The 57,671-nt window shown below is 64.6% G+C and carries 49 protein-coding genes (2 of these 49 only partly in view); 32 read left to right on the forward strand and 17 right to left on the reverse strand.

Annotation, left to right across the window (positions count from 1 at the left end):
- The 8 genes from nusA to HRU71_08385 all read left to right on the forward strand — a co-directional run.
- Positions 1 to 1,159: the 3' portion of a transcription termination/antitermination protein NusA gene (nusA, locus tag HRU71_08350; GenBank protein QOJ03491.1), read on the forward strand. The gene continues 215 nt to the left of window position 1, outside the view; 1,159 of the gene's 1,374 nt are visible here — the last part of the coding sequence; the start codon falls outside the window, past its left edge; its stop codon occupies positions 1,157 to 1,159.
- 48 nt (positions 1,160 to 1,207) lie between these two features.
- A complete protein-coding gene (infB, locus tag HRU71_08355) occupies positions 1,208 to 3,970 on the forward strand; it encodes a translation initiation factor IF-2 (protein ID QOJ03492.1) in 2,763 nt (920 codons plus the stop codon).
- Positions 3,971 to 4,022: 52 nt separating this feature from the next.
- Complete coding sequence (locus tag HRU71_08360; GenBank protein ID QOJ03493.1) at positions 4,023 to 4,304, forward strand: DUF503 domain-containing protein; 282 nt, start codon at positions 4,023 to 4,025, stop codon at positions 4,302 to 4,304.
- 87 nt (positions 4,305 to 4,391) lie between these two features.
- Positions 4,392 to 4,829, forward strand: a complete 438-nt coding sequence (gene rbfA / locus HRU71_08365) for a 30S ribosome-binding factor RbfA (protein QOJ03494.1) — start codon at positions 4,392 to 4,394, stop codon at positions 4,827 to 4,829.
- Positions 4,826 to 5,629, forward strand: coding sequence for a hypothetical protein (locus HRU71_08370; GenBank protein ID QOJ03495.1), 804 nt, complete (start codon positions 4,826 to 4,828; stop codon positions 5,627 to 5,629). Before rbfA ends, HRU71_08370 begins: the two co-directional genes overlap by 4 nt.
- 96 nt (positions 5,630 to 5,725) lie before the next feature.
- On the forward strand, positions 5,726 to 9,325 hold the full coding sequence (locus HRU71_08375; GenBank protein QOJ03496.1) for a tetratricopeptide repeat protein: 3,600 nt from the start codon (positions 5,726 to 5,728) through the stop codon (positions 9,323 to 9,325).
- Positions 9,326 to 10,013: 688 nt separating this feature from the next.
- Entirely contained in the window at positions 10,014 to 10,763 is a 750-nt protein-coding gene (locus HRU71_08380) for a hypothetical protein (GenBank protein QOJ03497.1), read from the forward strand.
- Between the two features lie 17 nt (positions 10,764 to 10,780).
- Positions 10,781 to 11,323 (forward strand): hypothetical protein, encoded by a 543-nt coding sequence (locus tag HRU71_08385; protein QOJ03498.1) that lies wholly within the window; start codon positions 10,781 to 10,783, stop codon positions 11,321 to 11,323.
- A gap of 113 nt (positions 11,324 to 11,436) precedes the next feature.
- On the opposite strand, the gene feoB is transcribed toward HRU71_08385, so the two are convergent.
- From feoB to HRU71_08415, 6 genes are all read right to left on the reverse strand, one after another.
- On the reverse strand, positions 11,437 to 13,644 hold the full coding sequence (feoB, locus tag HRU71_08390) for a ferrous iron transport protein B (protein QOJ03499.1): 2,208 nt from the start codon (positions 13,642 to 13,644) through the stop codon (positions 11,437 to 11,439).
- The gene (locus HRU71_08395) at positions 13,644 to 13,886 is read right to left on the reverse strand and encodes a ferrous iron transport protein A (GenBank protein ID QOJ03500.1); all 243 of its coding nucleotides are present in this window, start codon (positions 13,884 to 13,886) and stop codon (positions 13,644 to 13,646) included. Before HRU71_08395 ends, feoB begins: the two co-directional genes overlap by 1 nt.
- A 284-nt stretch (positions 13,887 to 14,170) precedes the next feature.
- A complete protein-coding gene (locus HRU71_08400) occupies positions 14,171 to 14,593 on the reverse strand; it encodes an HU family DNA-binding protein (protein ID QOJ03501.1) in 423 nt (140 codons plus the stop codon).
- 246 nt (positions 14,594 to 14,839) lie between these two features.
- The gene (locus tag HRU71_08405) at positions 14,840 to 15,343 is read right to left on the reverse strand and encodes a Mov34/MPN/PAD-1 family protein (protein QOJ03502.1); all 504 of its coding nucleotides are present in this window, start codon (positions 15,341 to 15,343) and stop codon (positions 14,840 to 14,842) included.
- 61 nt (positions 15,344 to 15,404) lie between these two features.
- A complete protein-coding gene (locus HRU71_08410; protein QOJ03503.1) occupies positions 15,405 to 18,200 on the reverse strand; it encodes an ABC transporter permease in 2,796 nt (931 codons plus the stop codon).
- Positions 18,157 to 18,897 carry an ABC transporter ATP-binding protein gene (locus tag HRU71_08415; protein QOJ03504.1) on the reverse strand — a complete coding sequence of 247 codons (741 nt, stop codon included), beginning with the start codon at positions 18,895 to 18,897 and terminating at the stop codon, positions 18,157 to 18,159. Before HRU71_08415 ends, HRU71_08410 begins: the two co-directional genes overlap by 44 nt.
- 75 nt (positions 18,898 to 18,972) lie before the next feature.
- Between HRU71_08415 and HRU71_08420 the strand changes: the two genes are divergently transcribed.
- From HRU71_08420 to HRU71_08430, 3 genes are read left to right on the forward strand one after another with little or no spacing between them, the layout of a single operon-like run.
- Positions 18,973 to 19,911: a metallophosphoesterase gene (locus tag HRU71_08420; GenBank protein QOJ03505.1), complete on the forward strand. Its 939-nt coding sequence runs from the start codon at positions 18,973 to 18,975 to the stop codon at positions 19,909 to 19,911.
- Between the two features lie 35 nt (positions 19,912 to 19,946).
- Entirely contained in the window at positions 19,947 to 21,440 is a 1,494-nt protein-coding gene (locus tag HRU71_08425; protein QOJ03506.1) for a trypsin-like peptidase domain-containing protein, read from the forward strand.
- Positions 21,441 to 21,449: 9 nt separating this feature from the next.
- A complete protein-coding gene (locus HRU71_08430; protein QOJ03507.1) occupies positions 21,450 to 22,556 on the forward strand; it encodes a glycerate kinase in 1,107 nt (368 codons plus the stop codon).
- 111 nt (positions 22,557 to 22,667) lie between these two features.
- Here HRU71_08430 and HRU71_08435 read toward each other — a convergent pair whose 3' ends face one another.
- A complete protein-coding gene (locus HRU71_08435) occupies positions 22,668 to 23,267 on the reverse strand; it encodes a DUF1579 family protein (GenBank protein ID QOJ03508.1) in 600 nt (199 codons plus the stop codon).
- A 130-nt stretch (positions 23,268 to 23,397) separates the two neighbouring features.
- Between HRU71_08435 and solA the strand changes: the two genes are divergently transcribed.
- Positions 23,398 to 24,609, forward strand: a complete 1,212-nt coding sequence (gene solA / locus HRU71_08440) for an N-methyl-L-tryptophan oxidase (protein ID QOJ03509.1) — start codon at positions 23,398 to 23,400, stop codon at positions 24,607 to 24,609.
- 35 nt (positions 24,610 to 24,644) lie between these two features.
- Here solA and HRU71_08445 read toward each other — a convergent pair whose 3' ends face one another.
- Both HRU71_08445 and surE read right to left on the reverse strand, forming a co-directional pair.
- Positions 24,645 to 25,187 carry a hypothetical protein gene (locus HRU71_08445; GenBank protein ID QOJ03510.1) on the reverse strand — a complete coding sequence of 181 codons (543 nt, stop codon included), beginning with the start codon at positions 25,185 to 25,187 and terminating at the stop codon, positions 24,645 to 24,647.
- A 38-nt stretch (positions 25,188 to 25,225) separates the two neighbouring features.
- The gene (surE, locus tag HRU71_08450; GenBank protein ID QOJ04963.1) at positions 25,226 to 25,981 is read right to left on the reverse strand and encodes a 5'/3'-nucleotidase SurE; all 756 of its coding nucleotides are present in this window, start codon (positions 25,979 to 25,981) and stop codon (positions 25,226 to 25,228) included.
- 100 nt (positions 25,982 to 26,081) lie between these two features.
- On the opposite strand from surE, the gene HRU71_08455 reads away from it, so the two are divergent.
- Genes HRU71_08455 through HRU71_08465 form a run of 3 tightly spaced genes read left to right on the forward strand, consistent with a single transcriptional unit; the run spans position 26,082 to position 30,729 of the window.
- Complete coding sequence (locus HRU71_08455; protein QOJ03511.1) at positions 26,082 to 28,043, forward strand: tetratricopeptide repeat protein; 1,962 nt, start codon at positions 26,082 to 26,084, stop codon at positions 28,041 to 28,043.
- Between the two features lie 5 nt (positions 28,044 to 28,048).
- Positions 28,049 to 30,016, forward strand: coding sequence for a tetratricopeptide repeat protein (locus tag HRU71_08460; GenBank protein QOJ03512.1), 1,968 nt, complete (start codon positions 28,049 to 28,051; stop codon positions 30,014 to 30,016).
- Positions 30,013 to 30,729: an NAD(P)H-hydrate epimerase gene (locus HRU71_08465; GenBank protein ID QOJ03513.1), complete on the forward strand. Its 717-nt coding sequence runs from the start codon at positions 30,013 to 30,015 to the stop codon at positions 30,727 to 30,729. Before HRU71_08460 ends, HRU71_08465 begins: the two co-directional genes overlap by 4 nt.
- Here HRU71_08465 and HRU71_08470 read toward each other — a convergent pair.
- Positions 30,699 to 31,505, reverse strand: coding sequence for an alpha/beta fold hydrolase (locus HRU71_08470; GenBank protein ID QOJ03514.1), 807 nt, complete (start codon positions 31,503 to 31,505; stop codon positions 30,699 to 30,701). The genes HRU71_08465 and HRU71_08470 overlap by 31 nt on opposite strands.
- Before the next feature lie 106 nt (positions 31,506 to 31,611).
- Between HRU71_08470 and HRU71_08475 the strand changes: the two genes are divergently transcribed.
- The 4 genes from HRU71_08475 to HRU71_08490 all read left to right on the forward strand — a co-directional run bounded on the left by HRU71_08475 (position 31,612) and on the right by HRU71_08490 (position 34,645).
- A complete protein-coding gene (locus HRU71_08475; protein QOJ03515.1) occupies positions 31,612 to 32,343 on the forward strand; it encodes a pyridoxine 5'-phosphate synthase in 732 nt (243 codons plus the stop codon).
- 3 nt (positions 32,344 to 32,346) lie between these two features.
- Positions 32,347 to 33,240, forward strand: coding sequence for a 4-hydroxy-tetrahydrodipicolinate synthase (locus tag HRU71_08480; protein ID QOJ03516.1), 894 nt, complete (start codon positions 32,347 to 32,349; stop codon positions 33,238 to 33,240).
- 14 nt (positions 33,241 to 33,254) lie between these two features.
- The gene (locus HRU71_08485) at positions 33,255 to 34,196 is read left to right on the forward strand and encodes a hypothetical protein (protein QOJ03517.1); all 942 of its coding nucleotides are present in this window, start codon (positions 33,255 to 33,257) and stop codon (positions 34,194 to 34,196) included.
- A 158-nt stretch (positions 34,197 to 34,354) separates the two neighbouring features.
- Positions 34,355 to 34,645, forward strand: a complete 291-nt coding sequence (locus HRU71_08490; protein QOJ03518.1) for a hypothetical protein — start codon at positions 34,355 to 34,357, stop codon at positions 34,643 to 34,645.
- Here HRU71_08490 and HRU71_08495 read toward each other — a convergent pair.
- The 3 genes from HRU71_08495 to HRU71_08505 all read right to left on the reverse strand — a co-directional run bounded on the left by HRU71_08495 (position 34,612) and on the right by HRU71_08505 (position 38,045).
- Positions 34,612 to 35,925, reverse strand: a complete 1,314-nt coding sequence (locus tag HRU71_08495) for a UDP-glucose/GDP-mannose dehydrogenase family protein (GenBank protein QOJ03519.1) — start codon at positions 35,923 to 35,925, stop codon at positions 34,612 to 34,614. The genes HRU71_08490 and HRU71_08495 overlap by 34 nt on opposite strands.
- A gap of 110 nt (positions 35,926 to 36,035) precedes the next feature.
- Positions 36,036 to 37,442: an FAD/NAD(P)-binding protein gene (locus HRU71_08500; GenBank protein QOJ03520.1), complete on the reverse strand. Its 1,407-nt coding sequence runs from the start codon at positions 37,440 to 37,442 to the stop codon at positions 36,036 to 36,038.
- 24 nt (positions 37,443 to 37,466) lie between these two features.
- Complete coding sequence (locus tag HRU71_08505; GenBank protein ID QOJ03521.1) at positions 37,467 to 38,045, reverse strand: cysteine dioxygenase family protein; 579 nt, start codon at positions 38,043 to 38,045, stop codon at positions 37,467 to 37,469.
- 601 nt (positions 38,046 to 38,646) lie between these two features.
- On the opposite strand from HRU71_08505, the gene HRU71_08510 reads away from it, so the two are divergent.
- The 3 genes from HRU71_08510 (at position 38,647) to rfbB (ending at position 41,001) form a co-directional block, all read left to right on the forward strand.
- Positions 38,647 to 39,102 (forward strand): dTDP-4-dehydrorhamnose 3,5-epimerase family protein, encoded by a 456-nt coding sequence (locus tag HRU71_08510; protein ID QOJ04964.1) that lies wholly within the window; start codon positions 38,647 to 38,649, stop codon positions 39,100 to 39,102.
- A gap of 67 nt (positions 39,103 to 39,169) precedes the next feature.
- Positions 39,170 to 39,886 carry an NTP transferase domain-containing protein gene (locus HRU71_08515; protein ID QOJ04965.1) on the forward strand — a complete coding sequence of 239 codons (717 nt, stop codon included), beginning with the start codon at positions 39,170 to 39,172 and terminating at the stop codon, positions 39,884 to 39,886.
- A gap of 71 nt (positions 39,887 to 39,957) precedes the next feature.
- A complete protein-coding gene (gene rfbB, locus HRU71_08520) occupies positions 39,958 to 41,001 on the forward strand; it encodes a dTDP-glucose 4,6-dehydratase (protein QOJ04966.1) in 1,044 nt (347 codons plus the stop codon).
- A gap of 17 nt (positions 41,002 to 41,018) precedes the next feature.
- Here the strand turns inward: rfbB and miaA are convergent, their stop codons facing one another.
- On the reverse strand, positions 41,019 to 42,104 hold the full coding sequence (gene miaA, locus HRU71_08525) for a tRNA (adenosine(37)-N6)-dimethylallyltransferase MiaA (protein QOJ03522.1): 1,086 nt from the start codon (positions 42,102 to 42,104) through the stop codon (positions 41,019 to 41,021).
- 412 nt (positions 42,105 to 42,516) lie between these two features.
- Here miaA and HRU71_08530 point away from each other — a divergent pair, with 412 nt between their 5' ends.
- From HRU71_08530 to pssA, 7 genes are all read left to right on the forward strand, one after another.
- The gene (locus HRU71_08530; GenBank protein QOJ03523.1) at positions 42,517 to 43,452 is read left to right on the forward strand and encodes a hypothetical protein; all 936 of its coding nucleotides are present in this window, start codon (positions 42,517 to 42,519) and stop codon (positions 43,450 to 43,452) included.
- A gap of 218 nt (positions 43,453 to 43,670) precedes the next feature.
- Entirely contained in the window at positions 43,671 to 45,173 is a 1,503-nt protein-coding gene (gene lysS / locus HRU71_08535; protein ID QOJ03524.1) for a lysine--tRNA ligase, read from the forward strand.
- A 2-nt stretch (positions 45,174 to 45,175) separates the two neighbouring features.
- Positions 45,176 to 47,830: an FtsX-like permease family protein gene (locus HRU71_08540; GenBank protein ID QOJ03525.1), complete on the forward strand. Its 2,655-nt coding sequence runs from the start codon at positions 45,176 to 45,178 to the stop codon at positions 47,828 to 47,830.
- Positions 47,831 to 47,979: 149 nt separating this feature from the next.
- Positions 47,980 to 48,810 carry an ABC transporter ATP-binding protein gene (locus tag HRU71_08545; protein QOJ03526.1) on the forward strand — a complete coding sequence of 277 codons (831 nt, stop codon included), beginning with the start codon at positions 47,980 to 47,982 and terminating at the stop codon, positions 48,808 to 48,810.
- Positions 48,811 to 49,049: 239 nt separating this feature from the next.
- The gene (gene ilvE / locus HRU71_08550; GenBank protein QOJ03527.1) at positions 49,050 to 49,946 is read left to right on the forward strand and encodes a branched-chain-amino-acid transaminase; all 897 of its coding nucleotides are present in this window, start codon (positions 49,050 to 49,052) and stop codon (positions 49,944 to 49,946) included.
- Entirely contained in the window at positions 49,946 to 50,617 is a 672-nt protein-coding gene (locus HRU71_08555; GenBank protein QOJ03528.1) for a phosphatidylserine decarboxylase family protein, read from the forward strand. The genes ilvE and HRU71_08555 overlap by 1 nt, the downstream gene beginning before the upstream one ends.
- A gap of 49 nt (positions 50,618 to 50,666) precedes the next feature.
- On the forward strand, positions 50,667 to 51,671 hold the full coding sequence (gene pssA, locus HRU71_08560) for a CDP-diacylglycerol--serine O-phosphatidyltransferase (protein QOJ03529.1): 1,005 nt from the start codon (positions 50,667 to 50,669) through the stop codon (positions 51,669 to 51,671).
- Between the two features lie 5 nt (positions 51,672 to 51,676).
- On the opposite strand, the gene HRU71_08565 is transcribed toward pssA, so the two are convergent.
- Positions 51,677 to 53,353 (reverse strand): hypothetical protein, encoded by a 1,677-nt coding sequence (locus HRU71_08565; protein ID QOJ03530.1) that lies wholly within the window; start codon positions 53,351 to 53,353, stop codon positions 51,677 to 51,679.
- Between the two features lie 378 nt (positions 53,354 to 53,731).
- Here HRU71_08565 and HRU71_08570 point away from each other — a divergent pair, with 378 nt between their 5' ends.
- Entirely contained in the window at positions 53,732 to 53,998 is a 267-nt protein-coding gene (locus HRU71_08570; GenBank protein ID QOJ03531.1) for a hypothetical protein, read from the forward strand.
- A 137-nt stretch (positions 53,999 to 54,135) separates the two neighbouring features.
- Here HRU71_08570 and HRU71_08575 read toward each other — a convergent pair whose 3' ends face one another.
- Positions 54,136 to 55,737, reverse strand: coding sequence for a phosphoglycerate dehydrogenase (locus HRU71_08575; protein ID QOJ03532.1), 1,602 nt, complete (start codon positions 55,735 to 55,737; stop codon positions 54,136 to 54,138).
- Between the two features lie 100 nt (positions 55,738 to 55,837).
- Positions 55,838 to 57,040 (reverse strand): hydroxyacid dehydrogenase, encoded by a 1,203-nt coding sequence (locus HRU71_08580; GenBank protein QOJ03533.1) that lies wholly within the window; start codon positions 57,038 to 57,040, stop codon positions 55,838 to 55,840.
- Positions 57,041 to 57,212: 172 nt separating this feature from the next.
- Between HRU71_08580 and HRU71_08585 the strand changes: the two genes are divergently transcribed.
- A complete protein-coding gene (locus tag HRU71_08585) occupies positions 57,213 to 57,461 on the forward strand; it encodes a hypothetical protein (GenBank protein ID QOJ03534.1) in 249 nt (82 codons plus the stop codon).
- Between the two features lie 34 nt (positions 57,462 to 57,495).
- Positions 57,496 to 57,671, forward strand: partial view of a sigma-54-dependent Fis family transcriptional regulator gene (locus tag HRU71_08590; protein QOJ03535.1) — the beginning only. It continues 1,192 nt past the right edge of the window; the window shows 176 of its 1,368 coding nt (coding positions 1-176); the start codon lies at positions 57,496 to 57,498; its stop codon lies beyond the right edge, outside the window.

Consider the following 57,671-nt stretch of genomic DNA (forward strand, 5'->3'; position numbering starts at 1 on the left):
CATCGCGGCGCAGACGGCCAAGCAGGTGATGATCCAGCGCATCCGCGAGGCAGAGCGCGGCAGCATTTTCGAGGAGTTTTCCGAACGCAAGGGGACGATCGTAACGGGAACGGTCGCGCGGGTTGAAGGCGGCGCGCTGATCGTGAACATCGGGCGCACCGAGGGCTTTCTGCCGCGCAGCGAGCAGATTCCGGGCGAGACGCATCAGCCGGGCGAGCGCGTGCGCTGCTTGATTCTCGACGTGCGCGAGGCGCCGCACCAGGTGAAGATCATTCTCTCGCGGAGCCATCCGGATTTCATCCGAAGGCTGTTCGAGCTGGAAGTCCCCGAGGTCGCCGAGAAGATCATTGAGATCAAAGCCCTGTCGCGCGAGGCGGGCTATCGCACGAAGGTGGCCGTATCGTCAATTGATACAAAAGTCGATGCCGTCGGCGCGTGCGTCGGTGTGCGCGGCAGCCGCATCAAGAACATCGTGGACGAGCTCAACAACGAGAAGATCGACATCGTGCGGTGGAACGAATCGTCGCAGATTCTGATCAGCAACGCGCTGAAGCCGGCCGAGATTCAGGACACGGCGCTCTGCTTTGAACTGGGTCGGGCGACGGTGGTGGTGCCCGAGGAGCAGTTGTCGCTGGCGATCGGCAAGCGCGGGCAGAACGTTCGCCTCGCGGCGCGGCTGACCGGCTGGGACATCGATATCCTGACGCCGAAGGAATACAACAAGGGCCTGGATCGCCTCGCCTCGACGCTGAAGAAGATCGAGGGCGTGGACGAGATGATCGCCGAACGGATCAGCCTCCTGGGCATGATCAGCGTGGCCGACGTGGCGGAGGTGGGGACCAAGCCGCTGATCGAAGAATTGAGCCTCACCGAGGAATTGGCCGCGAAGATTGTCGAAGCCTGCGCGGCCGAGGCGAAGCTCGTGGAACAGGAAGCCGCGGCCGAGAAGTCGGCGGCGGCCCAGGCCTTGGCGGAAGCAGCGGCACAGCCGGCGGCGCCCGTCGAAGCCGAAGGCGCGGCGGAGGCGACGGACCCAAGCGCGGAGTCGGTCGGCGAGACGGAAGCGCCCGCTGCATCCGAAGCATCCGGCGAGGCGCCGGTGGTAGAATCGAACGAGAGCGTGACCACGAACGGCGAATCGCCGGCGGCGGTCTCCTGACGAACGTGTGGCGGAGGAAGTTGGATCGAGGACGTTTGGAGAAACGGTTTGGCTGAAAAAAAGTTACGAATTCATAACCTTTCGAAAGAACTGTCGGTGAGCAATCAGGCCATCATCGACAAGTGCCGCGCGGAAGGCATCGACGTCAAGAACCACATGCACGTGCTGTCGGCCGGTCTGGCCGCGACGATCCGTGAGTGGTTCAGCGACAGCGCGCAGCACACGGCGCTGGAAGAAGCCAAACCGGTCGACCTGGAAAAAGTGCGCGTGCGCCCCAAGCGCACGACCAAGTCCAAGAAGGCGGAATCGGGCGAAACCGAAGGCGATGCGGCCGTCGCCATCGAAGAGGCCGCCCCGTCGGTCAAGCCGGCGCGCGTCAAGCCCGCCGCGAAGACCGAAGAAATCGCGCCGTCCGCCGAACCGAAAGCACCCGCGGTGCCGATCCTTGAACCGGCATCGCCTGCTGCCCCCGCTCCGCCAGTCGCCGCCGAAGCGCCGCAGGAGAAACCGCCCGCCGCCGAGCAGCCTGCTGTTGCGGCCGAAGCGCCCTCCACAACCAACGCAGTGCCAGGCAAGCCGCAGCCCCAGAAGGCGGTTGCCGGACCGCAGAATGTCCCGATGCCGGCGAAGCTCTCCGGACCGCGCATCGTGCGCATCGACAAGCCGGACGTGATCGCGCCGCCGCGACCAGCGCTGCGTTCGCCTCGCATGGGTCCGCGCCCCGGTGGCCCGCCGATGATGCGAGGCCCCGGAGCCCCTCCGACCAACGAAGCGCGTCCGGGCCAGCCCCGGCACGTCCGCGGCAAGATGGAAGCCGAACCGACCATCGACGAGATCGCCGAGAAAAAGGTGCCGAAGCGCGGCGGCATCAAGGACCACAGCGACGAAGTCAACGAGAAACTGCGCGAATGGCGCGATCGCGATCTGATCGAGCGGCGCGATCGACTCGCGCATGCATCCGGTCGCGGCATCGGCGGCTTGCGCGCCGACGAAAAGGCGCCGACCCGGCGCGGCGGCGGCAGTCAGCGCTCCACGCCGATGGCACGCAAAACCGCGGCCACGGTCAGCGAACCGATTTACATCAAGGATCTTTCGCGCGAAGCCGGAATTCCCGTCAGCGATCTGGTCAAGAAGCTCATGAACGATTTCGGCGAGCTGGCAACGATCAACAGCGTCATCGACACCGAGCGGGCTCAACTGATCGCCGCCGAATTCGGCATCGAGCTGACCGTCGTCAAAGCCAAGACCGGCCTGGAACGCCTCATCGAAGAGTATTCCGAACTGAAACGCACCAAGCTGGCCCCCCGTCCGCCGGTCGTGACCGTACTGGGCCACGTGGACCACGGCAAGACCAGCCTGCTTGACCGAATCCGCAGCGCGAACGTCGCGGCGGGCGAGGCCGGTGGAATCACCCAGCACATCGGCGCCTACCGCGTGAAGGTCGGCGATCGCTGGGTCACGTTCCTCGACACGCCGGGCCATACGGCCTTCACCGCCATGCGCGCCCGCGGCACCAACATGACCGACGTCGTCGTGCTTGTGGTCGCCGCCGATGACGGCGTCATGCCGACGACGATTGAAGCGATCAACCACGCCAAGGCCGCCGGCACGCCGATCGTCGTTGCGCTGAACAAGATCGATCTGCCACACGACCTCAATAAGATCTACGGCCAGCTTGCCGCCGAGGGGCTCTCGCCCAGCGAGTGGGGCGGCGAGACCGACGTGATCAAGACCTCGGCCATTTCCGGCGAGGGAATCGACGATCTGCTTAGCCACCTTGCGACGCTTAGCGAAGTGCTCGATCTCAAGGCCGACCCGACCCTCCCGGCCTCGGGCACGGTGATCGAAGCGCAGCGGACCGAAGGCGCGGGCAACGTCGCGCGCGTCCTCGTGCAGGAAGGCACGCTGAAGGCGGGCGATCTCGTCGTCTGCGGCAGCGGCCACGGCCGCGTGCGCGCGCTGAAGGACGATCGCGGCAAAACCATCAAACAGGCCGGTCCGTCGACGCCGGTCGAAGTCATGGGGCTATCCGATGTTCCGCAGGCCGGTGACCGCTTGCTCGTGGTCGACAGCGCGCAGCGCGCGAAGGAGATCGCCGAGGAGACCGGCCGCCTGCGACGCGAGGCCGCTTTGATTCGCTCGGCCAAGCCGACCAATCTCGAAGCCATGCTGGCCAAGGCGAGCGAGGGGCAGATTCCCGAGCTGCGCGTCATCATTCGCGCCGACGTGCAAGGCAGCGTCGACGTGCTGAAGAAGACGCTGTCCGAGTTCCCGGCCGATCAGGTCAAGCTGACCATTCTGCACGCCGGCGTCGGCGCCGTAACCGAGAGCGACGTGGTGCTGGCCGAGGCGAGCAACGCCATCATCATCGGCTTCCACGTCGTGCCCGATGCCGCGGTAACGCGCCTGGCCGAGTCGAGCGGCGTGGACATCCGCACCTATCGTATCATTTACAACGTCATCGACGACATCCGCAAGGCGCTCGAGGGGCTGCTGACGCCCGACGAGAAGATCGAGTCGCGCGGCCGCGCCGAGGTGCGCGAAGTGTTCAACATTACGCGTGTGGGGCGCATCGCAGGCTGCTTCGTGCGCGACGGCGTGATCCAGCGGTCGCACAAGGTGCGCGTGCTGCGCGACGGCGTGATCGTGAAAGACATGGGCAATCTCGATTCGCTCAAGCGGTTCAAGGATGACGTGAAGGAAGTGAAAGCCGGCTTCGAGTGCGGCATACGTGTCGAGAACTTCGACGACGTAAAGCCCGGCGACGTGATCGAGGCACTGGAAGTCACCAAGGTGGCGCGAACCTTGTAAGGCGAATCGCCGCGGCGCGCGCGTGCGTTTCCCGCGACGCGAACGGGCAACCATGGTCGTGGGCGTGCTGCAACTTTCGCTGGCGATTCCGGGGGCGATGTCGCTCAAGGACAAGCGCCGCGCCCTCAAGAGCCTGAAGGATCGGCTGGCGGCGCGGCACAACGTCAGCGTGGCCGAGGTGGATCACCTCGACGCGCTGCGTCAGTCGGTGATCGCGGTGGCGATGGTGTCAAACGATCGGCGGTTCACCGAATCGTGCCTGGCAAAGATCGTGGACGACGTGCAGAAGCACCGGGACGTGGTACTTCAGGACTATGGAATCGAATTGAATTGAAGGCGGACACGCCGGGCGGCTTGGGTCGTCGGCGGTCCTGGGTCTATGTCGCATCGAATCGGTCGGGTCGCACATGTGATACGGGACGTGGTCAGCGATTGCATCGCCAATCGGCTGTCCGACCCGCGCATACAGCGCTTCACCAGCGTGACGCGCGTCGAGCTTTCGCCCGATCTGCGCATCGCCTCGGTGCATGTCAGCGTCATGGGCACCGCCGCCGAAGCACGAACGACCATGCAAGGCCTGGAGAGCGCTCGCGGCCTGGTGCAGACGCGCCTGGCGAAGCAGCTCGACATGCGCCAGTGTCCGCTGATCCGATTCATTCTCGACGAAGGCCTGAAGAAAGCCGCCGACCTGATTCGACAGATCGACGAAACGATGGCTCAAGATGCCGCGGCACGCAGGATGAGCGGCGGCGGCGACGAGGAGCCGGACGATCTCGACTTCCCCGACGAAATCGACCCTTTGGATGAAAGCGACCGCGACGACCGCGGCGCAGAAGCCCCCGGAGACGATCCTCGATGAAGCAACATGCGGAATACGCGGCAAAGGTGCGACGGCTCGTGGGCCGGATGAAAAAGGAAGAAGCCGCGCCCGAACCAGCCGAGATGAAGGACATGATGGACCTGCTGCTGCACTGCATCTTGAGCACGCGGGCCGCCGAATCGCGTGCGCACACCGCCGTGAGCCGACTCCGCTCCGGCACGGTGGACTTGAACGATCTGCGGGTCAGCAGCCCGACCGAAATCGTCGAGCTGATCGGCGCCGATTACCCGATGTGCCGTCTGGCTGCGGAGGAAATCTGCGCGACGCTGACATCCATCTTCAATCGCCGGCACAGCCTCGATCTGGAATTTCTTGAAAAGAGTTCGCGCAAGGCCACGGAGACCTTCCTGAATTCACTCGCCGGCCTCGGCGCGCACGCCAAGGCGCTCTTCATTCTCCGCTCGGGCAAGGGCAAGGCCCTGCCGATCGACTGGCACATGTACGCATACCTGCAAAAGAGCGGCGCCGTCCCGATGGAGATGGACATCGACGAGGCGCACAAGTTCATGGCCGCGCACGTCAAGGAAGCCGAGATGGAAAGCTTCTACCTGAAGCTCAAAAAGTTCGCCGGTGCGCATGCGCCCAAGAAATGGCCCGAAGCCAAGGCGCCCGAGCCGGAGGCAAAACCGGTGCCCGCAACTGCCCCGCCGCCGCGCAAATCCGTCAAGGAAATGGCCAGGGAAATCGTCCGAAAGCGAAAGGCCTCCGACGCCAAACCCAGCCGCTCCCCGGCCAAGTCGGCCGCGCGATCCGGCAAATCGTCCGCGCGGAAGAAGTAATGCACCCCCGCCAGTTCAATCGCCCTGCAACGCTCGCGCGCTCCTGGGATATACTCTCCTGCGACGGGCGACGTCCCGGGGCGAGGCGGCGAAATCATGTACACGGTCTTTTGCGAGTCCCTGCGCGGCAACGCGTCGTGGGCGATGTTCATCGGACTCATCCTTTCGGCTGGTTGCGCCGCGCCGTCTGCTCCGCCGCCCGTTGGCATTTCTTCGAGCGCGCCGGACGAACCGGCGAACGACGCCGCGCCCCAGCGAGCAGACCGCGCTCGTACCCCTCTGTCCGACATTCGGCCGATTCCCGATTTTCCGGCCCCTGCCGCCGACGGCGCCGCAGCGCCATCGCCGGCCGATCGAGCCGCGGTCGAGCGCGAGTTGGCCCGCGCGAAGCGCCTGTTCGGCGAACAGCTCTGGTCCGACGCGCAAGAGGCCGCGGCGCGCGCCGCCGCTCTTGATCCGGTCAACATCGACGCGCGCGTGCTATTGGCCCGCGCCGCCATTCAACTGGGCGACACCGCCAAGGCGCGAACTGCACTCGAGGAAGCGCAGCGCCGTAGCCCACGAAACGCCTCCGTGCAATACTGGCTAGGCGAACTGGCCTGGCAGGAACAGAACGCCCCGGTCGCCATCGCGCACTTTCGACTCGCGCTTCGCGCGGCGAGCGATCCGGCCGTCGAGCCGTGCCTCGTGCTGACCTACTTGTCGTTGGCGCAGGCCCTCCAGCGCGAGGGCTACCTCACGGCTTCGGCCCAGCAGTGGCAAGCTTACCTCGACGCAGTCAAGGCTCCCTCGCCCGCGGCGCGCGCCCTGCCCGAATTGCAACAAGTCATCCCCCTCTATCGCGGCAAGGCCGCCGCGCAGCTCGGTGATCTCTACACGCAATTGGAAGAACCCGCCCAGGCCGTGGAAGCCTATCGCCTCGCGATTGCGGAACAGCCGAACGAATCGTCGTATCGCGCGGCCTTCGCGCTGGCGCTCGCTCGAGCGGGCCGCGCGGAGGAAGCGCTCGCTGCCGTGCGCACGGCGACGGCCGCTCCGAACGACGCCGCTGCAACAATCAAGCTCCTTGAACAAATTTGCGATGCGCTCAAACAGCCGGATCGATTCGCATCGGAGCTGGTGGCGCTGGCCGAAGCAAGCGACGACCCCGCGCTGCGCCTGCGAACCGTGGAGACGCTCAAGGAGGCAAATCAGCCTGAAGCCGCCGCGCGCCTGCTGGAAGCCTACATCGCCACGAATCCCGACGACGCGAAGCAGCTCGAGTTGGCGCGCCTGTGGGGCCGATCGAAGAAGCCGGACCTGGCCCTGGAGGCGCTGGGCCGATTGCTCGCGGCGCGTGCCGCGGCCTACCGCGACGCGGTGGTCCTGCTTCACGAATGGGGCGAGGGCGCAGAGTCGCGCGCGTGGATCGACGCCGCGCGCCGGCGCATCGCCTTGCCACACGACGGTGACAAAAATGTGTCACTTGAAAAATTCGTGCTCGGCGTGCTGCTGGAAGGCGCCAAGCAGATCGAGCTTGCCGGCGAACAGTTCCAATCCGCCGCCGCCGCCGCCGCGCCGTTCGCACCCGCCTGGGTCATGCTCGCGCGGCAGGCGGCCGATCAGGAGAACTGGCCCGCCGTGCTCGACGCGATCGCCAAGGCCGTCGCCGCCGGTTGCGAGGACTCCCTCGCGCTCACCCTCAAAGGCCGTGCGCACGAAGCCCTCGACGAGATGGAAGCCGCCGAAGCCGCCCTGATGGACGCCTTCGGAAAAGACACGAAAAACTCGGAACCGCTTCGCGTGCTGGCCGACGCCGCCGAACATCGCGGCGAAGCCAGGCGTTGCGAGCAGTTGTGCCGTCGCATCGTGGAAGACGTGGATCCGCGTGACGCCACCGCGCGAGAAAAACTCATCCGCCTGTACGTCAATGCCGGCCGCATCGACGACGCCCAGCAGCACTTCTCCGATTTCGAGCGGCTTGGCCAGTCGGGCGCGGCCGTCGATCGCTGCAAGGCCCTGCTGGATTTCGTCACCAGTCGATCCGCCTCCGGACAACGCCGACTTGGCAACTACCGCCGCGCGCTGCGCAAGCTGCTGGAAAAATATCCCGGCGACGCCGATACGCGCGTTGATCTCGCCTTGAGCCATCTGGCGGAGGGCGACTACGAATCCGCCGAGAAGGAACTTCGCGCGGCGCTCGACCAGGCGCCGTCGGATCGGCGGGCTCTTCAGATGCTCGCCACGGCCCAATCGCGCCAGTTGGAGTTTGACGGCGCCGAGCAAACCGTCCGCCAATTGCTCAAACGCCGCCCGCGCGATCTGGGCTATCACCAGCAACTGGCCGAGCTGCTCGTCGATCAGGATCGCTATGACGACGCAGCCGAAATCCTCGAAAAACTGCTCGCGCGAGACGATCTCAAGGCCTCGCGCCCGCTCTATACCGCGCGGCTGCTGGATGTGCTCCTCGCCGGCAAGAGATTCGACCGCGCCATCGAGGTCGCCCGCCGCTGGCTCGACGAAGAGCCGACGGATACGACCCGCCGACAGGCCTACCTTGTCACGCTCAACCGCGCCAAGCGACACGATGACGCCATCGCCGCGGTCGAAGGCTGGCTCAAGGCCGAGCCGACCAGCGACACGCTCCGCGCCGTGTATCTCGATCAACTGCGCCAGGCGCACCGCATTGATGAGGGCCTGACGCGCGTGCTCGACTGGCTCGCCGAAGAGCCTGATGACCCCGGATTGAACCAATCGCTTGTGCGGCTCCTCTGGGCGGCGCGCGACTGGGACAGCGCGATCGAAGTCGCCACGACCGCCGCCGAACACCCGCCCCACCGCGCGCGCTTCGAGGCCATGCTCGGCACGACCTATCAACTCGCGCGCCGCTACGACGACGCCATCGCCTTCTACCGCCGCCGCATCGACCGCGACGAGGGCGAGGCCGCCTATCGCGAACTCATTCTCATCCTTATGGTTGCCGAGCGCTTCAGCGAAGCGGAGAAGACCATCAACTTCCGTCTGTCGGCCCTTCAGCAACTCCGCGACACCGGAGAGGAAAACGTCGACGGCCCCATGCTCTGGCTGCGAAACCGCCTCGCACAGGTCTATCAGCAAACAGGGCGGCCCACGCAGGCCATCCAGCAACTGGAGATGATCCACCGCGACCTGCCGACCGATGCCGGCATCAACAACGACCTGGGCTACACCTACGCCGATCTCGGCCTCAAGCTCGACAAGGCCGAGCGCATGATCCGTCTCGCCCTCGCCGAGCAGCCGCGCAACGCCGCCTACCTCGACAGCCTCGGCTGGGTGTTCTACAAGCGTGGAGATTTTACCCGCGCCGTGTCGTTCATCCAGCGCGCCGTGCGGTTGCAGGAAGACGATCCCGACCCGATTCTCTACGACCATCTCGCCGACGCGCTCTACCGCGCCGGCCAACCCGACGAAGCACGAATCAACTGGCAGCGCGCCTTGTCGATTCGCGGCGAAGGCGACTTGGCCGACCGCGAGGATCAAACCGACGGCGCAACATCGCAACCGGCGACCCAGCCGGCCCCTCAACCTGCTGATGACGCCGCCGATTCGGAGACGGACCGTCCGCCGACAGCCGAAGAGCGCCGGGTGCTGGATCGCATCCGCGAAAAGCTTCGCCAACTCGATGCGGGACAGACTGTTGACACCGCGCCCGTCGGGGAAAAAGAGGCCGCGGAGTAGATTGACCCGTCCCACCGCGAATCCGCCGTGGCCCAGACGCGCCCCCGCGAAGCGGTAGCATCCAATCATGCGTCAAACGAATGGCAGTCAATTCCCGACATTGTGACGTATTTTCACAATCGCAATCTGTCAAAAAGATTTGACACGCGCTCGGGGGAGGGGGGGTATGATTTCGAATTGTCTGACGTTTGGGCGCGGACAACAAAGTACAAAGGGAGGTTATCATGTCAGCCAGGCGCGTTACATTTTATATCTTGATCTCGGCATGCGTGTTGGCACCAACCATGAGCATCAGCGGCGACCATCCCTGCCCCTGTGGACCTTGGCCCAATTGCTGCGGGAACATGCCGCAGAATCCGCAAACATGCATGCCGGACATCTGGTGCTTCTGTCACACGGTGTACTGTGCAAACGGCTTTCGATTGACCAATACCGCTATTCGCACCAACACCGATCCCAGTGCGTTCATTAACTGTGAAACCGAGGGATGTGCTGGCTTCTGTTTCACAGAAGGCAACATGCTCTGCGGTCAAAGCAGAGAGTGCGAACCGGGCGGACCCTACAATCTCTGCAACAAACCATCGCAATGCTGTGAGATCTTCGGGGGCACTCCCATGTCTTGGCCGGGTTGGTGGCTGATTTCTTCCGAGCCGTGCTGTGATTTCGCGGTCTAGGAGGTCGAAGGAAAATGTTTGAGCCGATTTTCTTAGCTTGCCTGTTACTTAATGGCACAATCGCACAGTTACCCGAGCCGCTTCAACGTGCCTTTGCCGCGAGGCAAGCCATGCGCACCGCGCACGTCAGCTACCGCATGACGATCAACCGTCCGGAACACGAACAGGTCATGAATGAGGAGATGCGCGCAGGCAAGGGTTCGTATATCGTCCGGAACACGGGGGATGATGATGGGGTTATGGGTATCAATGGGGTCACTGGAAAGCCCATGCTGGGCACCCGATTTGGTTGCAGCCCAAGGCTCGAACTCATGGATGCCGAGAAGGGCGAAGCATGGACACACATTGAGTCCGGGTACTCGGCAATTGTTCACTCTGACGGAAGACCCACCGCGTTCGACGTTCGCGGGATCGGAATGGAATGCGTGCCCTTGATCCGACCTCTGGATCAAATTCGCCAGGACTTGGAGGCATATCATCCCAACCCATCCAACTGGCATGTGGAACAGGTGGATGATCTTGTCGAAGTCACAGCAGAGGGCCGTATCAAGACCGACGATGGGCTGGAAATCCAAGGACGGCATACTTGGCGCATCGATCCATCCAAGGACTTTGCTGTGATTTCACTCAAGGTCACACGGAAAATGGCGTCTGCGCCTTGGGAAACTTGGGGGGGGAATGTGAAACGCGGTATGGCCACATTGATGGTTACTGGTTTCCGACCCACTACAAGGGCTGGTCCCAAGGGAATGCGAAGCGAGTAAACCGATTTGAGTATAAATTGAAGCAGGCAACATTCGATCGGCAGGAGCATCCCAAGGTCATTTCGATGACGATGCTCGATATCCCGGCCGGCTCGTGGGTCGAAGACCCGCAGGCAGGAACACGACTGGTTTGGGACGGCACGAAGTCAATTCCCAGGGAACAATGGTTACAGGTGCGCGAAGTCACGAATAACCGCGAGCTGCGCGACTTGATGGCCCGCAACCAGAAGGCCGACGATTACCGTTACCCGGCGTGGTGGTACGACCCGTCGGGCAACGAGGGGATCGAAGACCTGCCGACGCGGCCCGATGAATGGGAGGCCTACGTCCGCCGCTGGCGCATGCGCTACGACGTGGACGACAAGCAGCGCACCGCGGCGCGCGGCGTGCTGGACGACTGCCGCAAGGAGGCCCGCGCCGTGCTGGACAAGCGGCGGCCCGATCTGGAGAAGGTCGCGGCGCAACTGAAGGATGCGAAGCTGCCGCCGGCCAAGCGCGACGCGGCGATCGCCGAGCGCGAGCGGTGCTGCGTCCGGTGGCGGATGTCTTCACCCGTCTGAAAGCGCGGCTCGAGCCGCTGCTGCGGCAGGAGCAGATCACGGCCCGCGCCGCCGCCACGCAACCGGCCGTCCCCCACCGCCGCGGATGACACGACCGCTGGGACGCCGGTGCCTTACAGCCGCGAACCGATTTGATAAACCGCCAGCGCCGCCGCGTACGCCAGCACCGACATGTAGGCAAACATAAAGATCGGCCAGCGCCACGACTGCGTCTCTTTCTTGACCACCGCCAGCGTGCTGATGCACTGGCACGCGAAGACATAAAACACCATCAGCCCCACGCCGGCCGGAGCGGTCAGCACCAGCCGCCCATCGGGCCAGGCCGCCGCCTGCAACTGTCGCCGCAGATCGACCGACGACTCATCGCTCTCGCCGACGGCGAACGTGATGCCCATCACGCTGACGAACACCTCGCGCGCCATGAACGAGGACAGCAAACCGATGCCCAGTCGCCAGTCGTAGCCCAGCGGCGCGATGGCCGGCTCGATGAGATGACCCAGATGCCCGATGTAGCTGGCCTTGAGTTGTTCGGCGGCAAGGATCTGCTCGCGCGCAGCGTTGTCCGACGCGGCGGCGATGCGCGTCCGCGCGTCCGGCGGCAACTCGCTCTCCGCGTAGTGCGGGAAGTAACTCAACGCCCAGACGATGACCGAGACACAGAAGATGACCGTGCCGGCGTTGGTGAGGAACAACTTGCTGCGGTCCCATGTCGAGCGAAGCAGCGCTCCCACGCGCGGCACGTGGTAACTGGGCAGTTCGAGGATGAACGCGGGCCGCGGACCGGCGAAGAGCGTCTTCTTGAACAGCAGCGCCAGCAGCATCGCCGTGACCGTGCCGAGGGCGTACAGCCCGAACATGACGCCGGCCTTGAGCCAGATGCGATCGCCGAAAACCGCGGCGATGAGAATGATGTAAACCGGCAGCCGCGCGGAGCAGCTCATGAGCGGTGCAATGAGGATCGTCGTGAACCGGTCGCGTCGGTCTTCGATGGTGCGCGTCGCCATGATGCCGGGGATGGCGCAGGCGTAGCTCGACAGCAGGGGGATGAAGCTCTTGCCGTGCAGGCCGACGCGGCTCATGAGGCGGTCCATGAGAAACGCGGCGCGGGCCATGTAGCCGCTGTCTTCCAGCAGTGCGAGGCAGAAAAAGAGAATGCAGATCTGCGGGAAGAAGATCACGACCGCGCCGACGCCGGCGATCACGCCGTCGGTCAGCAGCGAGCGAAGCGGTCCGTCTGTCATGCGGTCCGTGACAAACGCCGCCAGCGCCCCCTGTCCGGCCTCGATCAAACCCATCAGCGGCTCGGCCCACGAGAAAATAGACAAAAAGAGCAAAAACATCACGCCTGCGAAGAAGCCCAGCCCCAGCACGCGGTGCGTCAGGATGCGATCGATCCGGTCGGTAAGCGTCTCCGTCGGTTCTCGCGCGGATGTCGGCCCGAAATCGTGCCGGTCTTGCGGCGATCGCTGCCGCACCACGCGCGCCGCCACGCCGGAGATCCACTCGTAGCGCGCCTCCACCGCGGCCGCCGCCGAATCCGCCATGGCCTCCAGCAATCGATCTGCCGCGCCGCGCAACGCCTTCGCATGCGCCGGTTGCAACCGCGTCAGGAATCGTTCGGCCGATCGACGGCTGGCCGCGTCGCCCGCGAGGTAATCCATCAACCAGAGCACCGCCCCGCCTCGGACCGATCGCGCCGGAACCACGCCCGACGCTTCCATGACGGCCGCCGCGTCACGCGCTGCTTCTTCCATCGGCTCGGGCAGCTTCCACGAGCGCGGCGGTGGCGGCGGCAGCGATCTCGCACGCAGCAACGCATCACGCACGGCGTCCAATCCTTCTCCCGTCGCGGCGACGGTACCGATCACCGGCACGCCCAACTCGCGCGACAAAGCGGCGCAATCAATGAACTGTCCGCGCGCGGCCGCCGCATCCATCATGTTGCACGCGATGACCACGGGCATGCCGAACTCAAGCACCTGCGAGGCAAGATAGAGATTCCGCTCGAGATTCGACGCGTCGATGACCAGCAGCACCGCGTCGGGGCGCGTCGTGCCGGGCACGCGGCCCAGCAGCACATCGCGCGCAAGTTCCTCGTCGGGCGACCGCGCCGAGAGGCTGTACGTTCCGGGCAAGTCAAGCAGGGAATGCGGCGTGCCGCGCAGAAAGCCTTCGCGCTTCTCGACCGTGACGCCGGGGTAGTTGCCGACTTTGGCGCGCAGCCCCGTCAGATTATTGAAGACTGTCGTTTTTCCGGAATTGGGATTGCCCGCCACCGCGATGCGAATCGGCACCGCATCGAATGACCCGTCAGACGTCATTACTCGTTCCCGAGACTGACGCTCCGGGCCTCGCCCTTGCGGACGCTCAATCGATAACCACGCACATCCAGCTCGATGGGATCGCCCAGCGGCGCGACGCGCACCAGACGCACCGCCGTGCCGCGCGTCAGCCCCATCTCGAGCAACCGCATGCGAACTTCGGGTACGCCTTCCACGCGAGCAATATGACCGGACTCGCCGGGGAGCAGATCGGCCAGGCTTCGAAACGTTTGGGCTACCATGATGAACCGCGCCTCGTCGTGGTCAACGAGTCGGGGCCTTCCCAAGCCCGCAGCTCGTTGTAATTGAGACTCAATTTCAATTAAATCTAGCGGGCTGGAAAGCCCATGTCAAACTAAAACGCACCCCTGCTAAGCTGAATTTCGAGCTGGTAGGCGGTTGTTGAATCCGCAACCTGGCCGGTTGCTCCTTTGCCAAAAAAAGGCATGCATCCGAAGGATTTCTGATCTTCTCTTATGTCATTGTTTGGTACAGGGTTATGCGCAGGTATTGGCAGGAATGGCCATCAGGTGCTCGACGGAGTGGGCGACGGGCGGGAATTTCCGCTTCCATCATGATCCATGCCGAGTTTCATCTTCATGACGCGGCCGACCTTGAACTTTACGGTTCGCTTCTGTGGAACCTCGACGCGCTCGAGCGTCTTGGGATTCTGGGCGGTGCGTGCCGCACGGACCTTGCTCTCAAACACGCCGAAGTCACGGAATTCCAAGCGGTTGCCGCGACCCAGCTCATCGATGATGTCATCCAGAAAGCCCTGAATAATGCGCTTCACCACGACACGCTTCTGGCCGGTCTTATCCGCAAGTCGGTCAATCAGGTCCTTCTTGGTGATCGTGTTCATGGCAAAGCACCTGCAAACGTGGCGACACGAGAGACCATCAAACTGCGTGCGTCTCGCCAGAGCGCAACGCACAATCTGCTGAAACATTCACAGTGCGCTCGGACCTATGCGGACGTTTCGGAAAAACGAATCCTCGAGGCGGCCAAACGCTCATAACCTATCCTATAGCAACTAGTTGATGACTTGCAAGCATTCTGTGCCCTCCAGAGTTGGCTCACAACGCTTGCAAGTCTTGCGATACCACAAAGATAGGTAAATTCAGGACATCCGCCCAGGATAGGGAATTCCCCCGACCCACATCCCTAACATACTGCAATATAACAACTTAAGTTGCTAACCAGCGTGCGAGGCGTTGAATCGGTTGGCACGTTGGATTTCCACCCCCATTTCCTTGTGAAAAACTGCTGTAGTTCCTACAGCCGGCGGACCCAGCCGGATGGCGAACCCGGCTTGATCGAAGCGCGCGGCAGCGCGGGAGTGACATAAATATGACACCCATCGCACCGGGCAACCGCGTCGACATTCGATGATCAGCCAGGTCAGCCTCATCAAAAGCGGCTCGCCGATCGCCCGTGCGCCGGAGAGATCGGCAAGGCTGGAGATTGCCGGGGCGTCGGGGTGCGAATGGTAGATGGTCGTGATGGGGTCCGCGGTGGATTGCGATTCAAACAGAACAAGGACATCGTCGGCGGAGAACTCGAAGCGGTCGGGCCGCGGGTCGATGTTTCGGCAGGGCCGCACACGCCCGGATTGGTGAATCATACCGCAGCATTCGCGCGGATATTCCGCGGCAGCGTGATCGCAAAGTTCGGCCAGGGTGGAAGCGGTGAGATTCATCTTGGCACTCGGTGCCGAGCAAGCTCGGCGGCTGAATGAAACGCCATTGCACCCGTTGGGGTTAGAGGCTTGATAACACCGCCACAACGTTTGAACGGCTGGCGAGCCGCGCCGGCACCAGCGCCGCCAGCAGGCACAGCGTCGTCGACAGCGCCGCGCTGGCGGCGACCAGTGCCCACGGAATCTGAAATGGCGGCTGGAATCCCGAGAGCAGGTACGTCATGTGATTGCTCGTCCGACCCAGCAGCATTCCCAACGCCAGCCCCATCGCGCTGCCGAGCAGCCCGAGCACCATCGCCTCACCCATGACGATGCGCAACACCTGGCTGCGCGTCGTGCCCAGCGAGCGCAGCACGGCGATCTGCCTGGAACGGCTGGAGACATTGGCTGCCATCAGATTGGCAAGCCCCAGCGCCGCCACGACCAGCCCGACGAACGGAATCGCCGAGAGCAGGAGCGTGACGCGGTCGATGTTGCGGTCGATCTGCTGCTTCAGCTCGCGCGCGGTAACGAAGGCTTTTGACGGATAGCCAAGGCGCTCGAGCATTTGATTGACGATGCGCTCTTCGGGTCCGTCGCCGGGGATCGGCCCGGGACCGAGCGAGAAATTCGGCCGGGCGCCGGGCTTCACATCCGACTGGCGGACGACGGCGGGGGTGCCACCGGCGACGCGCGAGGAATCGTTCGCGGCGAAATCGAAGTTGAAGAGCATCAGCTTGCCGTAGCGCCGGCCGAACTTCGCCTGGGCGTCGGCTTGTGTCAGAATCATTGCACCAACCGCGTAGAACTGGAAGTATTCGCTGGCGTTGAAGAAACTGATGGCGATGTCCAGCCCGGGCGAGGCGATGACGCCGGCGATCGTGAAGGTCGCCTTGATTTCATCCACCCAGATGGTGACGCGGTCGCCGAGGTGCTTTCGCCGCGCCTGGGCGAACTCGCGCGTGACGAGCGCGTGCCCGCCGGCTTTGAGCTTCTCCAGCGCGTCGGCTTCGCTCCCCTCCAGAAAGGTCAGCTTCACGATTCGAAACCCTTCTTCCGGCTCGATCGCGAGGCAGCGCTGGCTCGGGTCCATCTGCTGCATGGCGCGGAAGAGGCTCAATCGGCTCGGCTTGGTGAACGTAAACGCAAAATCGTCGGCGACCGTGAACTTCGTGATGCCCGGCATCGTCGCCAGCGCCCGGACCTCGTCCAGCGGCAGCGAATCGTAGCTGTACAGCAGCGCGTCGGGGAACTCCTTGGGAAATTCCCAGCCCGCCTTCACACTCCGCGCCCAGACGACCAGCCCGACAATAAGCGAAAGACCGACCATCAGGCCGCAGCAGACGGCGGCCGAGCGTATCGGCGCTTTGTCGATTTCATCGCCGAGCAACTGGGGGCGCAATCGCAGCGCGAGCGCGGCGACGTGAACAAAGAGCCGGCCGACCAGCGCGACGCAGATGGGCGCGATCAGGGCGAAGCCGGCGTAGAGCGCCAGCAGCGATGCGAGCGCCAAAGCATCGAACGCCCCTGCGGCATTGCCCGCGTCGGTTGGAATACGCGTCTTGATCAGCTCTTGTGCCGCGATCAACACCGCGCCGAAGACGGCCAGAACCACGAGCAACCGAGGAGTCGTGTGCGTTGCCTGCGGGCGCGTGGCATCGACGGGCGAGACGAGAAACGCGCCGACTGCCGGCACCGCGCCGCCCAGGACGGTCGCGCCGAGTCCGCCCGCGACCGCCAGGGCCAGCCCCCAGCCACTTATAGCCATTTGTCCAAGATAATCGCTCGCGACCTGCACCGTGATCCATTGGAGCGCCAAGCCGAGCGGAAGACCGACCAGCGTACCGATCAGGCCGATCGGCAGCGTCTGACAAAGCACAAGCATCGCCGCCTGCATGCGCGTCACCCCCACGCACCGGAGCAGACCCAGCTCGGTGATCTGCTCGGTGACCCCCATGCCCATCGAAGCAAGAATGATGAACAGTGCCGTGAGCAGCACGACGCAACCGAGCAGCATCATGATGAATTGAAGCAGACCGCGGGCCGCGCCGAGTCGCTGATGCTGTGCCTCGGTGGTTTTCACTTCCAGCGATTCGACGGAGGCATTTGCGCCGGCGGCTGCTTTGAGTTTCTTGTCGCGCTCGGCGAGGCGCGATCGAATCACGTCAGCCGTCGCACGGATGTTCGCCAGCGAGTCGTCGTGGAGCATGATGTCCACGCCTTTGATTTTCCCCGGCAGCGTGCAAAGCGCCTGCACGTCTTTCAGGGCCGCCCACGTCATGACGGCCTGGTTCAGGCTCGCCCGACGGCGGTCGACGAGGCCGACGATTTTAAACGGCGTCGGCGGACCGGGCGGATCGTTGTCGCGCAGAAAGATCGCGTCGCCCAGGCCGAGCTTGAATTCGTCCGCGATAAGCTTCTCGACGAGGATCTCGCCGCGCGCGGCGGGGTCAAGAAACCGCCCGGCGGCGAGCTTGTACGTGCGGAACGTGAGTTCCTTCTCCGGTGCGACGCCGGTTACTTCGATGCGGATGAACTGGTCATCGCTCGGCGCGCGGCCGGTGGCACGATCGGGCGGCGCGGCGTAGACATACTCGCGCGTGCGCACGGTCGTCGCCTTCACGCCGGGAACCTGCGCGGCGATCGACTCGACCTCCTCCCCGAAGAACGCCCACACGCCCTCGGTCGCCTCAATGATGACGTGGCTGCGGCCGATCCACTCCAGAACGACGTGCGTGACGCTGCGCTGCACCGATTCGTAGCAACAGGTGACCCACGCAACGACGCCGACGCCCAGCGCCACGGCCAGCGTCGCCAGCGCTGCGCGTCCGGGCCTAGCCCGCCAGTTGCGTGTAGCGATCTGCAACCAATGCTGCATCGCCGGCTCCTTGTGATTCGATGACGCCGGTGAATCGGCCTTCGCGCAGGACATGAACCCGGTCGGCGTACGCAGCGGCGGCCGGCTCGTGCGTAACCATGAGCACCGTGGTGGCGGTTTGCAAAGCCAGGTCGCGCAGCAGCCGCCAGATTTCCTCGGACGAGGTCGGATCGAGATTGCCCGTCGGCTCATCGGCGAGAATGACATCCGGCTCGTTCATGAGCGCGCGGGCAATGGCGACGCGCTGCTGCTCCCCGCCGGAAAGGATGGCCGGGCGATGGCGCAGGCGATGTTCGAGGCGCACGGTCTTGAGTAATTCGCGGGCACGAGATTCGGCGCGGGAGGCCGGCACGCCGTCGATGAGCAGCGGCAGCATGACGTTCTCAAGCGAGGTAAGCGTGGGCAGAAGGTTGAACGCTTGAAACACGATGCCCAGCCTCCGGCGGCGAAAGAGCGTTCGGGCCTCATCGGATAAGCGCGAAAGCTGTTGCTCGGCGACGATGATCTCGCCCTGATCCGGAAGATCGAGACCTCCAACCAGATGCAGAAGCGTCGTCTTGCCGGACCCGCTGGCGCCCATGATGGCAACGAATTCGCCACGATTGATCGACAGGCTGACGCCTTGCAAGGCGCGGATGGCTTCGTCGCCGAGGTGATAGGTCTTGTGAACGTCGGCGATGGCAATGACCTGGGCCATGGGGTCGCGTTGTCGGGGGCTTTTGTCGGCGGCTATGATGGGATTACCTGCCGATCAAACGGGCGTTTGGGAACCATGCGCATCCTTTTCACGTCGGACCTGCACTACAACATCGCGCGAAGCCAGGAGCCGACGCGTGACGTGGCGCGCCGAATTTGTCAGGCCGGGGGCGACTGCCTCGTCTTCGTAGGAGACAGCGCCTCGTGCAACCTTGCGATTCTAGACGAGGTATTCGGACTTTTCGAGGCGTTCCCGGGGCTGCGCCTCGCCGTCGCGGGCAATCACGAGCTGTGGGTGCCGCGCGGGCGCGTCGCAGCCGGCAAGGGTACCAGCGGTAACGGCAATGGACAGAACGGCGCGAGCGCTGTGCCTGGAGGCGACTCGCTGCACCGGTATGAGAATGAGATCGCCGAGGCCTGTGCACGGAGCGGCGTGCATTACCTCGATGCGGCGCCGTTTTATCTGGGCGACGTGGCGATCGTCGGGAACGTCGGCTGGTACGATTTTTCCTACCGGCCCAGCGCGATGCGCGTGCCGTTGCGCTTCTACCAGAACAAGGTCGCGCCGGGTGCGGCGGCGTATTTCGAGGAGCATCGGCATCTGCTCGAAGGGCGCGAGGACGTCGGCCCGATCGCACGCGAGATCACCTGCCGCTGGATGGATGGCGTGCACGTGAAGCTGCCGATGAGCGACGTGGCGTTCACGCAGCACCTGGCGGAGAAGTTGCGGCGACATCTGGAAGAGGCGTCGGCGCGAGCGAGCCGGATCATTGCGGCGGTGCATCATCTTCCGTTCGCCGAGCTTGTGCCGCACAGCCCGATCCCGAACTGGGAGTTCGCGACGGGGTTTCTGGGAAGCGAATTGTTCGGCGAACTGCTGCTGGAACATCCGAAGGTGTCGCACGCGTTTTGCGGCCATTCGCACCGTTCGCGCCGGTGTCGCAAGCAGGGGCTGGAATGCGTGAGCATCGGTTCGACGTATCGTGAGAAACAGTACGAGGTGCTTGAGATATGAATGGCATAGCGCGAAATGCAAGTTGCATCGTGCACATGGCGAGCAGCGAATTGCAGCAAGCAGGCAGCAAAAGGAGCGCCTTCGATTTCAAAGCCGTTGCGCCCGCTCCGATCCATCGAGCGGCGCGAGCTTGGCTTGGCCGTTTGGCGGGCTGCGCGCTCGCGATGCTGACGGTTAGCGCGCCCGGGCAGATCGCTCCGGCCCGCGCGCAATCCGCCGATCGCACGCGAGATCGGAATCGCGCGGCCCGTGAGACGCCGGTGTCGCGCGTCTTCGCGCAGGCCAGCCCAGCGGTGGTGAACCTCTCCACGACGCAGATCGTCACGGTGCGCGACCCGCTCGACGAGATCTTCAACATGCCGATGTTTGCGCCGCGCCGCTACCAGACGCACTCCGTCGGATCGGGGTTCATCATTCATCCCGACGGGTTTCTCGTGACCAACGCGCACGTCGTCGCGCAGGCCGCCGAGTGCAAGGCGCTCTTTGCTGACGGTCGCGAGCTGCCCGTGGAAGAAGTCGCCATCGACCGCGCACACGATATCGCCGTGATGCGCGTGCGCGCCGAGCAGCCGCTGCCGGCGCTGCGACTGGGCCGCAGCGACGATCTGATGCCTGGCGAGACAGTTGTCGCGATTGGAAATCCGATGGGCCTGGGCCACACGGTGACGACCGGCATCGTCAGCGCGCTGAACCGCGAGCTGAAGTTCGGCCGCGGCGTAACGTATGACGGCCTGATCCAGATCGACGCGCCGATCAACCCCGGCAACTCCGGCGGGCCGTTGCTGAACGTGCTGGGTGAAGTCGTCGGCGTGAACTCGGCCATCCGCGGCGACGCGCAGAACATCGGCTTTGCGATTCCCGCAGATCGCGTGCGCGCGCTGCTGCCGGAGCTGCTCGACGTTGAGCGCGTGCGCGGCGTGGCGCTCGGCGCGAAGTTCGAGGGACAAGTCGGCCTCACAACGCTCGCGGGATCGACGACCGACGCCGCGCACGGCGTGCGCGTGCGCGCCGTGGAGCCGGGTTCGCCGGCGGCGAAGGCCGGACTGGCGGCGGGCGACGTGATCACCGAGATCGACGGGACTGCGACTCACGACTACATCGACGCATTCGGCGTGCTGCGCACCGCCCCGACCGGCCGCGCGCTGCCGTTGCGCGTGCTGCGCGACGGGAAGCCGCGGCTGATGAAGCTATCGCTTGAACCGCAAAGCGGCATTGAGACGCAAAAAGTACTCTGGGCGCGGTTCGGTCTGCGTCTGGCGGACCTGAAGGCCGACGAACTCAAGCGGCTGGGCATGAGCCGGCCGCTGGGACTATTGGTGAAGGACGTTCAGAACGGTTCGCCCGCGGCGCGCGTGGGGATCGCTCCGGGGCATGTCATTACCATGTTCGGCGGCTGGCCCGTTGAGTCGCTGGATAAGCTCGCGCCGCTGCTGGCGCAGGTCAATCGCGGCGACGGCATTCCGTTTCGTGTGTTGCAGATCACGGCCGAAGGCTGGTCGCGCGACGATGTTGTCGTCGTCGCAAGGTAGGCGCCGCCCATGCACGTCGTCATCGCGCCGGACAAGTTCAAGGGCGTGCTTTCGGCGCGGGAAGCGGCCGCTGCGATCGCCGCGGGGGTGCGTCGCGCGCAGCCCGATGCGACGCTGACGCTGCGACCGATGGCCGACGGCGGCGAGGGGACGCTGGATATCCTCGTTGACGCGGCGCGGGGGAATCGGCGTCAGGTGGAGGCGCACGGCCCGCTGGGCGATCCAGTCACCGTGGTCGTGGGGCTGGTGGACCAGGCGTCGCGCGCGGTGGTGGAGCTGGCGCGGGTGAGCGGATTGTCGCTCGTGCCGCCGGCGCGGCGCGACGTGATGCGCGCGAGCACGTTCGGCCTGGGCGAAGTGCTGCGCCGGGTTGTGGAGAGCGGCCTGGACCGGGTGACGCTGGCCGTCGGCGGCAGCGCGACGGTCGACGGCGGCGCGGGCATGATGCAGGCGCTGGGGGCGACGTTCTACGACCATCGCGGGCATGTGATCGAGCGGCCGATCGGCGGGGGCGATTTATTAGACATACGTCGCTTTGTGTGGGACCGCGCCCCGGAGGGGATCGCGGACGTGGCCTTCACGATCGCCGTTGACGTGCTCAACCCCGCAACAGGACCGGGCGGCGCGGCGGCGGTGTTCGCGCCACAGAAGGGCGCCGACGCCGACGGCGTGAAGCGCCTCGAGGCGGGCCTGACGCATTGGGCTGACCTTCTGGCGGAGGCGACCGGGCGCGACGGGCGACACGAACCCGGCACCGGGGCGGCCGGCGGCGTGGCGCTGCCGTTGCTGGCGCTTTGCTCGGCGCAGATCGAGCCGGGAATCGACCTCGTGATGGAAGCGACGCAGTTCGCGGCGGCGCTATCGACGGCCGACCTGCTGATCACGGGCGAGGGCCGGCTGGATCGGCAGTCGACGATGGGCAAGGTGGTGGGGACGCTGGCTCGGACGGCGCGGGCCGCGGGTGTGCCGGTGGCGGCGATTGTCGGCGCGGTGGGCGAGGGGGCGGAAGAATGCCGGGCGATGCTGGATGGATGCTACGAACTGGGCGGGCCGCTGGAGGAAACGGCAGAGCGCTTGGCGGCGATGGGCCGGCGCGCGGCGCAAGAAATGTTGTGAATCAAGCACGAACTTCATGTGGCAAATAGCGAAAACGGAAAGGCCCGACGACGCGCGAACGCCGACGGGCCTTTTTCGGATGGTCATACATGGAGAAGGCGCAATGCGCAATCAGGCCTTGCGCTTCGAAACGCCCTTGCCTTCCCAGCACTTGGTCTTCATGCCGAGGAAGCCGACCGTGGACTCGGTCATCTCCCAGTTCATTGTGTTGTTGTCGGGCATGGTGATGGTGCCGCAGAATTCGGTCGGCTCTCCGGTCATCGGGCTGATGTAATTCGCCTTCATGCACCAGCACTTCTTGGCTTCGTCCCACCACATCGTGCCCATGCTGGCCTCGCCCATGCTGCTGAACCAGGCCGTCTTGAACTTCTTCGTAACGGGGCAATATGTGAAGATGCCCATGCCCTGCATGGTGCCCATCTCACCCATCGAGAATGTGCTGCGCTCGATGACCACGCGCTTGTCGAGATCCCACGACGATTCCGACGATCCGGTGCCCGTCATCTTCTTGCCGTCGGGCATCGTCATCTCGGCCGTGGTCTCCCACTTGCCGACCCACGGATTGAGCTGGTCCAGTTCGGCCGGGCGAGGCGGGGGCTGCATCGCCGAGGGGTCCATGTTGTTCATGCCCTGCTGCTGCTGCGAGCAGCCGGCGAGAACAGCGAAACTACAGGCGCAAGACAGCGCGAAGGCGGACAATCGTCTGGTCATGGGGAAGGCTCCTTCGTTTGAAATGGGGTTTGAGAAAACATCGAACAGCTCACCGGGGCCATAGTGTATCGCCGGCCGCGCGATTGCATAGGGCTTGCCGGGGCCGATGGGCCTGTTTTCAATGCGCCTTATGCCGGATCGACCGTTTGATGCGATGGTCCTGGGAGTGGGCGCGATGGGGGCCGCCGCCTGCTACCACTTGGCCCAGCGAGGCTTGTGCGTCGTCGGCCTGGAGCAGTTTGACCTTTGTCACGACCGGGGGAGTTCGCAAGGCCGATCGCGCGTCTTTCGCAAGGCGTATTTTGAAGACCCGCGGTACGTGCCGCTGCTGCACGAGGCGTACGAAGCCTGGGGCCGGCTGGAGCGGGAGACCGGGCAGACGCTTCTCAATTTTGTCGGATGTCTCAATATTGGTCGCCCCGATCACCCGTGCATTCGCGGTGTGCGCGCCAGCGTCACGCAGCACGGACTGGCGCACGAGGTGCTTTCGGCCGAGGAAGTGCGCCGGCGGCATCCGGCGTTCGAACCGCCGCCCGACCACGTCGCGGTGTACGAGGCCGACGCGGGGTATCTCTGCCCGGAGGACTGCGTGCGCGCGATGGCGGACCTGGCGCGGCGCGCCGGCGCGGAGCTGCGCGAGCGAACGGTGGTGCGAAGTTGGCGCGCGCTTAAGCCAGTGGGCGCGGGCGGCGCTGACGTGCGCGTCGAGACCGACAACGGTCCGATCGAGGCGGGCGCGCTGGTCATCACGGCCGGCGCGTGGCTGCCGACCGTGGCGGCGGAGCTGGGCCTGCCGCTGACCGTCGAGCGACAGGTGCAGGCGTGGTTCGCGCCGAAGATTCCGACGCACTTTGTGCCGGAATCAATGCCCGTGTTCATTCACTTTCTCGATGGCGACGCGGCGGCCGGAGGGGGTGACATGCACATGCCAGGCGCCAACGCCAGGAACCTCGCCGGTGCGTTCTACGGTATTTGCGATCACGGCCACGGCGTGAAGATCGCCCGGCATCACGGCGGCGCGGCGACAACGGCCGACGCGGTCGATCGCGCCGTGCATCCCGCCGACGAGGCCGATATCCGGCGATACATCCGCGCGCACATGCCGACGGCCGACGGGCCGCTGCGCGACGCGCAGGTCTGCCTGTACACCAACACACCCGACGATCATTTCATGATCGACCGTCACCCGTTGCACAAGAATGTGTTTATCGCCGGTGGCTTCAGCGGGCACGGGTTCAAGTTCGCCCCCGTCGTCGGCGAAGCACTGGCCGATCTGGTGACCATCGGCCGCTCGCGCCTGCCGGGGGAGTTGTTCGCGATCGGGCGATTTGCGGCGAAGTAGCGATCGGTGCTCGCGGATTGGATTAGATACTACGCTCACGGCTCCTTCCACATTCGCTCCACCCAGTAATCCAGCCCGAGGGACAGGGCCTTGCGAACCGGCGCGGTGACGAGATAGAGGCACAATGCCGAGGCTGCGATCAGGCTGCGTCCCAGCCACGGGCGCGACGGCGCGGGGAAGACCCAGAGCATCGCGATGAGATACAGCCCGGTGATCAGCGCCATGCTGACGTACATGAAGAGCCACGTGTCCGGCTCGCGGCGGCGCAGCGGCAGGTCGCAGGCGAGGCAGTATTCGCGGACTGGATGATGCCACGCGAGGAGCCGCGGCCGCCGGCGTGGCGCACCGCTCGAAGATGACGGCAGATTGTTGGCGTCGTGTGCGCGGGGCGCTTGGGGTGCGTTGGTCCAAACGGGTGCGTTTGGCACATTGTTCGAATCGCGCGCGGCGGTTGCGTCCGTCGTTTCGTTCGGATCAAGCGCCTCGTGCGGGTCTTCGAAGATCGCGCCGCTCCCGCATCGCGGACAGCGCAGCCGCAGGCAATAGGTGAAGATTCGAACGGCGTCACGAAATGGCATGATGAGAATTCATTTGTACGGTGCATCCCGGCCGCACCCTACGCCCACTTCCAGGCGCGCATTTTTTCCAACAGCGGCGCGTCGGTGAGGTTCAGGTGCAGCGGCGTGACGCACACGTAGCCCTGACGCACGACGTGCAGGTCGGTCTCGATCGCGTCGTCCAGCTCGCCGAAATCGCCGCTTAGCCAGAAATACTCGCGGCCCGAGGGATCGGTCCGCCGCTCCAGCGTCTCCAGCGTTGACTGCGTGCTCTGCGGCGCGATGCGCACGCCGAGCGGCCAGCCCGGCCGCAGCTCGGGAATGTTCACGTTGAACACCTGCCGCGGAAGGGGCGACTTCGCGGCGATCTGCGCAATGATGTCCTTCGCGATGACGGCCGCGCGATCAAAGTCCATGTCACGATACAGCTTCAGCGAGACGGCCACGGCGGGCACGCCAAGAATTGCGCCCTCGATGGCTGCGGCGACCGTGCCGGAGTAGAGCACATGAATGCCGGTGTTCAACCCTGCGTTGATGCCGGAGACGACGAGGTCCGGGCGTTGCGGCAGCAGCGCGTGCAGGGCGAGCTTTACGCAGTCGGCGGGCGTACCATGCACGCTGGTGCCTTCGAACTTGCCGCTGACGTGAACGCGCTGGCAGGTGAGGGGGCTGCGGATGGTGATGGCGTGCGAGCCGCCGGATTGGACGTTCTCCGGCGCGACGACGTCGACTTGATGCGACGCCGCGAGTTGCGCGTGCATGGCCATGATGCCGGGCGCGAAGATACCGTCGTCGTTGGTGAGCAGGATGCGCATGGGCGAATTGTAGGTCGCGCGGGGCGCGGCTACAATTTTGACCGTCCGGCCAAGCTCATCACGCCGCGCCGTCGCCGGGCCGATCCCGATCTTCGACACCATGGCAACTGATCCGCCGATTGCACGCCCGATTTCAGCGCCGACCGTTCCGACGGCTGGTCTTCGGTTCCTGCCGGCTTTCCTCGGCGCGGCGATGATCGGCGCGGCCGTCTTCGCGGTGTTTCACCCCGCGCTGACCGCTGGGATGGTCGGTTCGGCCGACCGCGCGATCCTCGCGGAGTCGCAGCGCGATGCGTGGATGATGTGCTCGAACCCCAGACAATTCTTGCTTCATCTCGTCTCGCCGCGCCGCACGGCCGTGTCGCTCTCGCCGCTGACGCGGGTGTCGTACGCCATGGACGCGTACCTGTCCGATACGCCGCTGGTGCAGCCGTTTCAAGTGCGGCTGACGAATCTGACCTTGCACGCGCTCAATGCGATCCTTGTGTTTGTCATCGCTGCGAGATTGTCAGGCCGCGTCTGGATCGGGCTGGCGGCAGGATTGCTTTTCGCGCTGCATCCGTTGCAGGCCGAGTCGGTTGCATCGTTCAGCCGGCGCGAAGTCCTGCTCGGCGGATTCTTCACGCTGCTGATGGTCTCCGCGTACTTGCGGCTTGCCCGCAACGCACGACTGCGCTGGACGCTGCCGGTGTACGGCTGGTATCTGTTGGCGGCGCTGGCCAGCCCGTTGTACGTGGCTGCGCCGCTGGTGCTGGTGTTGCTGGATGTGTGGCCGCTGCGACGAGCGGGGCTGCAAAGCCTGCTGGAAAAATCCCCGATGCTGGTGTTCCTCGGGACGTCGATCGCGGTGACCGCGTGGGGCGTATTGCCGGCAAGCGGCGCGGCGGCTCGGGAAATCGGCTGGGGCGAATGGCTGTCGATGAACGTCGTGTCGGCCCTGGGACGCGTGGTGTGGCCGGTGCGATTGTCGCCGTTCTATCCGTTGAATGAATCGGCGGGCGTGTGGCCGATGGTGACGGCGGCGGTGCTGGCGGCGGCATGGGTGATGACATTATTGAGGCATCGGCCATCGTTTGTGGCGGCGACGGGGTCTGTGGCGTTGACGGCGCCGGCGCTGTGGTGGAGCGCATCGGGCGGCGAGTTGTTACACGATGCATGGTTGTACGCGATCGCGGTGATCCCGCTTCTGTGCCTCGCAGCGGCCTGTCGAGCAAGGCCAGCGGACGAGTCAGGCCGCGCGCGCGCACAGGCGATGCGGAATGCCGGGTTGGCGCGCGTGGCGCCGCTCGCGACAGCGGCAGTGGTCATCACGTTCGGCGTGCTGGCCTACGGGCAGACGTTGATCTGGGACAACAGTCGCGATTTGTACGCGCAGGTGCTGGCGCGTTACCCGCGCTGGACCGGCGGCCACATCGGTCTGATCGAAGCCTGCATCGACGAGAACGATCTGGACGGGGCCTTACGGCACGCGCGGCGCGCGGTCGATCTCGCGCCAACCGATCCGCAGACGCAATTTTATCTCGGCACGGTGCTGCTGCTGCACCGGGACCATCGCGCAGCGGAGGCGGTCGCGCCGTTGCGTCGCGCGCTGGAAAGCAATCGCGACTGGATCGCGTGTTTGCAGAACCTCGGTGTGGCGTTGGCGCGGACGGGCCAGACCGAGGATGCGATTCGCTTTCTGGAGCGGGCGCGCGATCTGGATCCGAACTCGGCAGCCATCCACGTCGGCCTGGGGCACGCCTACCTGCGCGTGGAGCGCGCGGCTTCGGCGCGGCGCGAGTTTCAGGAGGCGCTGCGGGTGCGCAGCGACTGGGTGGTGAACCTCGGCCTGGCGGCGGCATGGGCCATGAACGACAACATCGAGCTGGCGCGGCGGCATCTGGCGATGGCCGTCGCGCAGGAGCCGTCGGCCTCGGCGCGCGCAGCGACGTTTGACGCATTGCGCCGACTGCACGATCATCCGGGATTTGAAGAATTGATCGACTTGAGTGCCGCGCCGCCGACGGTGCTGGAAGGCGTCGAGTGGTTGCCGGCGACTGGTGCGCGGGGGCGTCAGGGATAGTGCGCGTGAGTAGAGAGCATCGCAACGAGATCCCGTCGGCCCCGGTGGACGTGGGAACGCGCGGGTTAGCGCGGCGCATCGGCTGGGGGCTGGTCATCGCAACCCTGTTGATCTATGGAGCGTGCCTGCGATTTGATTTTGTGCGGCTGGACGACCATCAATACGTCGTGGAAAACCCGCGCGTGCGCGAACCGTCGCTCGACGGGCTGAAGGCGTTCTTTACCGAAGTGCTTCATCCGCAGACCGTCGACGGCTACTACCAGCCGCTGACGATGGCCTCGCTGATGCTCGATTCGCTGATCGTGGGGCGCTCCGACGCCGGTCCGGGACTGTTTCACTTTACCAACGTCCTGATCCATGCGATCAACGCGGTGCTGGTCTTTGCCCTGCTGCGAACGGCCTTGACGCTTCATCGCACCCGTAGCGGCGCTGCGGACGGAAAGGAACCCTTGTTCGCGCCGGCCTTCGCTGCGGCGCTTTTCGCGTTGCACCCGGCGCAGGTCGAGGCCGTCTGCTGGATCTCGCAGCGCAAGACGGTGCTGGCGACGTTGTTTGCGATTCTGGCGATTCACGCCTACCTGCGGCACGGCGCGCGGCGCGGCGGCGGGATCGCATGGGCGGCCTGCGGATGGTACGCACTGGCGACGCTTGCCAAGCCGACAACCGTCTTACTCCCGCTCGTCTTCCCGCTGCTGGATCGCTGGCCGCTGCGAAGGCGGATCGCGCCGCACCTGACGTCGAAATGGCCTTTCGGCGTCTGGATGGTCGTGACGGCCTGGGTCGCGTGGGAATCGCAGGCCTCCGCGCCCGACGCATTGGCCGTGCCGTCGGTACAGAATTGGGCGGTGATACTGCGTCTTGCCGGCCTGATCGCGTACAACCTTATGCTCTATCTGGGCAATCTTGTCTGGCCGATGCATTTGTCGCCGTATCGCGCGATTCCGGAGGATCTGACGTTCTCCAATCCGGCGATCCTGGCGGGGGTGGCCTGCGCGGCGTCGATTGGTTTGCTCGTGCTGGCGGCGCGCCGGCGCTGGCCGCCGCTGTTCAGCGGTCTGGTTGCGTTTCTGTTGCTGCTGGCGCCGACGCTGGGCGGCATTCGTTTTACGGGAACCTGCGTCGCGGATCGGTTCCTCTATCTGCCGCTGATTTTTCTGCTGATGCCGCTGACGGTCCTGCTCTGGCGCGGCGATCTTTTCATGCATCGACGCAACGGCGCGTATCGCGCTGCGGTCGCGCTCACGCTGATCCCCTTCATCATTCTCACCCGCGCGCAGCAGAACGTCTGGGCCGATTCCAAAACGCTTTACTCACAGATCACGCAGTCCGCTCCGCGCCAGGGAAAACCGTTCATGCACCTGGCCACCATCGCCATCGACGAGGACGACGCCGCCGAAGCGCTGCGTCTCTCCGCCCGCGCCGTCGAACTCCTGCCGACCGACAGCGAAGTCTGGGGCGTGTACGGTCTCGCGCTACGAATGCATGGGCGCCCGCGGGACAGTGTGACCGCGATCCGCCGCGCGCTGGAGACCGGCCTGGGACGAAACCAGTCGCGCGGCTGGATCGAGCTGGCCAAGTCGCACACACACCTGGGCGAACTGGATGCCGCACGGGCCGCCCTGCGCGAAGCGGTCGCCCTCGGCCGCAACCCGGCGGAGGTTCTGGCGGAGGTGGCCGACGAAGCCATGCACCGCGCGAAGCGTGCGGACCTTGCGTTGGTGCTTTATCGCGAGGCGATCGCGGCGGACCCCACCAACGCCACCGTCACCTGGAACCTCGGCACGGCGCTGGTCGCGACGGGGCAACCGGCTGAAGCGCTCGCGTGCTACGAGCGCGCCGTGTCATTGAGACGGCAGAAACGTCTTTCAACCGCGGAGTTGGACGCAACGGTGGCACAACTTCGAGAAAAGGTGGCGTCCATGGGCTCGCCAACGTCCGCACCGGTTCGCGCGCCGGAGGCAGGTTCGCCATGAACCAGGAACTTCTGCTATCGCGCGAGCAGGTGCGGCGCGTTGATCAACGCGCGATCGAGGCTTACGGCGTTCCCGGGATCGTGCTGATGGAAAACGCCGGTCGCGGCGCGGCGGAGATCATTCGCCAAACATGCCCGTCCGCGCACGGCGCGATCATCGCCTGCGGCCCGGGCAACAACGGCGGAGACGGGTTCGTCATCGCACGCCATCTTGCCAACGCCGGCTGGATGGTTGAACTGCTCCTCGCCTGCCCGGCCGATCGACTCACCGGCGACGCGCAGGTCAACTTCCGAATCACGCAGCGCATGAACCTGCCCGGGACGGTGATCTCGCGTGCAAGCGATGCCGATGCCGCGCGGCAGCGATTCACACCCACCGGCGTCATCGTGGATGCGCTGCTGGGCACCGGAGCGAGCGGCCCTCCACGCGAACCAATCGCCTCGCTCATTCGAGCCATCAACTCACTGCGCACGGCTGACGCCACGCAGCCGCCGCACACCGTCTTCGCCGTGGACATCCCCTCTGGTCTGGACTGCGACACGGGCGACGCCGCCGATCCGACCGTGCGTGCGGATCACACCATCACGTTTGTTGCTCAAAAGATCGGTTTCAGGAATCCGGCCGCGCGAGATTGGCTAGGCCAGGTGCATGTGGTCGATATCGGCGCGCCGCGCGCGGCGATTCAGGATGCCTTGACGGGCAAGTCCGGATGAAGAAACCGCCGCAGCCACGCCACGCTTCCCTCGATGATCTGCTCGGTCGCCACCACCGTGCGCATGCCGTGATCGCCCGACTCCACTGAAACGAACTTCGCCTCAACCCCTCGCGCACGCGCCACGGCTTCGTACGCCTGACCCTGCTCCGGAGGCACGGCGTGGTCGTGACTGCCGTGATAGATCAACAATGGCTTCATCCACGGGGCGAGGCGCGCCGGCCCGTTCTCGGTCGGCAGCGTGTCGAGAAAGCCCGCGCCGAGTTTTTGCCCGTGATGATCGATCCAGCCCTGCTTCCGCACGAGCGCCCAGGCGGCCTCGTTCATGTCGCGCGCGATCAGTGCAGCCGGATCGGCCACCGGCGCGAGGAACACAAGACACCGCAAGCTGGGAATGCGATTGGCGCACATGGAGATGGTGAACGCGCCGAAGCTGCTGCCTATCATGCCGACGCAGGTCGGGTCGCAGTTGGGCAGGTGATCGACCGCCGCCATGACGGCGAGCAAGTCGTCCTGCAACGACGCCGCTGTGACATCCTCAAAGCGACCGTCGCTCTCGCCGCAGCCGCGAAAGTCAAACCGAAGGCAGGCGATGTTCTCGGCGACCAGCCGGCGGGCGAGCGTGACGTAGCGATACGACGATCCGACGCGCGTGCCGGTCAGGCCGTGACAGCAGACAACCACCGGCGCGGCGATGGCCGACCTGCCGGGGTCGGGGCGGTGCAGACAGGCGGCGATCTTCTGCCGCCCGACGGAAATCTCCAGGTTGCTTTGCATGCAAGACCTCGCGCGAGGAAGGGGCATTCTACATCGCGGCGGCGGGTTGGGAACAAGGCGCGTGGAAATTGTGACCCGCCGCCGTTCATCTATAATGCGGGGGACCATGGCTCAACTCGGCGTCAACATCGATCACGTGGCGACCGTCCGCCAGGCCCGGCGCACCGACGAGCCCGACCCGGTCTGGGCGGCGGTCGAAGCTCAACTCGGCGGCGCGGCCTGCATCACCTTCCACCTGCGCGAGGACCGGCGGCACATCATCGATCGCGACGTGCCCGCGCTGAAAGAAGTCGTCAACGTCAAGCTGAACATGGAGATGGCCATCGCGCCGGAAATCGTGGACATCGCGCTGCGCAATCGACCCACGCAGTGCACACTCGTGCCCGAACGGCGCGAGGAGATCACCACCGAAGGCGGGCTGGACGTGGTTGGTCTCGGCGCGCGGCTCAAGAGCGTCGTCGATCGGCTGCGCGGCGCGGGGATTGTTTGCAGCGCGTACATCGAGCCGGTGGCGGATCAGATTCGCGCCTCGACCGACATGGGTTTCGAGGCGATTGAGCTTTGGACCGGCGGTTATGCCAACGCAAAAACCCCGGCCGAGCGGCAAAAGCGGCTCGCCGACTTGCAGGCAGGGCTCGAATTGGGATTGAAATCCCGCCTGGAGGTTCACGCCGGGCACGGTCTGACCTACCGCAACGTCGCGCCGGTCGCCGCGATGCGGGGCTTTTGCGAATTCAACATCGGCCATAGCATCATCGCGCGGGCGATCTTCACCGGATTGCGAGCGGCCGTCAGCGAAATGAATCAACTGCTGTTGCAGCACAGCCCGAAGGGTTAGGTCATGTTCAAGGGAACGTATGTCGCGCTGGTCACGCCGTTCGCCGACGGAGCGGTCGATTTCCGCGCGCTGGACGAGCTGGTCGATTACGTCATCGCCGGCGGCGTCAGCGGTCTGGTACCGTGCGGCACGACGGGCGAATCGCCGACGCTCTCCGATGAAGAACAGGCGCAAATCATCGCTGCCGTCGTGAAGCGATCGCGCGGCCGCGTGCCCGTGCTGGCCGGTGCGGGCAGCAACTGCACCGAACACGCGCTGGCCCTGGCGCAGGCGGCGATGAAGGCCGGCGCGATGGGTGTCATGATTGTGTCGCCATATTACAACCGGCCCAGCCCGCGCGGGCTGTATCAGCATTTCAGCTACCTCGCCTCGGCCCTGGGCGCGCCGATGGTGTTGTACAACATTCCCGGGCGAACGGGCGTGGAGATTCCCGTCGAGACGATCGCGCGGCTGCGCGCCGATCATTCCAACATCGTCGCCGTCAAGCACGCGACCGGTTCCATCGACGGCGCGAGCGAACTGGCCGCCGCGAGCGACATCGCGATCTTGAGCGGAGACGACACGCTGACCGCCTCCCTCATGGCGGTCGGCGCGGTCGGTTCCGTGAGCGTCGTTGCGAATCTCATGCCGCGCGAGACGGCGGCGCTCACGACCGCGGCGCTGGCGGGCGATCTGAACGCGGCCCGCGCCGCGCATCAGAAACTGTTCCCCGTCGCTCGCGCGCTCATGCGCCTGGACACCAATCCCGTGCCGATCAAGACGGCCCTGGCCCTGGGTGGCATGATGGCCGAAGAGTTCCGCCTGCCGCTCTGCCCGATGGAGCCGGCCAGACGCCGCGAATTACAGACAATTGTCGCGCCTTTGCTCGGCGCCCTGCCCGCCCGGCAACCCGCGTGATCAAGGCCCTCACCATGACCGACGTCTCGCCCGCGACCGCCGACCCTGTTCCCAGCGCCGGCCGCACCTTGATTCGACAAATTCGTTTGCTGTCCGGCCTCGCCGTCGCCGCAGCCATCTTCTGGTACGTCGGCCCGTGGGCGCTGGGACATGTCGATCCCGGCGGCCCGGTCTCGCTGATTGATGTCCCCAGCGGGCTGATCACCATGGCCGAGTTGCTTGGCCTGGCGATTGTTTCGAGCGGGCTGGCCGTGGCGATCGCCGGCGCCGGCACGGCCGCGCGCGGTCCGCTGGCGGTGGCGGTCGGCCTCGCGACGCTCGCCGCGCGCGGGGCGCAGATGGACAAACTCATCCTCCACCGTGTCAGTATTGTGGCATCATCCGCGGCCGCCGGCGCCGAGGGATCGCTCCCGGACCCCTACCCCACGTGGGGACTCGCCGCCGAAACCTGGCTCTGGCTCGGCCTGATCGCCGTCGGATACGTTGCCGGTCGCTGGGTCGACGGCTGGTTCGAGACCCGCCCCGCCGAGTCCAGACCCGTCGGACCCTCGGACATCCGCCAGTCGGCCGGCGCGATCGCGATCTCGACCGTTGTCGCGTGGCTGGTCATCTCCTTTGCCATCGGCCGGGAGAACTCCCCAATCTTCCGCGGCCAGGTCTACTTTGCCGTCGCCTTCGGCTTTGTCACGGCGGCGCTCGTTGCCCACGCCTGCTTCGATCTGCGCTCGAACCTCTGGACGCTGCTTTGCGTGGGAATCGTCGCGACCGTGGCATACGTCGTCGGCGCGCCCAGCAGCGCGGCCGTCGCGCAATCGGTCAAGACCGGCAGCTACCTGGTGCTCCGCCCGATGACCCGCCCGCTGCCCATCGAATACGCCGCCCTCGGCGCGATCGGCGCGCTGATCCAGCACGACGCCCGCGCCGTCCTCCGCGCGACCTTCGGCATGAATGCGTAAGGCGGAATGTCTTGGCTCGCAGTTCAACATCCGGAATCTCCGGACGGTATTTCGTGAGAGTTCCGTAGGGTCCGCTGTACGGACCGAAATGGTGAATGAGGTCAGAGGTCCGCATAGCGGACCCTACAATTGAAGCGACGACGCAAGGACGTGTGTGGATGGCGATGACCGATACCTGCGAATGGGACGGCGGTCCAAAGAACCCGCCAACCGATCACGTGAAGCTTTCGGCGCGGGAGTCCCACTACCATCCCGGCCGGGCGCGGTATCTGATGCGTGACCGCGATCCGGAGACGCTCGCGCCGACGAGCACTCGATCCAAGCCGCGCGGCTCGGAAAGCAAAACCCGCCCCCTCACGGTGGCGGCTCTGAAACATCGCGCCACGGGACCGTCGAATCGGCGTTTGTCGTTTTGTCAGCTCTTCACCGCCGGGCGGCCGATCGAGTAATACGAAAACCCCAGCCGCTTGAGATAGGCCGGGTCGTACAGATTGCGCCCGTCAAAGATGACCGGTGACTTGAGCGATGACTTGATGCGATCGAAATCCGGCGTGCGGTACTCGTTCCACTCGGTGCAGATCACCAGCGCGTCGGCGCCCGTCAGTGCGTCGTAGGCGTCTCCGCAATATGCGATCTTGTCGCCGAACTCCTTGCGAAGATTGTCCAGCGATTTCGGATCGGCCGCGCGAACCTTCGCCCCGGCCGACAGCAGAATTTCAATGATCCGCAGCGCTGGCGCCTCGCGGATGTCATCGGTGCGCGGCTTGAACGCGATGCCCCACACGGCGAAGGTCTTGCCCGCGAGCGCGTTCCCGAAGTGCGAGCGTATCCGATCCGCCAACAGCGTTTTCTGCCGTTCATTGATCGCGTGCACGATCTCCAGCAGCTCACCGTCCGCGCCGGCCTCCCGCGCGACGTGCGCCAGCGCCTGCACGTCCTTCGGGAAGCAACTGCCGCCGTAGCCGATGCCGGGGTACATGAAATGCGAGCCGATGCGCACGTCGTAGCCGATGCCCTGGCGCACTTCGTTCACGTCGATGCCGAGCTTCTCGCAGATGTTGGCGATGTGATTGATGAAGCTGATGCGCGTGGCGAGGTAGCAGTTCGCCGCGTACTTGATCATCTCCGATGCGGCCCGCCGCACGATGATGATCGGATGATTGTTTCGCACAAACGGCTGGTACAACTGCTGCATCACGGCTGCCGCGTCGGCGTCCTCGGTGCCGATCACGACGCGATCGGGTTTCTGAAAATCGTTGACCGCCGTGCCTTCTTTCAGGAACTCCGGATTGCTGATGACGGTGATCGGGTGCTTCGCCAGCGGCGCGACCAGCTTCTCCACCCATTGGCTCGTCCCGACCGGCACCGTCGACTTCATCACGAGAATGGTTTTTTTGTTCACCGCCCGCGCGATGTCCTGTACCGCCGTTTCGATGTGCGACAGATCGGCCGAGCCGTCGGCCTTCGGCGGCGTGCCGATGCAGATGAAAATGACTTCGGCGTGATGAACCGCCTCGATCAGATTCGTCGTCAGCTTGAAGCGTCCGGCGGCAAGATTGGCGACGAGCAGATCGGTCAGTCCCGGCTCGAAGATGGTGCACTCACCGCGCGACAGCCGCGCAACCTTGTCCGGGTCGACATCCAACCCCACGACGTGATTGCCCGTGTCCGCAAGACAGACTCCTGTCACCAACCCGACGTACCCGGTTCCGACAACGGTGATTTTCACGTCGATACTTCCCTGCCTGATTCATACACACAGCCCGAATGGCTGGCCCCATTATCGAGCACATCGGCACCACAATCCAGTGAGTTCACCGAGTCCTGCGAAGCACCGTATTATTGGAACAGGTCGAAAAGCACGTTCGCCAGGTCCGCCGCCTGGTGGCGCAGTTCGGGCACGGCCGTGCTTTCCCACGTGAGCGGTTTTCGTGGCGGGCCGACGGTGAAAAGGATTGTGGAAGGAGCCCCGTCGCGGTTGATCAGCGCGCCGCGCGGCGTGCTGTCCAGGCCGATCCGCAGGGGATCGGGGCGGATCCATCCGTCGGCGAGCAGTTGACGAATAAGCGGATCGACCACGCGCGTGAAATCGGCGTTCGGACCCGTGCAATTGATGACGCGATGAACGTCCAGCGTGATCGGTGATCGCTCGTGCCCTGCGCGGGGATGAATTTCCACGGCCACGCCGTCGGGCTTGAGACGATACGCCGCGATGCGCGCAGCGTGAACCTGCACGCGTCCGCTCTGCACAAGATCATTGAAGACCGCCGCCACATCCGGCGCGATGCGATGGCGATGAATCTCCCAGAAGTGACGCAGGTGCCGGAAGAACTGCCGACGCTGATCCAGCGTGAAACGCTGCCAGACGGCCGCCGTCGGGCCGCGCAGACCGTCGACCACCGCGCGCCAATCTCCGCCGCACTGCTCCACCTCGCGCACGCGCCGGCGAACCGCGCGGAGCAGGGACCGCGGCGCGGCCGGAAGTTCCTCGATCGCTGACGGCATCGGTGCAACGGGGGTGCGCCGATGTGCCTGCGGCATCAGACCGTGGCGGCTGACGGCGTGAATCGTGCCGGTGTGCCCGCTTGCGGCCAGTCGCAGCACGATGTCCACGGCGGTCAGGCCGGTGCCGATGATCAGCACCGGCCGTGCGGGGTCGATTCGCCGGCAGCGCGCGTCGTCCCACGGATCGCGTATATAGTAATCTGTCTCATAAATAGCATCGCCGGCGGCGCGCACGTCCAGCGGCGCGTAGTTGCCCGGCGCCAGCACGACGCGATCCGCGTTCATCGGCGGCGAATCGGCAAACTCCACCCGCGCCGAAGATTCGCCCTCATCCGGCCGCACGCTGCGAACCTCGTCCTTCAGCAACACCACGTCGATCTGCGGGCAGGCCCGACGTGCGCCGGCGAGCAACTGCTCGATGTACTCTCGGTACGTCCGCCGCGGAAGAAACGAATACCCCTCGATGCCCGGTTGCCGGCGGCGGGCCCAGTTGAGAAAATCGTCCGGCTCGTCGGGAAACGCGCTCATCCGCGCCGTCGGCACGTTCAACAAGTGCTCGTAGTGGTTGGTGCCGTACGCGACGCCCGCGCCGAATCGCCCCGTTCGCTCGACGAGTACCAATCGCAAGGGCCGGTGCACTGGCGGACTGCCCTCGGCAACCGCCCGCGCGGCTCGACGCAGCAGATTGACCGCTGTCAGCGTGCCGCTGAATCCCGCCCCGACGATGACGATGGTTCGCATGTGGCCGCTCAAGGGTGTGCTCGATCAGCCTCGGCGCGCCTTCGACGCACGGATGGATGCTGCGAGCGGTCGCTTGACGCGCTTGCTGACGCCTCGGACGGGTGCAATGGAAGCCAACGCGGATTGGCGCGACCGGCTTGGCGACACCTTCACCACCAGTTCCTCGGGATAAAACTTCATGCCGGTCAGCGCCGGCGAATAGATATGAAGCGACACGAGATCCTCCGCCGCATCGGCCATGCAGCCCATCGTGTGGACATCCTGATCAACCGATGCAATAACGGTCCCGACCGAATGGGTAAAAGTTTTTCCGCGCACCAGCCGCCCGTCGCGCCGCTTGCGAAAGACCGTCTCCGCAGCGACGCCTTGTATGATTCGAACACCGCAGGCCGAGCCGCTGTGGTCATGAATCGGGCTGAACTGCCCCCGCTTCCAGCAAAGCAGCCACGCCTGGTAGCCGGGGCCGGTGTGGATCAGGTTGCGTCGGTAGCCCCCGCGGCTGAACGCCTGGTACTTCGCCAGCTCATCACGATTCGGCTTGTAGCGCTCGAGTGCGGCGAACAGACCAGGCGGTGGAACTGGCCCGCCAGCTTGATCGAGCAAATCAAGGAGCCTTTTAAGAGTGCAAATTGCCTTGAGCGTCCTTTTATCTGACACCATACGCTCCTATAAGAGCTTCAATCAATGTATCCAAGCGATCTAAGGCGATCCTTTACAGCCTTTGATGCTTCTATAGGAGTGTCACTCGCCGCGGAGTCCAGGCTGCCGTTCGACGCAACATCTCGCAGAACATGAATCGCGAACTCCGTGACACTCCTGAAACCTGTGCCTGCAATCAATCGAGCGAGATTCTCGTAAAGCTCCACCGGAATCTTAAGTGTGACTGTCCGGACCGGGTTTCCCTTGCGAACGATCGAAGGCATGTCGCACTCCTTTAAGAGAAGCAGTACTAATGCAGGCTCTATTAGGAGTCAATAGCCTGTTTCGCTTCCATTCTTCAAGCAAAGATACTCCCACTCGAAAGCCAGCCGGTTTGAATCCAGAGCAGCCACAGGCTTTAATTCCCCATCGTACAGCGGGTCTCGCCCCTCTGCCACAATAAAAAAGGACACGCATGGCTATTAGCCCTTCTTCCGCCAATGAGCCCCAGCCGCTACGGGTCGTTTTTCAGGATGAGGGGTTGCTGGTTCGTGGGACCGCTCGCCTGATCGACGGGGTTGCGGCGAGGCGGGCCAAGGTCATCCCGGATGAGCGCGGTCGACTCGGGGAAATCCTCCGGGCAGACGACCCGTGGTTCACCAAGTTCGGCCAGGTTTACTTCACCACCACCTACCCCGGCGTCGTGAAGGCATGGCACTTCCACAAGCTTCAGACCGACCATTTTTACTGCCTGCGCGGGACGATCAAGCTGGCGTTGTACGACGCGCGCGAAGGGTCCAAAACGCGCGGCGAAGTGAATGAACTCTACTTGAGCGAACATCTTCCGGCCTTGGTTCGCGTGCCGCCGGGGGTCTACCACGGCTGGATGTGCGCGTCGGACACCGAGGCGATGGTGATCAACGTGACGACGGAGTGCTACAACTACGCGCAGCCGGACGAATACCGCGCGGCCCCGCACGGCGGGGAGATTCCCTACGTCTGGGCGCGCCGCGACGGGTGAGGCAGACGCAGATTCCGAGGAGACGATTGCGCCGGCAATCGAACGAACCAGAATGGAAGCCTACATGCTGCGCGGCGTTGTACTCGCGGGGGGAACCGGCAGTCGGCTCTTGCCGCTGACCAAGGTGACGAACAAGCACCTGCTGCCGGTCGGCCGCAAGCCGATGATCTATCACCCGATCGAGAAGCTGCGCGGCGCGGGGATCGAAGAGATCCTCATCGTCACAGGCGTCGAGCACATGGGCGACATGGTGGAGCTGCTCGGTTCGGGGCGCGAGTTCGGCGTGCGGTTCACCTACAAGATTCAGGATGAGGCCGGCGGCATCGCGCAGGCGTTGGGCCTGGCGGAGCATTTCTGTGCCGGCGGGCGGCTGGCGGTGATCCTCGGCGACAACATCTTTGAGGACGAGCTGGCGAGCGAAGCGGCGAAGTATCGCGCGCAACAGCGGGGAGCGCGCTTGTTGCTGAAGGAAGTTCCGGACCCGCAGCGGTTCGGCGTGGCGGACGTGATGGGTGACAAGATCGTGTCCATCGAGGAGAAGCCCAAGTCGCCCAGGTCTCGCCTCGCGGTGACGGGGATTTACTTTTTCGACGCCGCGGTGTTTGACATCATCCGCACACTGAAGCCGTCGGGTCGCGGCGAACTGGAAATCACCGACGTAAACAACGCCTATCTGAAGCGCGGGGAACTGACGTTCGGAATGCTCAAGGGGTGGTGGAGCGACGCGGGGACGTTTGAATCGTTCGCCCGCGTGCAGCAACTGGTGATGGGGGGCGGCGCGTGAGCGATGCCGGAGAGTCGAATTCATCGCGCCATCCCGCGAGCGGCGGTGAGGCGTTTGTTCCGCGCGTCGTGATGGTCACCGGCGGGGCGGGGTTCATCGGCTCGAACTTTGTGCGGATGATGCTGAAAGGGGAATTGGGCGACGGGCCGGTCGCGCGCGTCGTGAACGTCGACGCGCTGACTTACGCCGGCAACCTGGAGAATCTCGCCGACGTGGCCCGCGACGCGCGGCATACCTTTATCCGCGCCGACATCTGCGACACCGAGGCGATGACGGCCGCCTGCCGCGCGCAAGATGTGGAGGCGATCATCAACTTCGCCGCCGAGAGCCACGTTGATCGGTCGATCACCGGGCCCCGTGCCTTTGTCAAGACAAACGTAGAAGGAACATTGTCGCTTCTGCTGGCGGCGCGCGACGCGGGTGTGAAGCGCTTCGTGCAGATCAGCACCGACGAGGTCTATGGCTCGCTCGGCGAGACGGGCACATTCACCGAGGAGACGCCGCTGGATCCGCACTCGCCCTACAGCGCGTCGAAGGCCGGGGCCGATCATCTCGTGCTGGCCTTCGGCACGACCTACGGCCTGCCCGTGCAGATCACGCGCTGCTCGAACAACTACGGCCCGTATCAGTTTCCCGAGAAGATGATCCCGCTGATGATCCACAACGCGCGGCAGAACAAACCGCTGCCGGTTTATGGCGACGGGAGAAACGTGCGCGACTGGATTCACGTGGAGGACCATTGCCGGGCAATCTGGGCGGTGCTGACGCGGGGCCGGGCGCAGCGGGTGTACAACATCGGCGGCAGCGGCGAACGCGGGCGCAATGAGCGCGGAAGCAGCGAACGGTCGAATCTGGAGGTCGTGCGGGCGATCCTGTCGGCGATGGGCAAGCCGGAGAGCTTGTTGACGTTTGTCAAAGATCGACCGGGGCACGATTTTCGCTACGCGATTGATTCCTCACGCGTGCGCAGCGAAACGGGCTGGTCGCCGATGGTGGATTTTGAAACGGGCCTGGCGCGGACGATCGAGTGGTACTTGAGCAACACGCCGTGGCTGGACCATGTCACCAGCGGGGCATATCAGCGGTACTACGAGCAGATGTACGCGGGGCGGTAGGGCGGGCAACACCCAGCCTACGGTTGGCCCGGCGATTGAATCGCGTCAAGCAGCCGGCGAGCCACGGACTCCTCCGATTCGTCGGCGGTCACATCCACCCAGCGGGTCATCGGAAACTTGCGGAACCACGTGCGCTGGTGCTTGGCGAGCCGCCGCGTGTTGATCTTGATCTGTTCGATGGCGTCGTCCAGCGAGCATTCGCCACGAAGGTGCGCGAGGATCTCCGCGTAGCCGACGGCCTGGCGGGCCTGGTCGCTTAGCGCTGCCATCGGTCCTCTCCCCCCTTGGGAGAGAGGGTTGGGTGAGGAGGAAGCGATGCCGGTTGTGTCGTGAGCTTGACCCTCACCCCGGCCCTCTCCCTTGAAGGGAGAGGGTGTTGTTGCAAGGCTCACTTCCTGGGAGGGAGAGGGTGTTGCATCATCGCGCTGCTCACCCAGCAGCGCGCGCACCTCGTCAACAAGACCCGCGTCGAACATCTGCCGCACGCGCTGATTGATTCGACGCGACGTATCCTCTTTCTCGCGCCGGATGCCGACCACCACGGCCGGGTAGCGCAGATGGGCCGCGTCCCACTGGGTCTGCATGGCGCTAAGCGGCCGGCCGGTGAGGCGATGGACTTCCAGCGCTCGTTCGATGCGTTTGAGATCGTTGGGGTGAATCCGGGCCGCGGCGGCCGAGTCGATGGCCGCCAATTCCGCGTGCAGGGCCGGCGTGCCTTCGCGCGCGGCTCGCTCGCGCAGCGCCACGCGAAACGCCTCATCGGCCGACGGCCCCTCGAACATCCCATACATGAGTCCCATCAGGTAGAGCGGCGTGCCGGCGACGGCCAGCACGGTCTTGCCCCGCGCCGTGATGTCTGCAATGGCCGCGTCGGCCAGTTCCACGAATCGCGCGACGCTGAACGATTCGCTCGGCTCGACCACGTCGATCAGGTGATGCCGCACAGCGGCGCGTTCGGCAGGCGTCGGCTTGGCCGTGCCGATGTCCATGCGGCGATAGACCTGCATGGAGTCGATGCTGACGATTTCGGCGTTCAGAAGCGGTGCAAGGGTGAGGGCGGCGGCGGTCTTGCCGCTGGCGGTGGTTCCCAGCAGTAGGACCATGCGAAGTCGGGACACGTCGGAGTTGGGGAACTGGGCGGTCACAAGCGTGAACTATAAAGTCCGCTGATCTCATGAGATAGTGACGCTCGACCGGGGCGGGAGGAATCTGGTGGCGAAAGCAAATGCTAAGGCTGAAATGAGGAATAAGCCGGGCGAAGGGGTGGTTTTATTAGTCGGGTGGTCGAATCCCGCAGGGCGGGCACGAACTTGTTGCAGGATTGTTTCACAGGGTGTTGGCGAAACCGGGGGCAGGATCGTAACGTATGAGTCTCCAGGAGTGTCGCGGGGCTGCGGGCCGGCTGACGGGGCGCTCGGGTACGAAATGGAAATCAGGCGAGGGATGACAAGCGGCTGCGTGGCCGCGGGGAAGCCCCTGCCGTCGGGAATGCGAGTCGAAAACGGGAGTTCAACGATGATGAAGCGAATGGTCTGTGGGATGCTGGCTGTGGCGATCGTGTGTTGTCTGAGCACGATGACGATGGCCGGGCCGGGTTGCTGCAAGGACAAAGAGGGCGCCAAAGGGACAACGGCCGCGGCCAAACAGGGCTGCTGCAAGGACGCGGTGAAGGTGACGATGGCGTCGATGAAGGAAGGCTGCTGCTCGAAGACGGGCATGCCGACGATGGTGATGAAGGTCGGCGACAAGACGTACAACTGCCCGATGGAGGCCGGCAAGGCGGCCGAGGCGGCCAAGAGCAAGATCGTGTACGTCGTGGCCGGTGAAACGTACGACAGCAAGGACAAGGCCGAAGCGGCGCTGGTTGCGGCGTCGGAGGAGTTCATCAGCAAGTTCACGACGATCGCCTGCGTGAAGGATGGCGAGATCCGCTACTGCAACGACAAGCAAATGGCGTCGTGCAGCAAGACGAAGGCCGCATCCGCCTCCTGCTCGAAGTCGGGCGAGAGCGAGCCGGCTGTCCAGACGACGAAGGTGAACATGGCGGCGGTGACGGGCAACACCGAGCCGGGCACGTGCAACAAGAACAAGAGTTCGGCGGACGTGAAGAACCGCCCGGGCACATTCGTGGCAACCGGCGAGTCGAGCTGCTCGAAGGACAAGGGCATGAAGTTCATGGTGGCGGGCCGGATGTTCGACACGATGGAAGAGGCGCAGAAGGCGCGTGAGATGGTGCTGGCGGCGATCAAGCCGGTGTCGATGAAGTACATCGTGGACGGCAAGGAAGTGGATTGCGCGTCGAAGGTCTGCCCGAAGGCGAAGGCCGAGGGGAAGGTGACCTTTGTCGTGAAGAACGAGAAGCTGACCTGCGAGACGTCGGCCCGAATGGCGCTGGTGAAGGCGCAGTACGAGGCGGCGATGGCGGCGGCGGAGAAGGTGACGAAGAGCTAAGTCCGTCGTCGCAGTGAGCGCCGGATGAAGCATTCGGCGCAGTCGAGACGATTGAACCCAGCGCCCGCGGCGTCGTATGCACGTCGCGGGCGTTTTCTTTTTCTCGAATCCCGCCGTGGGCGCGGGCGACCCGCGCGGCAGGGTTGAAGGCTATCTGTCCTGCGAATAGCATTCGGCCCGGCGCGGCAACCCGGAACCGTCATCGTCCTTATTCGTCCATGAGCGATCAATACTACGAAGACCGTCTGAAGAAACTGCATCAGCACATCGAGCGCGGCGTGGACCCCTATGGCGCGCGCTTTGAGGGCGTGATCAGCGCGGCCGATGTCCGGTCGCGCGTCGAGGCGGCGAAGCTGGAGGCTGGTCAAACCGATCCGGGGAGCAAGCTGCGCACGGCGGGCCGCATCGCGCTGCGGCGCGTGATGGGCAAGCTGGCGTTCCTGACGTTGCGAGACTCGACGGGCGACGTGCAGATCGGAATTTCGAAGGCGACCGTGGGCGACGCCGCATGGGAGGGCGTCGCGCTGCTGGACCTGGGCGATATCCTCGGCGTGGACGGCTCGCCCGGCCGAACGAAGACGGGCGAGGTGACCGTGTGGGCCGATTCGTTGACGCTGCTGTGCAAGGCGCTGCGACCGCCGCCGGAAAAATGGCACGGCCTGACCGACACCGATCAGCGCTATCGTCAGCGCTACGTAGATTTGTTCTCCAACCCCGAGGTGATGGCGACGTTCAAGGCGCGGTGCCGGATCATCGACGCCGTGCGCGATTTTCTGCGCGGCCGCGGCTTTCTGGAAGTGGAGACGCCGATGTTGCAGCCGATCTACGGCGGGGCGGCGGCGCGGCCGTTCACGACGCATCACAACACGCTGGACATGGACCTGTACCTGCGGATCAGTCCGGAGCTGTACTTGAAGCGGCTTCTCGTCGGCGGCATGGAGCGGGTGTTTGAGATCAACCGCAACTTCCGCAACGAGGGGATCAGCACGCAGCACAACCCCGAGTTCACGATGATGGAGTGTTACCAGGCCTACGGCGACTTGTCCGATATGATGGAGATCGTCGAGGGGTTGTGCGCGGCGTCGATCGTGGCAACGGGAGGAAACTACAAGCGTCAATTTCGCGGGCACGAGGTGGATTTCACGCCGCCCTGGCCGCGGCGGAGGTATTACGATCTGCTGGCCGAGCACGCCGGCGTCGATGGTCGTGACGCGGCGGCGGTTCGGAAGCGCGCGGCGCAGATCGGCATCGAAGCGCCGGGAATGGACGACGCGATCCTCGCCAACAAGCTGTTCGAGGCAACGGTCGAGGAAAAGCTGATCGGCCCGCTGTTCGTCACCGAGTACCCGGCGGCCCTGTGCCCGCTGACGCGCCGAAAGAAGGACGACCCCGGCCTCGCGCTGCGCTTCGAGGCCTACGTCGCCGGCATGGAACTGGCCAACGCCTACACCGAGTTAAACGATCCGGCCGTGCAGCGCGAGACGCTCTCGGCGCAGGTCAAGGGCGAGGGCGACGAGACCATGCGCGTGATGGATGATGATTTTATCACGGCGCTAGAGTACGGCATGCCACCGGCCGGCGGGCTGGGCGTCGGCATTGACCGGCTGGTGATGGTGATGACCGGCGCGGCGAGCATCCGGGATGTGATCCTGTTTCCGCTTCAACGGCCCGCGGGCGGCGCGTCGGCATCGGCTGACATGCGAATCTCGGGCAAGGAATAGCCGTGCCCTCGCGACTTGCGCTGATACTGTTCATCCTGTTCGCGCCCATTACGGTCCCGGTCTATCTTCTCTTTCTGGTTGGCGCCAATCTCATCGCGGGAGCGTTCTACATTGTCATCGAAGCGGCACTGGCTCCGCTGCTGGGCCGGCCGATTGCGCTGTCGCGCGGCGCGATGGCGCTGCTGACGGTGCCGGTGTTGATCGCGGCGCCGCTGGTTGCCATCGCGCTGATGGTGCTGGGCCTGATCCGCTGGATGGTGAAGGCGCTGGCGGCGCTGGGCCGGTGGCAAGCCGGGGCTTCGAGGCGCGGCAGCGCGGTGGCGGCTGGGTTTGTTTGGTTCGTGGTTGCGTTGTGGACAACCATCGCGTGCATGAACGCGGCATGGGGCGGATCGTTGATCGGGCGGCCGATACAGGGGCGCGAGTTGTTGATCGAACACGCATCGCGCGGGCGGATGCTGCGACAGATGCCGGAATCGATGCAGGCGAAGCGGCGTGAATTGATCGCGCATTTGAAAGAGCACCAATCGGCTGCGCATTGGGAATGGCGCTACCTGCTGGCAGATTTGGAAGATGATCAGGCGCCGTTCAGCGCACTGACGCAGACCGTGCAGAAACGGCTGACGGGGATGGCGTGGTATTTCATCCCCGGAGAAATGTCGAGCGATGGGCAGGATCACAGCCTGTTGTTGCTGGGAGCGATGCTCTTTGCCTGGATGCTGCTGATTCGCTGGCCCGGGTTGTTCGGCGTGGCGCGGCGGAGATGGTCGCGCTGGTGCCTGTATGCGCTGCGCGTGGGAGCGGCAGCCTGTGCGATCTACTCGCTGCTGACGTGGGAACCCACGACGCTGTATCACCGGTTCTACTTTGGTGATTCGTCAATCCCTCCCCTTTCGTTTCGCGTGTTCAGCCCGGCGTGGTGGCTGGGGCTGGATTGCCAATCGTTCGTGCGCCTGGAGTGGTACTACTTCAACGCGGCGCTGTGGCTGGTGCTGATCGGCGTGGCGGCGTTGATCTGGTGGCTGTCGTGGCGGGTGAGTCCGTTTCTGGGTTGGCCGCGATTTTATGTTGCGTTTCTGGCGGCGCGGTTGTTGCAGCGCAAGCGGATCGCGTTCTTTTCCGTCGGTGCGGTGACGCTGTGCGTCGCGATGATGATCATCGTCATCAGCGTGATGGGCGGTTTTGTCGACAGCATTCGCGAGAAGGCGCACGGCCTGCTCGGCGATCTGGTGATGGACGGCAGCCTTCAGGGATTTCCGTACTACCAGGGCTTCATTGAGCGCATCAGCAAGCTGATCGATCCGAAAACGGGCAAGCCGATCGTCGTGCAGGCGACGCCGCTGGTGCGCACGGTGGGGATTCTGCAATTCCCCGCGAGCAAGAGCGCGCGGAACGTGGGCATCCTCGGTATTCGTCTCGATGAATACGTGCGCGTCACGCAATTCGGGAGCGACCTGTTCTACCACACGCGCTTCGGCGGTACGACGCTGGGCAAACAGGGGCAACCGTTTTACGGATTCGACGAGTCCGGCGTGGCGGCGCTGCCCGGCGACATGGATGCCCGATGGAACGCCTATCTCGCGAGCCTTCCGCCCATGGCACGGCGCGACGAGACGCAACGATACACGCGCCGGCCGGGCGATCTCTTCCCCGGTCCCGGCGTGTTCGCCGGGCCGAAGGAGAAGCCGGTCGTCGAAGGCGCCCAGTGGCCGGGCATCATCATCGGGCGGTCGATCGTGGCGCGGCGGCTGCCGACGGGCGACTATCAGCGGTCGCCGAATCTGCCGCGGGGCGAGCGCGTCATGCTGACGATCGTGCCGCTGACGCGCAGCGGTGACATCAGCACCGAGCCGCCCCCCAAGGCGGTGTTTCGTTACGTCGACGACTCGCGCACAGGCATTCACGAGATCGACTCGCAAAACGTGTACGTCGATTTCGATGAATTGCAGCGGCTGCTCTCGATGGAGCCGCAGAAGCGATCGGATGGCACGACGGCGTCGGCGCGGTGCAGCCAGATCCTGATCAATCTGGATGAGCCGTTCAGCCGCGACCGGCAAACGCTGGGGCAATACAAGGCGCTGATCGAATCGGAATGGCTGAAGTATCTCGACACGCTTCAGCCCGATGCGATGGAAGTGGCGATGCTGACAAATGTCGGCATACAGACCTGGGAGGAGATGCAGGCGACGTACATCTCGGCAATTGAGAAGGAAAAATTCCTCGTGCTGATCATGTTCGGCGTCATCAGCATGGTCGCGGTGTTTCTGATTCTGTGCATCTTTTACATGATCGTTCAGGAGAAGACGCGCGACATCGGCATCATCAAGAGCCTCGGCGGCAGCGCCGCGGGCGTGTCGGCGGTGTTCCTGGCGTACGGCGCGGCCATCGGGCTGGTCGGGTGCATCCTCGGTTCGATTCTGGGGATTTCCTTCATCGATCACATCAACGAGATTCAGGACTGGCTGGCGCGATTGAACCCCGAATGGCGCGTGTGGAGCCCAGAGACGTACTCGTTCGACAAGATTCCCAGCGCGTGGAAATGGTCGGAAGTCATCGGGATCGGCATTTTGTCCATCGTGTCGTCCGTGCTGGGGGCGCTGTTCCCGGCGGTGCGGGCCGGACGAACCTGGCCGGTGGAGACGCTGCGCTATGAATAGCGAACGGCAAATTGCGAAAGGCGAACGCGGCACGCCCGCTGACACCCGGTGTGGCGGCACGCTCGCGGCTCGCCGCTTTTTTTCGCTATTCGCCATTGGCTATTCGCAATTTGTCAGAATCAAGGAATGGACGCTTCGGAGACCTGGCCATGGCTGACCCCATCCTCCGCTGCGAGGGCGTTCACAAGACCTATCGGCTTGGGCGAACGGAGTTGCCGGTCCTGCGCGGGGTGGATGTGCGTATTGCGGCCGGCCGGTTTGTCGTGATTACCGGAAGTAGTGGCAGCGGCAAGAGCACCCTGCTGCACGTGATGAGCGGGCTGGATGTCCCGCAGCGCGGGCAGGTGTACTTTCGGCGGCAGCCGCTGTTTGAGCCGGAGAGCCTGCGGAAGATTCCGAAGGGCCGCGAGGAAGGTTTCGCGACGGCGGTCGAACCAGCCCGTGGCGGCGGCGTAAGGGCTGGGGCGGCGGCTGGTTCGACTTCGCATGGGGCGATGCTGGGGCAGCCGCACCGCTTCCTGGAGCAGCAGCGGGACCATTGGCTGAACACGGCGTTCGGATTCGTGTTTCAGTTTTATCACCTGCTTCCGGAATGCGACGTGCTGGAGAATGTCCTGCTGCCGGCGATGGTCGGCCGGCCGATCAGTCACTGGCTGGCGGATCGGTGCGGGGCCGAGACGCGGGCGCGTACGCTCCTGGAGCGCGTCGGCCTGAAGGCACGGTTGCGGCATCGTCCGAATGAGTTGTCCGGCGGCGAGCGGCAGCGCGTGGCGATTTGTCGCGCGCTGATGAACGAGCCGGCGGTGTTGTTTGCGGACGAGCCGACGGGGAATCTGGACGCCAAGACGGGCCGAGAGATTCTGGACCTGCTCCGCGAGTTGAATCGGGGAGGCCAAACGCTGGTGATGGTGACCCACGACCGGGACCTGGCCCGCTCGGCCGACGAGGTGGTGCATTTGGTCGACGGTCGGGTAGAATAAATCGGTGTTCTGTGGCCCGTTGTGCGAGACCAGTCGTTTGCAGCCGGATCAGTTGAATTGGCCAACTAGCCGGTGAGCTTGCTCGCCGTTCGAGATCCTGTCGCACGTTGTTCATCCGCAGGAACCTGATCGCCCGTGCGATCAAGACGAAAGAAAGCGAGGCGGGTACCATGAGCGTTTTGGAAAGTTCAAGGCGCGTAGCCAGAATCGATCACGTCCGACCCAAGGGAGGCGCCACGATGGCCGAAGACTATACGCCAAACCCGAATCTCAAGATCTGGCTGAACGGCGAGCTGGTGCCGACGGCCGAAGCGCGCATCAGCGTCTTCTCGCACGGTCTGTTATATGGCGACGGCGTGTTCGAGGGCATCCGCGTTTACAACGGGAAGATCTTCGAATGCCGTGCGCACATGCAGCGCTGGGACGCCAGCCTGAAGGCAATCCGCCTGTCATTGCCGTGGACTTCCGATCAACTCGTCGACGCGATGAAGGCGACGATCAAGGCGAACAACTGCAAGGATGGGTACATCCGGCTGGTCGGCCTGCGCGGGGCGGGCACGCTGGGAATTCATCCGTTCCGGACGGTCCAGGGCGAGGCGTTCATCATTGTCGACAAGATTCAAATGTACCCGCCCGAGTTGTACGACAAGGGCCTGAAGATTGTCACCGCGGCGACGATCCGCAACCACCCGCAGGCCCTTTCGCCGCAGATCAAGAGCCTGAACTATCTGAACAATATTCTGGCGAAGATCGAGGCGATCGACGCGGGCTGCCTCGAAGCCGTCATGCTCAATCACGAGGGCTACGTCGCCGAATGCACGGGCGACAACATTTTCATCGTGACCCGCGGCAAGCTGCGCACGCCCGCGCCGCACTGCGGTCTGCTCGGCGGGGTGACCCGGCGGCTGGTGATGGCCTTCGCCCAGAAGCGCGGGATCGCGGTCGAGGAGACGACGCTGACGCGGACCGATTTGTATTACGCCGATGAGATGTTCATCACCGGCACCGGCGCCGAGGTCTGCCCGATCAACGAGATCGACAAGCGACCGGTCGGCGACGGAACGCCCGGGCCGATCACAAAGCAGCTCATCGCCGACTTCCGCGCGCACATCCAGAGCGGCGAGGAATTGCTATAGTGCCGATCGCACGCGAAGGGTTCCGCGAAATCGCCCTGGCGACTTTGTTCTGTGGCGTACCCGGGGCGGCGGGCGTCTATCTCGCCGTCACGGGCCATCCCTGGTATCTGCTGCTCGCGCCGCTGTTGGCGGTGTGGGTCTTTGTGCTGGCCTTCTTTCGCGACCCGCGGCGTGCGATTCCCTCGGAGCCGGGTGTACTGGTTTCGCCGGCAGACGGCCGTGTCACCGAATCGACACGCCTCGAGCGGTATGACGGGTTCGACGGTCCGGTTTTGAAGATCAGCATTTTCCTCTCGGTGTTCAACGTTCACGTGAATCGCATGCCCTGCGGCGGGCGCATCGAATCGGTGACGCACAAGCCGGGGGAGTTTCTCGATGCGCGGCATCCCGAATGCGGCGTGCGAAACGAATCGTGCACAACCGTGATCGCCCCCGACGACGGCACGCCAGGCCCGGTAATCGTGCGCCAGATCGCGGGGCTGATCGCGCGGCGGATCATCTGCCACGCGGCCGCGGGCGATCACGTGACGCGCGGGCATCGCTACGGATTGATCAAATTCGGCTCGCGAACCGATGTGATCGTGCCGGCGGATCGAGGCCTGGAGCTGGCCGTCAAAGTCAACGATTCGGTGCGCGGCGGCAGCGATATAATCCTGCGGCGGCGCGGGTAAGCATCGGTTCGATTGCTTACGCAATCGGCTCCTTGAGAAGCATCGTATCATGCGCATCGTCAAGCTCGGCCCCGAACAGAAGCGCGCCCGTCGGCGGGAGCGCGCGCTCAAGACCGTGGCCGTGTTGCCGTCGCTGGCGACGCTGGGCAATCTCATCTGTGGCGTCGGTGCGATCTACATGTGTCTGCTGTCGATCCACGCGGCCGGCGGCGATCGCGAGATCCTCGCCATGGGGAGCGAGCGGCTTGAGCGCGTCTTCCCCACGTTTCTGTCGATCGGAGCGTATTTGATCGTCCTGTCGATGTTCTTTGACGGGATCGACGGCCGCCTTGCGCGCTTCACGCGCAAGACGAGCGAATTCGGCGCGCAGCTGGACAGCCTCGCCGACGTGGTGAGCTTCGGCGTCGCACCGGCGATGCTGGTCATCACCATCGCCCATCCGGGACAAATTTCGGAATTGTCGCGATTGCAACTGATTTACTGGCGGGCCGAGTGGGTCATGGCAGCGGTGTTTGTCTGTTGCGCCGCGCTGCGCCTGGCTCGCTTCAACGTGGAGAACGTGCAGGATGAATCCGCGCACATGGGCTTCCGCGGGCTGCCGTCGCCCGGAGCGGCCGGCGCGATCGTCGGACTGGTGATTTTTCATCAGGACACGCTGCGCGACCTGCGCGAGTTCGCGCCGCTTTGGGCGTCGCAGGCCCTGGCGCTGCTGATGCCGCCGTTCGCGATGCTGCTGGGCCTGCTCATGGTCAGCCGGTTCCGCTATCCGCACATCGTGAATGCCGTCTTGCGCGGGCGCAGACCCTTCCGACAGGTCGTGGCGCTGGTGATCGTGCTGCTGATCGGTTTCGTCGTGCAGCCTCAATTCACGCTCGCACTGACAACTGCGGCATATGCCTTGAGCGGGCCGATCGCTGCCGCCTGGCGGCGATTCACAACCGATGCGACTGCGGCGTCGACGCAGACCGCACCGGCCGCGACGGATTCGGTCGTGCCGGCCGAAAACGACGACTCACGCGATGAGTTTGAGGACTCGGCTCGCCACGCGGGGTGATGCGTTCAATCCATCGCGCGGTTGGACGTGGTCGGCGGTTTCGAAAACTGCGATAGATAATCGATCATCTTCTGCGCCGGCGCAAAACCCATCTCGCGCGCGAGGAGCGTGTGCTTCCACGCAAGATCGTCCTTTCGCAAGCCCGCGTACGCCGCACCGAGCGCCGCGTGCGTTCGCGCTCTGTCCAGACCGGTCAGCGACGGCGAGGCGGCCAGCGCGCGTTCCAATGACTCAACCGCCGTCACGGTATCACCGCGCGCGAACTGAACCACACCGAGATTTGACCACGCGAAGGACAGGGTCGGATCGATCTCGATCGCGCGACGCAACGCCAGCTCGGCCGCACCGTGCTTCGACGCCTGCAACTGCGCTTCGCCGAGATTGCACTGCGCCACGGCGCATTCGGGGTCCAGTTCCACTGCGCGCGACCAGAGTGCCACCCCATCGCGCCAGATTGCCGACTGCTTCCGCGTGATCGGCCATAGCACCGCACAGGCGGCAAGCACCGCGACCAATCCGCTCCACCACATCGTCCTTGAATTGCGAGACAGGCTCGCCAGCCCCGCGGCGAGCAGGACAATCAACGGCATCGTCGCCAGGTAAGTGTAACGGTCGGCCGTCAGTTGCTGGCTGATCTGAATCAACCCGGCGTTGGGCAGCAGGATGATGAGGTATGCCAGCCAAGCCGCGAGACATTGCGGCCCGCGGCGGAGAGATCGAATGCACCAATACGTAACAAGCAACACGGTCACCGCGCACGCCGCATAGGGCATCCGAATGATGGAGAGGTTCGCGGGAAGGCGGACGTACGGCGTCAGGCGCTTGGGCAGGATCGTTTGAATTACCCCTGCGGCATATGCATACGATGCGTTGGCGATTCGCGCCAAGGCGTTGAACTCCGCCAGCGGCGCGCGCGATTCGTTGAAATCCTTGGCCTGCGCGGCGTAGATGGACACGACAACGGCAATGATGACGAACGGCACCTTCTCCATCACCAGAACAGGGCGTGATATTCGCCGCGACGGCTCACTCGCATTCTGTTCCGTCGTGCAACGGATGAACAACCAGTCGAGTATCAGCAGCACGGCCGGAAACGACACCGCGACGGCCTTGAACAACACCGCCACGACGTAACAGGCGAAGCACACCGTGAGCCACGTGTTGCGCCGCCCGTGCGCCGCCAGCCGCCAGGCGCGCAGATACGCTCCGATCGCCAGTAGAAAAAATAGCGCCGCCGGGAGATACGGTTGACACGATGCCCATGCGACTGCTTCCACGCGCAGCGGATGCACCGCGAACGCCAGCGTTGCGACGGCCGCCGCAACGCGAAGTCGATCCACCGTCGCGTCGCGCGGCCCGTGCGCGCGCAGCAAGGCGAACATCACGCCATACAGCACGGCGCACGTCACGCCATGCAGGACGATGCTGACCAGGTGATAGCCGCGCGGGTCCAGGCCGAACCATTTGTACTCCGCGCCGAGCAGCATCCACGCGGCCGGCTGCCAGACACCGAGGTGATAGGTTCGCCACGCCCAGCGAAGCGGCTCAAGTCCGACGCCGCGATAGGCTTCGTTCTGGACGAAGTTGCGATCATCGTCCCAGTTGACGAAGTCGTTGTTCGCACAGTCCCAGAACGCCGCGACGGTCACCAGTGCGACGGCGATGCCCAGGGCGAGCGTCATCCGAGGCCGGTTCGGCTCCGCGTGGTCGCGGTTGTGTGATGAGCTTTGCCATGCTGTTGCAGCAGGGGCCGCGTTCATGGGCGACATCGTCGGGCGCGATGCATCAGAAGACAAATGCCGCCTCGACGCACTTGGCACGTTGCATTTGGGAAGCGTCATGTTGTTGACGGTCAACGCGCGGACGCCGGCGTGGGATGTCAAATCGGACCTGTGCCGACTCGTGAAGCCTCCGGGTCGGAATTCTCGCCCCCCGAGCACGACCCCAGACCGATCGCGGCCCGGCACACTGGTTGCTCCAACGCTCGGCGGTCAAGAGACGGGCGAAGCGGGGTCGCCCGGAGAGGGATTCGCCGCGAGGCGAGGGGGAGGAGAGAGGCCGTGGACGAAAATTCATTCCAGAAGAAGCTGGCCGAACTGGTGCAGGAGATCGGGAATCTGCCGGAGTCGGAGAAGTCAAAGTTCACGGCGCTGGCCGAGCAGACCAAGGAGCGACACGAGAAGCTGCGCAAGACCGTGAGCAGCCTTCAGGATTCGATCGATTACCTGCGGCTGTCGATCAAGTACTTGCTCTTCGATCTGGAGGCGACGCGGCGCGAGAACGCGTATCTGCGCAAGATGCTGGAAGAACAATCAGGCAATCAGTGAATCCGCTCATCCACCGCATTCGTTCATTCAAAAAGCTCAATGCGCATTGAAGCCGACGGATGGCGATCCGACGGCTTCCGCGCGCGGAGCACAGCGCGGTAACGATCGAGGTTCGGCATGTGAATCGTCAACGGAGATCATCGCAGCGGCGGGAGCGCGACGGTCTGAACCGACACAATTGCCGCATGGGCGCGCAGCGCATCGAGCACGTGCGCCGGCGGCTGGGCATCGAGCCGCAGAACCATCAGCGCCGTTCGATCGCGGCGTGACAGGAACATGTCCGCGATGTTGATCTGCCGATCGCCGAAGAGCGTCCCCACCACGCCGATCACGCCGGGCCGATCATCGTTGAAGATCAGGACGAGCGGCCCCTCGGGCACCATTTCCATGCGATAGCCGTCGATGGCGAGGATGCGCGGGCGACCGTCGACGAACACGGCCCCTTCGACGGCGTGCTTCGCGCCGCGCCGCTCGATCTCGATGGTGACGGTTTCGAGGTAATCCCGCTGGGCGGAGTGTGCCGCGTTCTGCACGTCGATGCCGCGCTGCCGGGCGAAGGCGGCGGCGTTCACGAGGTTCAGCCGCCCCTCGATGTGCGGACTCATCAGTTCGGCGAGGGCCTGTAACGCGAGCGTCGGACACAACGCGGTGAGATGCTGCTCGCCATGTGTCGCAAGTAAGACACGATCCACGCCGTCGGCGCAGAACGGCGCCAGCACGGCGGCCATCCGCGCGGTCAGATCGAGATACGCCCGGTCGCGGTCGGTCAGATTGGCCGGCAAACCGGCGACGTTCACCGCCCCGCGGATGCGCCCGTGCAGCAGGTAATCGAGCAGTTCATCGACCGCGTCGGTGGACACGGCGGTTTGTGCTTCGGCGGTAGATGCGCCCAAGTGCGGCGTGAGAACAATGTTCTTCGCGCCTGGCAGCGGGCTGCCGACCGGCGGCTCGTTGGCGAAGACGTCGATCGCGGCCCCTGCAAGCCGGCCGCTGTTCAATGCGTCGGCCAGCGCGGACTCGTCCACCAGCGCGCCGCGGGCACAGTTGACCAGCACGGCCGACGGTTTCATTCGGGCGAGCTGCGCCGCGCCGATCAGATGTTTGTTGTCGCCCGTGAGCGCGGCGTGCAGCGTCAGACAATCGACGCGACCGAGCAGATCGTCCAGGCTCGGCGCGATCCGCACCGCGCCGTCCAGCGCCGTCTCGCCGCTGACAAACGGGTCAAACGCCCACACGTCCATTCCGAACGCCAGCGCCCGCTCGGCCACCGCCCGGCCCACGCGACCCAAACCGACGATGCCGAGCGTCTTGCCGGCCAGTTGCCGCCCGACGAAGGCCGCCCGATCCCACGCGCCATTGCGCACGTGCGCGTGCGCATCCGGGATGCGGTGCATCAACGCGAGCAGCATCGCCATCGTGTGCTCGGCCGTGGAGATCGTGTTGGCGTCGGGCGTGTTCATCACGAGCACGCCGGCCGCCGTCGCCGCGGGCACGTCGACGTTGTCGACACCGACTCCGGCACGCGCGATGACGCGCAGCCGACCGGGTTTGGCGAACACCTCGGCGGTGACTTTCACACCCGAGCGAATGATGAGACCGTCGTAATCGCCGACGATCGCCGCAAGATCGGCCGGCGACAGTCCGGTGCGCACGTCGACCAAAAGACCCTGCGTGGCGCGCAGGCGGGCGAGGCCTTCTTCGGCGATCTTGTCGGCGACGAGTACTTTCAAATCCGCCATGAGCTGCAAGCCTTACGCCTTGAACCGATCCGATTGCTCGCGCGATCGGCTTATTGAATGACGCATCACGCCGTCGTACTTCGATTGGTTCGACGCGTCCCTAATCGACGTTCTTTGCTTCGACCTTGATGACCATATCGTGCATCGCGGCGATCTCGGCCACCAGTTCCGCCGTGGGCTTGTCGCCCAACTGGATCGTCGCCACGGCGGCCTTGGCCCCCTGAAAGACCGTGTTGTTCATCCCTTCGACGTTGATGTTCGCCCGGCGCAGCTTGTCCAGCACAGCCGCCAGCACGCCGACCTTGTCGTAGTGCCGCACGACGAGGTGGCACTTCACCGGCGGGTTCGGCTCGATGTTCACGCAGTTCGGCGCTTCGCCCGTAGTCATGAAACACTTCACGATGCGAACGGCCTCATCGGCGATGGCGCTTTGCGCCTGCTCGGTCGATGCGCCGATGTGGTGCGTGCCGACCAGCCCGGGCAGGTCGAGAATCTCATCGGCGAAGGCTTCCTTTCCGCCGGCCGGCTCGGGGTCGAAGACATCCAGGCCGGCGCGAAGACCGCGCGTCTTCATCGCGTCGATCAGCGCTTTTTGATCCACCACGCCGCCACGCGACGTGTTGAGAAAGATCGCGCCAGGCTTCATCGCCGCGAACATCTCGGCGTTGAACAGTTTTTTCGTCTCCGCGGTCTGCGCCAGATGCACCGACACCACGTCGGCCTTCTGGCACAATTCGCGCACGGTTTCGCACCGGCCGATACCCAATTCCTCCGCGCGCAACGGCGTCAGCGAACGCGACCATGCAATGACCGGCATCTCGAACGCCCTGGCCCGCCGCGCGACGGCCTCGCCGATCTGTCCCATGCCGACGATGCCGAAAACCTTGCCTTTCAACCCGTCGGCCTTCGAATACTCCTTCTTGTTCCACTGGTGCGCCCGCAGATCGGCCGTGTTCTGCGGGATGCGCCGATCAATCGCCAGCAGCAGGCCCATCGTCAGCTCCGCGACGGCGACTGCGTTCTTGCCGGGGCAGTTCGCGACGAAAATCCCCCGGCGGCTGGCGGCGGCCACGTCGATCGTGTTCACGCCCGCGCCCGCGCGGATGATCAGTGCGAGATGCTTTCCGGCGTCGATCACCTCGGCCGGCACTTCCCGGCCGCGCACCACGAGGATGTCCGCATCGGCGACGGCCCGGGTCAGTTGCTCCAGCGTCAGATCGGGCTGGTAGGTGGTTTGCAGACCCAGCTCGCGAAAGGCCGCCAGCTTGTCTTCGGGAAACTTTTCTGCAATCAGCAGCCGCATGGTGAACCCCGTGGCGTCGTGCAGTGCCCCGCGACGCTTTGTCGCGTGAAAACGGGGTTCATTGTGCCGCGCGGCACGAAGTCGCACAACCGAGCGATTGGATCGTATAATAAACCGGAGCGAGGCATCGCGGCCGAACCACGGCGTGACCGCGTCGCATGGAAGGGTTGAAATGAAGCCATTGCGGGAAGCACTGGAAGACGCGCTGGGCGCTCGCCCGTTCCAGCCGATCGAGGTCGTGCTGAAGGGCGGTCGCCGGTTTGAGATTCGTCATCCCGAAGCGCTGGCGCTGGAGGCCGGCAGCCAGGCGGGTGAAATCATGACGCCCGACGGCGAGACGCACGACTTTGACGCGTCGCAGTTGACAACGGTCCGCCGGCTGAAGGCGTCGTCGCCCGGAGAGCCGGGTCGCGCGAGTTAATCGACGGGAATCCCTTCGAGGCACGAAAGATCGCGTGTCGGATACGGCTTTTATTCTCATTGTGGAAGACGAGCGCTCGCATGGTGAGGCCATCAAGGAGGGCCTCGAGCGTGCAGGGCACGTCTGTCATCTGGTCGAGTCGGGCGACGAGGCCGTGTCGTCGATGCGCGCGCGCCCGCCGCACGTGGTCATTACCGACTACCGCCTGGG

It is taken from the genome of Planctomycetia bacterium (assembly GCA_015200345.1).
GTDB lineage: Bacteria > Planctomycetota > Phycisphaerae > UBA1845 > UTPLA1 > PLA3.

Coding starts and splice junctions, on each gene's coding strand:
- HRU71_08360 (QOJ03493.1), top strand. CDS start 4,023: ATGGTCGTGGGCGTGCTGCAACTTTCGCTGGCGATTCCGGGGGCGATG.
- HRU71_08370 (QOJ03495.1), top strand. CDS start 4,826: ATGAAGCAACATGCGGAATACGCGGCAAAGGTGCGACGGCTCGTGGGC.
- HRU71_08375 (QOJ03496.1), top strand. CDS start 5,726: ATGTACACGGTCTTTTGCGAGTCCCTGCGCGGCAACGCGTCGTGGGCG.
- HRU71_08380 (QOJ03497.1), top strand. CDS start 10,014: ATGTTTGAGCCGATTTTCTTAGCTTGCCTGTTACTTAATGGCACAATC.
- feoB (QOJ03499.1), bottom strand. CDS start 13,644: ATGACGTCTGACGGGTCATTCGATGCGGTGCCGATTCGCATCGCGGTG.
- HRU71_08395 (QOJ03500.1), bottom strand. CDS start 13,886: ATGGTAGCCCAAACGTTTCGAAGCCTGGCCGATCTGCTCCCCGGCGAG.
- HRU71_08400 (QOJ03501.1), bottom strand. CDS start 14,593: ATGTTTCAGCAGATTGTGCGTTGCGCTCTGGCGAGACGCACGCAGTTT.
- HRU71_08405 (QOJ03502.1), bottom strand. CDS start 15,343: ATGAATCTCACCGCTTCCACCCTGGCCGAACTTTGCGATCACGCTGCC.
- HRU71_08410 (QOJ03503.1), bottom strand. CDS start 18,200: ATGCAGCATTGGTTGCAGATCGCTACACGCAACTGGCGGGCTAGGCCC.
- HRU71_08415 (QOJ03504.1), bottom strand. CDS start 18,897: ATGGCCCAGGTCATTGCCATCGCCGACGTTCACAAGACCTATCACCTC.
- HRU71_08420 (QOJ03505.1), top strand. CDS start 18,973: ATGCGCATCCTTTTCACGTCGGACCTGCACTACAACATCGCGCGAAGC.
- HRU71_08425 (QOJ03506.1), top strand. CDS start 19,947: ATGGCGAGCAGCGAATTGCAGCAAGCAGGCAGCAAAAGGAGCGCCTTC.
- HRU71_08430 (QOJ03507.1), top strand. CDS start 21,450: ATGCACGTCGTCATCGCGCCGGACAAGTTCAAGGGCGTGCTTTCGGCG.
- HRU71_08435 (QOJ03508.1), bottom strand. CDS start 23,267: ATGACCAGACGATTGTCCGCCTTCGCGCTGTCTTGCGCCTGTAGTTTC.
- solA (QOJ03509.1), top strand. CDS start 23,398: ATGCCGGATCGACCGTTTGATGCGATGGTCCTGGGAGTGGGCGCGATG.
- HRU71_08445 (QOJ03510.1), bottom strand. CDS start 25,187: ATGCCATTTCGTGACGCCGTTCGAATCTTCACCTATTGCCTGCGGCTG.
- surE (QOJ04963.1), bottom strand. CDS start 25,981: ATGCGCATCCTGCTCACCAACGACGACGGTATCTTCGCGCCCGGCATC.
- HRU71_08455 (QOJ03511.1), top strand. CDS start 26,082: ATGGCAACTGATCCGCCGATTGCACGCCCGATTTCAGCGCCGACCGTT.
- HRU71_08465 (QOJ03513.1), top strand. CDS start 30,013: ATGAACCAGGAACTTCTGCTATCGCGCGAGCAGGTGCGGCGCGTTGAT.
- HRU71_08470 (QOJ03514.1), bottom strand. CDS start 31,505: ATGCAAAGCAACCTGGAGATTTCCGTCGGGCGGCAGAAGATCGCCGCC.
- HRU71_08475 (QOJ03515.1), top strand. CDS start 31,612: ATGGCTCAACTCGGCGTCAACATCGATCACGTGGCGACCGTCCGCCAG.
- HRU71_08480 (QOJ03516.1), top strand. CDS start 32,347: ATGTTCAAGGGAACGTATGTCGCGCTGGTCACGCCGTTCGCCGACGGA.
- HRU71_08485 (QOJ03517.1), top strand. CDS start 33,255: ATGACCGACGTCTCGCCCGCGACCGCCGACCCTGTTCCCAGCGCCGGC.
- HRU71_08490 (QOJ03518.1), top strand. CDS start 34,355: ATGGCGATGACCGATACCTGCGAATGGGACGGCGGTCCAAAGAACCCG.
- HRU71_08500 (QOJ03520.1), bottom strand. CDS start 37,442: ATGCGAACCATCGTCATCGTCGGGGCGGGATTCAGCGGCACGCTGACA.
- rfbB (QOJ04966.1), top strand. CDS start 39,958: ATGGTCACCGGCGGGGCGGGGTTCATCGGCTCGAACTTTGTGCGGATG.
- miaA (QOJ03522.1), bottom strand. CDS start 42,104: ATGGTCCTACTGCTGGGAACCACCGCCAGCGGCAAGACCGCCGCCGCC.
- HRU71_08530 (QOJ03523.1), top strand. CDS start 42,517: ATGATGAAGCGAATGGTCTGTGGGATGCTGGCTGTGGCGATCGTGTGT.
- lysS (QOJ03524.1), top strand. CDS start 43,671: ATGAGCGATCAATACTACGAAGACCGTCTGAAGAAACTGCATCAGCAC.
- HRU71_08545 (QOJ03526.1), top strand. CDS start 47,980: ATGGCTGACCCCATCCTCCGCTGCGAGGGCGTTCACAAGACCTATCGG.
- ilvE (QOJ03527.1), top strand. CDS start 49,050: ATGGCCGAAGACTATACGCCAAACCCGAATCTCAAGATCTGGCTGAAC.
- pssA (QOJ03529.1), top strand. CDS start 50,667: ATGCGCATCGTCAAGCTCGGCCCCGAACAGAAGCGCGCCCGTCGGCGG.
- HRU71_08565 (QOJ03530.1), bottom strand. CDS start 53,353: ATGACGCTCGCCCTGGGCATCGCCGTCGCACTGGTGACCGTCGCGGCG.
- HRU71_08575 (QOJ03532.1), bottom strand. CDS start 55,737: ATGGCGGATTTGAAAGTACTCGTCGCCGACAAGATCGCCGAAGAAGGC.
- HRU71_08580 (QOJ03533.1), bottom strand. CDS start 57,040: ATGCGGCTGCTGATTGCAGAAAAGTTTCCCGAAGACAAGCTGGCGGCC.
- HRU71_08585 (QOJ03534.1), top strand. CDS start 57,213: ATGAAGCCATTGCGGGAAGCACTGGAAGACGCGCTGGGCGCTCGCCCG.